Here is a 57,671-nt window from a genome sequence, read left to right on the forward strand (position 1 = left end):
TCTGCAATCCGTTTTTCATGTGTCGGAAGATTTTTAAAGCTCCATCGCCAGGTTTAATAGCAAATCTACCTGTCTTGATTTTGTCTTTGTAACTAAACTGGTGTGAAAGTGCCTTGAAAGCACTCATCCCGTGACTAGAGGCGATTGGCTCAATCTTACTGTATACAGAATCGATGTTGTCATCGTTGTCAATGTATACATACTCAACGTCTTTCTTTACGGAAAAACCTGAAAAAAAGTAGTAGTAAATCACTCCTAAAACAACCAAAATGAAAGCTGTGGCCGGAGCAAGATACTTTTTCTTAAAATCCTTTTTCATAATTATATGTTGAAATCGTGCGCAAAGATACATCAATTTTTTTTATCTTGTGCTCATCAATCACTTTTTTTTCTTAACTTTGCATAATCTCATGTTATTATGATCGGTATTATTTTTAGGGTATGAAATATAAGTCTTATATTTTTGATTTAGATGGAACGTTGCTTGATTCCTTAACGGATATTGCAGCAAGTTGTAATTATGCACTTTGTATGAATAATATGCCTGAACGAACGATTGATGAAGTCAGGATGTTTGTTGGTAATGGAGTACGAAAATTGATGGAACGTGCTATTCCTGATGGAGATAATAATGAACTTTTCGAAAAGACGTATGCTGATTTTCGCCAGCATTATCTTATTCACAGTCTTGATCATACTTCACCGTATAGTGGTATCATGAATATGTTAGGAGAACTGAAAAAAAATGGTTGCAATATTGCCGTAGTCAGCAATAAATTTTATGCTGCAACTCAAGAACTAGTTCGCCATTTCTTTGGAGAGTATGTAACAGTCGCAATTGGTGAACGTGAAACTATAAGGAAGAAACCTGCGCCAGATACTGTTTTTGAAGCATTAAAGCAGTTGAATGTTGATAAAAATAATGCTGTTTACATTGGTGATAGTGATGTTGATGTTATGACAGCAAAAAATTGTGGAATGCCATGTATTAGTGTCTTGTGGGGATTTAGAAGCAAACGGTTTCTCATCGAACACGGAGCTAGTGTATTCGTTGAGAAACCGTCCGAAATACTTTCATTATAAAAAGTAATACTATATGCTATGCTTTGCTACATATTTAAGGACATTCTCCTTGTAAGATTCTGATATTGGGATATTCAAATCTCCATATACAAGATGCATTCGTTCAATCATGTCTATCTTTGAAAGGTTGGCTATGTATGAACGGTGTATTCTCATAAAATCCTCACCAGTAATAGCTTTTTCAAGTTCTTTCATGTTCATGAGCGACATAATTGGTTGTTTACCGTTGTCAACATAGAATTTTACATAGTCCTTTACACCCTCAATAAATAAAATATTTGATAGATTTACCTTTATGACTTTGTAATCACTTTTTATAAAGATAAAACTGTTACTCTTTAAATCAGGTCTTTTCTCTGTTTCAGAGAAATAAGTCTTAGCTTTAGCGGCAGCCTTCAATATATCTTCAAAGTTTGCCGGATTCATTAGACAATCAACTGCGTTGACTTGATAGCCTTCAATGGCATGTGATTTGTTGTCAACAAGGAATATCACTTTTAATGTTTCTGGAAGCATCTTCGCAAATTCCACACCACTCATTTCCGGTAATCGGATGTTAATAAAAGCTATGTCTATGTGCGAATTTCTAATGACCTTCATTGCCTCTATGGCATTAGTACAACTAGCCGTAAGACTAAGAAATGGTATATTTCTCAGATACTCGCTCATCTTTTCAGCCGTACTGGTGTCATTTTCAATTAAAATACAATTTAGCATCATACAAATTTGTTTGGGTTGTTATGTTATTTTCTCGTTATGTAATGTATATTATTATTTTATATCTCCATTCTTATAGAATTTCAACATGTCAATGTTTAATATTGTTAGATATTTGCTTTGAAGTTCATTTTGTTGTGCTCTTAACAGGTTGTCTTTTCCTGTCATCAACTCAATGATGTTTTTTAGACCTAGATTGAATTGTTCACTTAATAGTTCGTAGCTTTCTTTTGAACTTTGCGTAGTAATCTTGGCACTCTTAAATAAACTTTGATTATTATTAGCCTGTAACCAATAGTTTTCTATCGTCGAGTATAGGCTTGTTTGCTTGTCTTTTAAGTCAAGCATATAATTCTCACGTTGTATTCTTGCTTTGTTTATAGCAGTCTTGGCTTGTCTGTTGTCATATATTGGCACGCTGACAGTGAATCCACCTCCCAATGTAAAGTTGTTTTTAATCTGCTTATCCCAAGCATTAGTGTTCATTGATGTGGTGTTAGTGTTAAAACCTGCATTCATGCTTACTGTAGGTAGCTTTTGGGCTTTAGCAATTTTCATACTAATATCACTGCCTTGTATACCAAGTTGAGCCCCTTTGATCTCAGGTCTGTTTAACGCCAGATTATATACGTCATTTATAGTAGGGATATTTTCTAAAGCCATCTCATCTGTTGTCTCTGGCATTGTTATGTCAAAGTCTTCTTCACTAGTAATCTGTAATAGTTGTTTTAATTGTCGTTTATAATTTTTCAGATTACTTTCTGATTCTATTATGGCATATTCATCCTTTGCTCTTTGTGCTGTTAGTTGGGCTAGATCAGCTTTACTCATCTTGCCAACCTTCATCATCATAATTCCTCTTTCCTCGTTTTTCTTACTTGTTGTAAGAGTTTCCTGATTTACATTTACAGCTTCGTTGGAATATAATATCTGAACGTATAATTGGGCTATTTGTTCCATTAGACTATTCGCAGTAACTGCAGAATCTAATTCAGATTGTTGTTCAGCAACTTTATTCAGTTTTACCTGATTGCGGTTTCTGTTACCATTCCACACTGTCCAATTCGCGTTAACGCCATAGCTTCCATTGTAATACGTTTTGTCAACACTTGTTTGTACTTTGTCTCCTGCAACTACAAAACTACCAGTTTGAGGCCACGGATTGTATGTTATGTTTTGTGATGTACTAAGTGATAAAGACGGTAACAGTTCTGCCTGACTCAGCTTAATATCTTCACGGGCACTTAGTTTTGCCAGACTCTTTTTCTGTATTGTTATATTGTTTGTTATTGCATATTCAATACAATCCTTTAATGTCCAACTTCTAGCAGAAGTGCACATTGGAAAAAGAACAAATCCTGTGCATAGTAGGATTCCTATTACAATTTTATTCACTTTGTATTTAATTATGTTATTATTCATGCAAATCTATAGTTTTAGATGCAAAAAGATGATAAAAAGTTTATTTGTTGGTGCAATAATTAACAAAACTTTTAAAATGTTGGCAATAAAAAAGATTGCAGTTATTAAATAGACTGCAATCTGGCTATATACTTACCTAGTATATCAAATTCTATATTTACACAACTCTCTAACCTAATATCGCAAAAATTTGTATTTGCTCTTGTATAAGGTATTATTGCAACTGTGAATGTATTTTCTGTAGGTTCACAGACTGTTAATGATACTCCGTTAACTGTAACAGAACCTTTATCTACTGTAAAATAGCCTTTCTTAGCCATTTCTTTGTCCTGTTTGTATTCAAAAGTGAAATATGTACTTCCGTCGGCATCTTTGATATTAATACATTTTGCGGTTTCGTCGACATGTCCTTGCACTATGTGTCCGTCAAGCCTACCGTTCATTATCATAGACCGTTCTACGTTCACATGGTTACCTATTTTCAGCAACCTCAGGTTTGACCTATCAAGAGTCTCTTTCATTGCTGTCACAGTATATGTATCGCCTTCAATGTGTACAACAGTCAGGCATACACCATTATGAGATATGCTTTGGTCTATTTTTAACTCATTCGTAAATGAGCACTTCATTGTTAGGTCTATATTTTCTTTGTCTCTCTTAATAGCTACTACTGTAGCCATTTCTTCTACAATTCCACTAAACATAAAATAAGATATTGGTTTGATAAAAAGGGAAAAAAGGGGTTGCTCGATGATGTGATGAAACTCCGAGCATTTCAAGATTTGAGAGCTCCCAGTTTTTGTAATCCGCTGGTCAAAAGACTTACCTTCGATGAAGTTTATGCGGCCCGCCATTAAGATGAGAAACTTTCTCGGTTTTCGATATTATTTGATGAGTATCCCGATCAAACCGATACAACCCCGAATATCTTTCTCCTTTGTACTGCAAAGATAATTTCTTTTATTGTATCTTCCAAATATTTTGCCTAAAATCTTTTTATTTTGATAAATCCTATTCTGTGGCTTATGCCTTCTTTGTTTATGATTCTTATCATGTACATTCCATCTTTTAGGCTTGTGATATCAACGACATTGGATTTTGCATGTAACATTTTTATTCCGTTGCCGTCTAATCCGGTAGCAATAATCATCCCGTCACACTCTTTACACCATGTCGGTAATATTGCTTTCCCTCCATCATTAGAGATAAGGCTTGATGTATTGCAAACTTTTGATACACTTTGTACGGCTTCACTTTCATTGCCATATCGATCCATTGCAGCAACAGCATAGTATCTGTCGTCATTTGCTGGGATAGTGATAATGTTAGTTTCTTGCCTTGTAAGCATTAGATTCTCTGGCTTGCTTGTATCTACAGGCCATGTCCTGCTGCTATATATGTTGTATGTAATGTCTTTTTCCTTATCCCAACGCAATACTCCGTCACTTTTAGTTAAGCCGGTTGGTGCCTTTGGTGCAATGCTGTCTATCCAAGTCATAGCAGGTACTAGGGCTGGTGATGTGTCGAATTCGTTTGTAGCGAAATCGTATATACCCTTTGTATCATCAGTAAAAAATTTACTCCTGAAATAAGCATGCCCCATGCCATATTTGCGTGTTATTTCCATTTCGCGCGTTATGTCATCAAGACTCCAATCTTTTTCACTTGGTGACATGAAGTATATCCCAAGCCCTGGACATATAATTTTATTGTTAGATAGTTCTTTCCAGTCAATAGCGAAAGGATAGAAATTGTTTTCTTTGAAATACATCATAGGAAACAGTTCGTCCATGAGTCCGTTTTTTAGCCAACCCTGTGCATCTTGTAACACTGTTGAGTAGGCATTCCAACCATGACTCCAGTATCTTGTAAGATCATCAGCTTTTCCGATAGGTGAGCAACTCATTTTCACCCAAGGCTTAATACTTTTTACTTCATTACTGATAGCCTCTACGATTCTAGTGATATATTGTCTTCCTTGATTTCCGCTAACCTTAATTTTCCATGTTTCAGGATATCTTATATAGTCAAGATTGATACCATCTATATCATATTTTTCAGTGATCTCTTTGCATAATGTTGCAAGGTAATTGGCTGTTTCTGGCATTTCTGGATTCATGTACCCTTCATCAGCAATCTTGCATATTAATCCGGGAAATCTTTGTCGTAATCTTTTGCATCCTAAAGAATTCCATTTGCCAACAGGAATTGTTACAACCCAAGCATGTAGCTCCATGCCCCTCTTGTGACATTCACTAATTGCAAATTCAAGTGCGTCATACCCCGGACTCTTTCCTGGGAATCCGCTGAGGCAACCATCCCATGGTTCGTATTCAGAAGGATAAATCATTGTACCTCTTACACGTGTTTGTAAGAGTACTGTATTAATTCCTGCTTTTTGGAGCTTGTCAAGTATATTTGTCAGTTCTTGTTTCTGTCTTTCCATTGATAGGCTATGCTGTGAGTAGCTGTGGGGCCAGTCTAGTCCGCCTATAGTTGTAAGCCAAACAGCCCTTACTTCTCTTTTTGGTTGAGCAAAGGAGAGTAGGGCGGTTGATAAGAATGTTAAAAGTATAATGAAAGTTCTCCGGTTCATATTTTATCGTTTCTGTGTATAAGACAATGCGGCACCAATAGCGGTACAAAATTCGCTGTATTTTGGTATTCTGAAGTGTACACCATATAGTTTTTCCATTGAAGGGTAGACTTCTCTACACTGTGGGAGTAGTGTTAGGTTTCCAATAATCACAAAATCCTTAATTCCGCTTCCTTGGCTGCTTAATATACTACTAGAACCTACGGCTTGCAATACCATATATATTAATCCTATGGCAATATCCTCGCGACTTGCATTTGCCTTAGCGTTACTAAACAAACTCGCAGTCGCTGTCATTGGTAAGCCAGGTAATGGTTTTGCGCTGATGTCACCTATAAGAAGATTTATTTTAGAGATATCACCTTCCATTGCTAATGTAGCAACTTGCATTATATCATCAGTTTGAAGCATTATGCGGCTCAGTCCTTGTAAGGTTCCACCACCGATACCGATACCACCGATATGTCGAATGTCTTCGCCATCACATTTTACAAGGCTTGTTCCTGTTCCCATACTGATAACAATCATTCTGTCTAGTTTGCTTTCATATCTTGCTCCAAGGCCGTCAGCGATGAACTCTTCTGCTTTGCCAGTAGACAAACCATATATATTTTCATCAAAATATGCAGAACCGACACCAGTAAGCATCACTTTCTCAACATCTTGCAATTTTATATTGTTGTCATGTAGGTATTTGCCAAATGCTCCGTACAATGAGGTTATAGGGTCTGTAGCTTTAATGCGAAAAGGATTTATGACCACTCCTTCCTCATTAATTCCAACTATCTTTGTAGTACTTATGCCTACGTCAATTCCAATTACAATACTCATAATTTTAATTGATTTACTTTATTTTGTATTACAGCTCTTCTCGTTTGGAGTAGAACGCTTGTTAATATCAGTATAATGCCAATATAAAATGAAAGGTTTACATATTTTGCTTCACCGAAGAATATGAATGCCATAAGTACGGTGTAGCAGGGTTCAAGATTGTATGTAAGGTTTACTGTGAATGCGCTTAATGAACGCAGTGCCTGAATTTGCAGTAGATATAATCCTACAGTGCAGAATAAAGCATGGCAAAGCATCCACCATAAATTGCTCCCACTAGGTATCACCTGTATATCTTGATGAATATTGAATATCGTTGTATATATTGGTATGATTGCTGTTACAATAATCAATCCTGCAGACATTTCATAAAATAATACCGTTCTGCTTTTAATACCTTTACTATATTTCTTGTTGAAAATAGAATATATAGAACTGATTGCAGCACTTCCCACACCAATCAGTATTCCATATCTATATCTGGAATCAAACGAGAATACGCATAACAGTCCTAATACAGTAATAAGCGAAAACGCTATCTCGGTCCATGAAAATCTTTTTTTAAGTATTGCTGGTTCGAATATGGCTGTGAATACACCAACTAATGAATAGCATATAACACCAATAGACACATTTGATGCTTTAATGCTTCCATAAAACATCATCCAATGAATTCCTAGTAATGCTCCGCACATAGCAAGTTGTGCTAGTTTCTTTAGACTAATCTTTGGAAGCCCAGTAAACACAATTAGTATTAGTGATGTGAAGAACATACGATACCATACAATGTCTACTTCATTGAGTGTTATTAATTTACCGAATAGACCTGTAAATCCAGCAAGCATCACACTTAGATGCAATTGTATAAAGGCTGTTTTAGTCTTTTCCATTTATATCATTAATGGTGCTCAGGAACAATAGCTAGATATTCTACGTCTTCGCTAGTAGTATTTTCCATGTAATGGTTATGGTTCATTGGACAATAATGCACCTGACCTTCTTTAGCAGTCTCAACATTTCCATCATAATGGAATGTCACGCTACCTTTAAGTATATATACTATTTCGCAATTTCCCTCGTGAGTGTGAAGACCCGTTGATGCTCCCGGTTTAAGAACACTCTTCATAATCTTTACCTTCTCATCAACGTAGTTACGAGTGTCAAGTTCACCTTGACCTCCTTTAAAGCCCATTATCTTGGCTTCTTCAATGTCTTTAAAATCAATTATCATAATTGTTTTGGTTTATGGCTGATAGTTTAACCTGCTTTCAGCTTATTAACATTCTCGGCAAAGGTAATAAAAAAAAGGTAACCTCAGAAAGAGATTACCTTTTTTTATATATTATCTAAGTTCTATTTCTAGATTAGAATGTTACACGCAAACCAACTTGCATGTGCCAACGGCTATCATAATCGCTTACATAGGTTGATGTTGCGCCATAAACAAATGATGGTGTCTTAGTCTTTGTGTCTACGTTATAAACTGTTATGATTGGTGTGTTGTATGTACTTGTATAGAACTCACCCCAATGCTTGTTAAGAAGGTTACCAACATTTAGGATATCAAATACCAAACTAACCTTGCTCCCCTTCTCCTTTAGATAGAAGAAATCTTGTGTGAAGTGAAGATCGAAGTGATTCTCCCAAGGTGCGAGGTTTGAGTTACGATCTGCATACTGACCACGGTGATCCTTTGCATATTTGTCACCCTCAATCCAGTTTTCAAATGCTTGACGGCTTTGTTCTGCTGTCATGATGACCTTTTTAGTTTTGCTGTCAACATTATCAACGAAGTTCATTGCTGCCAATTCTGTCTTTGTCGGGATATAAAGCAATGTGTTACCCTTTGCAAATTCTCCATTGAAAGATGCGCTAGGATTATCGTTCATTGTTAAGCTGTAACGCTGACCACTGTTACCATTGTATGTAAGGGTAACATGTGTCTGCCAACGACCATTACCATAAGTTTTAGAGTTATAAGATGCCTGGACCATTAAGCGATGAGGCATATCAAACATTGAGTAAGCTAATACTGGTTTGTTTGGGTCTACGCAATAGTAGTATTTCCAGTTAGACGTTGCAACTGAAGATGTACCATCGTTTACAGAATATGAGTGACCGAAAGTATAACTTGCCATCAAGTCAAGACCGAAATCGAAACTCTTTTCAAACTTAGCACTGAAGCTGTAGCTATGACCTTGGTTGATATTGCTCAAGTTAATAACAGAGTTGGCATTATAAGTACCAGTAGTTCCGTTAAGAGTATAAGTATCACTCTGGTTACTGTTATAGTATGTTGTAGCTGAAGCTTCTACTCCAGGAACGGCATAAATCTTACCGTTATTGCTTAAAGCAACATTGCTAAACCATACTGCGTTAAGTGCGCGAGAATATAAAGCTTCCAATGTCATTTTTACACCGAAAGGCAACTGCTGTTCCCATGCCAAGTTTGTTCTGAATGTTTGTGGATAACGAAACTTGTGATCTACAGTTACAATATCAGGGTTTACACCGCCTAATGTTCCATATTGTGCACGAATTTGGTCTGGTGTCTTAGAACCATCTGCACTAAATACAGGACCTGTGTATGGACCTGTTTTTGGAATGCGAATATTAAGTCCTTTCATTTCCATACCTGTGCCAGCCCAAGCATTCTCAAGCCATACGAAAGGTGCACGACCGTTAAAGATACCAACACCACCACGAAGTAATGATGTGTGCTGCTCGTTCATGTTCCAACGGAAACCGACGCGTGGTGAAGCCATAACCATTGAAGCTGGACGACGACCAACAACTGCTCCTGAGTTTGCGGCCCAGTTGTCTGTTGCGTTGAATGTAGGGTTGTAAGTAATACTGTTGAAGTATAATGGGAAATCAATACGCATACCGTATGTCAACTGGAATGCAGTAGACATATCCCATTTGTCCTGAATGTAAAAACCGAACATTCCTGCTTTAAATGGAGTCTTCCATTCTGTAGTACCAGTAAGTGTTGGGTCTGAATATTTCATTACATAACCTGAGTTTGGAGCTATTGACTGGTCAGCGAGGAATGAACTCAACTGATTATAGTTATAAGAGAATTCACCAAATGCAGCCTGATAGAAACCATTCTTCATATTGTAAACTTCATTGTGTGTACCCAAAGTAATTGTATGATTACCTGAATAGATTGAGAAGTTATCTTCTAATGTCCAAATATCCTGATTAAGAGAGTTTACACCTGAAGAAAACTCTGTACCCATATTAACATTATAACCATCACCACTGAAGTATAATGTCGGACCTGCGTATGGAATTGCACGGTGATCACGAACCATTGTTAAACCTGCACGGAGTTCGTTATAATACTTATCTCCAAGATGTGATGTTAACTCTGCAACAAAAGAGTTTGTGTTGTCTTTCATTCTATAGCTAGAATTATTGAAAGAGAACGATGTCTGTCCGTTACTGAATTGGTCAGCATAAGAGAAGTTTCCTTGATAACGGAAAGTGAAATGGTTGTTATTGTTTATATTCCAATCTAAACGACCTAATAAAGATGTTCCTTCTTTAGCAATATCGCGTTGATTGTATGTTTCTTCAATACCAGTAGCTTTCTTGTATATATCTACAAGCTGTTGAGCTGTTTTTGCATCCATGAAATATCCGTCTGCACCAGCATAATAAGTAGAAGGATAAGTGTTTTTCTTGTATTCAACAGATGAGAAAAAGAACAATTTGTCTTTGATGATAGGACCACCGAACGTAGCTCCATAAGTCTGTGTTGACTCATTAGTTAATTTCTGTGTTCTGTTGTATGCCTGACTGTAACGGCCATACATATTTTCATCAGTATAGTATCCAAATGCAGTTCCTGTGAACTTGTTGGTACCAGACTTTGTAATAGCATTGATAGCACCACCAGTGAAACCACTCTGACGAACATCAAAAGGAGATACAGCGATCTGAATCTGCTCAATAGCGTCCATTGAAATTGGGTTAGCACCTGTCTGACCACCGTTTGTACCAGTAGAAGTCAATCCGAATACATCGTTACTAACCATACCATCAATCTGGAATGAGTTGTAACGGTTGTTTGTTCCTGCGATAGAGATACCACCGAATTTATTTGTATTAACAAGTGGTGACAATTTAGCAACGTCATAAACGTTACGGTTTACTGTAGGAGTGTTTTCAATCATCTGCTGTGAGAAGTTTGACGAAGCACCATTACCACCGCGACCTGCACGTCCTGTTACTACAATTTCGCCAAGAGTTTTTGCGTCCTCTTTAAGATTGGCGTTAATTACTGTAGGCTCACCAAGTGCAAGACTAATGTTTGTGCGTGTATCATCTTTGTAGCCAATGTAACTGATAGTCACTTTGTAAGGACCACCAACACGCATACCCTGAATAGTGTAACGACCATCAACGTTTGTAACAGCATTATATGTTGTTCCTGATGGAACGTGTACTGCTGTTACAGTTGCGCCAATAACATTTTCGTTACCTACCACAACCTTACCATTAATACTTGAAGTTGTTACCTGCGCCATAATGGATGTTGTAAAGAACAACATCAGCGCTAATAAAAAATGCAATTTCTTTTGCATGACTTTTAACTGAAATTTAATTAATAATTTGAGGGGGTATAAACCCAGTTAATAATTCAACGCTGCAAATTTAGTTAAAAATTTCCAAAGTTGTGTTACAAAACAGTTAAAAGTTTGTTTGAATATGCAATAAATAAACCGTGTCACGGAAATGACACGGTTTATGCTCAAAATGTTACGATTTTACTCTTTTCTCTTCCAAATACTTGCAATTTTATTTCTTATTGCAATCAGATTGCAAATACTTACAAGTACAAGAAGTGATATTCCAACAACAAAAGTCGACAGCATACTGCCATCTTCCATGTCAGGGAATAGTGTTTCAATAATTCCCATGTAATAGTTTCTCACGAAGAACAGAATTATCCATGCCATAATTAATACAGCTATGTTGAGTGATATTGTCAATAATTGGTATGGACGTGCAACGTGCCCTGGACTATATCCAATGAGAAGCAAGTTTTCTAGTTTGCTTGAATTCTTCTGTACTAGTAGGTATATACTTAGCATGAGGATATAGAAACTGAGGACAGAGATGATAAGACCAACAACCATGACCATTGTCACCATCATCTTCAGGAAGTATGTTGTCTTTTCTGCATTCAGTTTGTCGTTTTCTATTTCATATCCTTTCTTGTCAAGGTATTTTGTGAAGTTCTGATCGCCAGGATTCTTCAACGACATGATAAGTCTTGTAGGTTCAGTCTGCTGACCAGGAGCATATTCATTATTACTCCAGTCCATAAATGCTTGTGGAACAAGGATAGAACTTAGTCGACTTGAGAATCCAATCACCTTACCTTTGAATTGTGCTTGCTTCTTGTTTCCATGTACGAATACTTGGAAATCAATCATACCTATTAATCCGTCACTGATTTTAGGCAATGAATGACTTTGTGCGAAACCAAAATTATACATTGTTAGATATATACGTGGAAGTATTATCGGCACAACTTTAGATCCTGGTGTGTATTTCCAGTCACTAAGTTGTTTTACTTCCACAAAATTGTCAGGAACACTTTCAAAACTAATTTCACCATTGTCCAATACAGGCACTCCATTGACGCTCATATTTGCATCTACCTTATATTCAGTACTGGTGAATTTGCCTATTTTATCAGAGAATGCCTGTTCACCCATTTCATCAATTTCTGTATTTGAGAATGTGTTTGATCTTCCACTGATAGAACTGGCAGTTCCTATCTTTTTGTTTACTATCATGAAATCACTTTTCATGAAACTGTCTTCCGCTGTGAAAATTGGCACTACATCATGGTAGAACTGAAATCCAAGCAAGACGATTAACATACCAAACAAGTTCGCAAAGAAAAATCCTGCGAACTGTGGTACACTAATATGCTGACGTAATAATTTCCAAACTAAATTCATCTTAAAGATAAAATTATAAAGACATGCAAAGTGCCCTATTACAGTTTAAATGTTTTTTCGTAATCCAAATCCATGTGTTTACCTATAGAGGTAACAATGACACCAGCACCTTGTGCTTTAGCTTCTGTCATCATGATTTCAGCCATTATAGCAGAGTTTGTATCGTCAAGGTGACTTATTGGTTCATCGGCGAAGATAAAATCAAAAGGTTGTACCAATGAGCGTATTAGCGCAACTCGTTGCTGTTGACCGAATGACATTCTTCCTATTTTGGCGTCCAACTTATCAGCGATACCAAGCATGTCAAACCATTTAACTATCTGATCTCTACTTTTGAAGCCAGTGAGCTTGTTTTTAATTTCCACATTTTCAAAAGCTGTAAGTTCTGGGAATAGTCTCAATTCCTGAAATAGGTGACTGATATGATGCTGGCGCATGTCTACCCATTCCTTTACTTGGTATTCTTTGGTGTTATCATTGTCGAACGTTACACTTCCACTGTAGTCGTGTCGGTAGCCAACAACATAGCTGCAAAAGGTACTTTTTCCTTTTCCTGAATCAGCTTCTACAAGATAGAGATGTCCTTTTTCAAAAGTAGCATCCGTGTTCCAAATATCCGAATCTAGTTCATTTACTCTTTGAGCAAACACTTGAGGGATAACGTAACTGAATTTAATCGTTTCCAATTTCTTTATTTTAAAGTATAAACTATTGTTTCTAAGTTTCCGAAGATAGGTTTCAGCATACTTGTTACAGCTCCAGCCTTGTCTCCTTTCATGGCGTTCATATTAATCACCATTACTAGTTTCTGACCTTTTATTATCTCCTTCACATTGTCACCAAGTTGATCATTTGAAGCTATTATCGACTGTGCTGCTTCCTCTTTACTGCTTCCGCTGAAGAACTGCATGTCTTTGCTAACTCCAAAATAAAATGTAGTCTTCTTATCTGTGTAATACCATGCATTTTTCTGCCAGTCAAGGATCTTTCCACCAGCAGGGCAACTTTCTTTCCAATAACCAATATCATTAATCCAGTTGCTGTTGGCTAGTTGTGCCGTCATACTCATAGATATATTGTCTGAACCATAAGTCGGAGTAATGATTGCCATTTCTCCGTCAACACTGCGTATAATATTGTTCATGTCGATAGCTGCGTTTACGCCCATAAGCAATTGTTGAATGCCTTTGTTGCTCTGCATAAGTGGAAGAAACTTAGTTCCATTTACGTTAAGGAACATACCAAGCATTGCGGTCTTAGGCATAGAATTTATATATTTGCCTTTTATAGGTCTGTATATCTTTGTTGCATCTTTAAGAGATTTGTCTATGGTCTTGTTGAAAGAGAATGTTTCTCCATTAATGTGCATTATGCCTTTCTTTACACTCATTTCTGCTGCAATCATCACTTGTGATGCATCTGCGCCTTTTGGTGCGCCAAGAGTGAATGGTGCGATAAATTGATCTGGTAGAGCTTGTGCTTGTGCTACCATAGCCATTGGTGAATCTATGGAATCTAATTTCTCATACATTTTGCTTGCTGTGATGCCATCTTCCTCGCCCTGTTTCAGATATTTAGCCATCTGTTGCTGAAGTTGTGGTTGTGCATCTGGAGTTACAGGTCCCATAATCAGTATTGAAGCATCACTCCAACCAGCAATCCATGCGTCTTTGAGTACAGTGAAATGGAATCCTCTGCGCTCTTTTGGCTTTGGACAGGATCCTTTTGCTGCCAGTTTATTGAAAGTTTCAGTCAAGTTATCCTCGCTGTTAACCTTTGCGCAAACGCCTAAGTTACCATCAGGTGATTCAAAAAGATAAATTTTATTGCTTGCATCAATACCGCTCTTGTCGATATTACTCAAGTGGAGTAGGGTTTTCAATACAGCCATATTGTTTACCCCGCTCATTTTTACTGGATCCATAGATATGAGGGCTGTACTCTCGTTAGGAATGGCGTTAAGATAACTATTGTCTGAACATGATGCAAATATAAGCACCATAAGACATGATATAAGGTATACTATTTTCTTCATAATCTTAATGATAATTGTGACATTGTTACAGCCATGAGCCCGGCTGTTTCAGTGCGAAGTCTGCTTTGTCCCAAAGAAATACTTTCGTATCCGTTTTCGATGGCAAGTCTGACCTCTTCAATAGAAAAGTCACCTTCAGGACCAACTAATACGGTTATACTTTCGTTCTCTTTATCACTATTTATAATATCGAATAAATCGTTTTTCTCTATTTCTTGATAGCAATGTGCTATGAATTTTCTTCCTTTACGCGGATTAGAGATGAAATCCTTGAAAGATATCATTTCGTTGACAATTGGCTTCCATGGCTTTCGGCTTTGCTTTACAGCAGAAACAACTATCTTCTCTATTCTTTCAGTGCGTAATACTTTTCGTTCTGAAAATGTGCAGTTTAGAAATGTAAGTTCATCAAATCCAATTTCTGTTGCTTTTTCAGTCATCCATTCTATGCGATCCATATTCTTTGTCGGTGCTATAGCTAAATGAATGTGTCCTTTCCAAGTCTTATTCTGTGGTAAGGTTTCTTTTATTTCATATAAGCACTTCTTGTTTGTAGCTAAAGATACTTCTGCATGATAGAAGTTTCCTGTTCCATCCATAATAAACATTTCGTCACCACTTTTCAAGCGCAACACTCTCAATGCGTGTGTCGCCTCTTCCTGTGGTAACTCATTGTTGTTTTTGGCATCTGTTACATAGAAATATCTAACTTCTTTCATTAGTTTTGTTTCCTCCTCTTTATTTCTTCGCTAAGATATTGTGCCATTTCGTAATTTTCTTCCTTAATAGCATTATCAAGAGATGTCTTTAGCATTTCGTCTGTTAGCGCGTTTACTGGTAAAGACATTCTATTCTGTCCTTTAACGTATTTCACACTTTGTGCTTTCATCAGTTCGTCATCAATGTAAATAGGGATGTCGCATGTTGTGGCTAGCAGTATGGCGTCGCTTACTCTTATGTTTGTTGATATTTGTTTAATTTTGTCGAATATCGTAGCTTGGTATTCTCCGTCAATAATATCGTATATGTGGACTTCAATATCCATACATCCTGTTTTCAGTACTTGTCCTATTGCTTCAGGCAATCTATTTTTTGTAATGTCTGATTTAATAGTTCTTATACTGAATTCATGTACCATGAAATTGTCGCATGTAATGGTTAGTTGGCGCTTCTCATCTTCATCGGTAAGCACCAACAATCCTATATCTACATTTCCTACAATTTCTGATATACAGTTGAATTTCAGTTTGACGTTAAACATTTGCAGTCCTCTTATAATATTAATTTATTAATCTTCCGCCATAGGTGCCTTAGGTCTGAACATCAGTGCAAAACTTATTCCAACAATCATAGCGTATCCGGCGAATGTGAACCAGCATGATTGCCAGTCTGTTACTCCGTTTGCGGCTGTATGATTTGTTACTACAGCCTGAGCTGCAAATGCACCTACTGTAGCACCTATACCGTTAGTCATTAGCATGAATAGTCCCTGAGCGCTTGAACGTAATGATGGATCTGTAGCTTTATCAACAAATAGTGAACCTGATATATTGAAAAAGTCGAATGCTACACCATATATAATCATTGAAGCAATAAACATCCATACTCCAGAACCAGGATTACCAGTTCCAAGAAGTCCAAATCTCAATACCCATGCAAACATGGCGATAAGCATAACGTTTTTAATACCAAATTTCTTCATGAAGAAAGGTATCATCAATATACAGAGTGTCTCACTGAATTGTGATATAGAATAGAGTATTACTGGATATTTCACTCCGAATGTTCCTGCATACTCATGTATGTTTTTAAAACTTTCGATGAAAGGAGTAGCGAAGCCGTTGGTTATTTGTAGACTGACTCCAAGCATCATAGAGAAGATGAAGAATATCGCCATTTTCTTTTGCTTGAACAAAGAAAAAGCCTTCAATCCGAAAGCATCAGCAATGCTTGTCTTGTCCTGATTTTTCTTAACTCCGCAATTCGGAAGAGTGAATGTATAGAGAAACAATATTATGCTGAGTAAACCACTTACTACAAATTGAGTTTGGTTGCTCTTGTATCCCATAATATCAACAAACCACATTGTGCAGATAAATCCTACGGTTCCGAATACGCGTATTGGCGGAAAGTCTTTCACAGTGTCAAGGCCTGCTTGGCTTAGTGAAGAATATGCTACAGAATTGCTCAAAGCAAGTGTTGGCATATAGAAAGCAACACTTAGCGAATAGAATGTGAACAGAATGCCGAAATTAGCGTTACTTCCAGCTTCATTTCCATACCATGCAGCTGCAAACATGAATAGTCCGGCTAGCAAATGGCAATATCCTAAAAGTCTTTGTGCGGGTATAAATCTATCGGCAATAATTCCCATTATTGCAGGCATAAATATAGATACAATTCCCTGCATTGCAAAGAATATTCCGATATGGGCACTCATACCTATGTTTCCCAGGTAAATTCCCATACAAGTCAAATAAGCTCCCCAAACCGCGAATTCCAGGAAGTTCATCACTGATAGTCTGATTTTAAGATTCATCTATTATTTTTTTATTTTGCATGCAAAGATAGCGCAAATCGTGAGCAGAACAAAATAAAATACAAAGTTTTTTATTTTTTATAATAAGATGCTGTTTATCTTGAATGTTGTGCTAAGTTAATGCTAAGTTATAGTACAACTTATATTCATAATAATGAAGATAAAATCAAACGTTATTATTAGCCTAATCTTCTAAAGCTTTTTATTTTTTAGCTACGTAGCTATGGTATCTATCTCAATCCCCATAAACAGAGGATTTGATGATAGGTAGCTAGGTCAATTTAGCTTCGATGAGCTACGTTTTAGCCACGTTATCCATTTTTGTATATATTATGTACTTGCATTCGCGCGCACACTTAGGGTTTTGAAAAATATAAGTGTCGAAGTGTTAATATAATGAATATCAATATTTTATCGACGAATTTGACTACATAAAGTGACGGTGATATGACGGTCAAATTTCAAGTTTTGCTTGCGTTTCTATATAGGAACGTAACTCTTTCCATATAGAAACGCAAACTTTTCTACGATGTTTTACCTCCTATTGTTTTGTAAAACGCAATGCATTTCATTATAGAAAACACTGCAAAACATCAAAAAAAAACATCAAATTACTTCGTAAAGTGCAATGCAATATGAGGAAGATTTTCCCCCATATTTTACCGACGAATAACAGTCACTTTATTCGACTTGAAAAGATGTCTAACAAATTGATGCTCAACGGATAGACACATCGTCACTTGTTTTTACGAAAAGCTCAGAGTGCGCGTGTATGCGCACGTGTATTACGGATGTGTAGCCCCAAGTAATTTAAACTTTGGCTAACAGGCTAACCTAAATCTGATTGCATGGACAAAAATTTGCAGTATCTTTGCCGAGAATTCAGCGGAATTCTACAGAACTTTTAAACAAACTAGAAAATTCTGATCCTGTTTACTGTATCTATTTATACATCCTTAGCCTCTCTGATGCAGCCAACTGTTCTTTGACATATTTACTTATAAAATACATTCCATCCTTAAATGACACAAAATAACGTAGAGAAGACAGCTAAATCTAGGAAGTTCAAATTGTCATTGAGAAATCTAAGGTAAAACAGTTTATAATTAGTCGTATGAATTACACAAAAGTATAACATATAGTTAAAATAGTATTATCGTTTGATGGAATAAATTATTATATTTGCGATAAAATTATTGATAATAAAAATGAAGAAACTGTTAACGATTTTAGCGGCGGCTTTTTTCTCCGCAAGTATCAGTGCAAATGGTGGTTTTGTGAAGGTGCAGAATGGGCGTTTCATAAGAGATGGTAAACCGTATTATTATGTAGGCACTAATTTCTGGTATGGTGCAATCCTTGGTTCTACAGGACAGGGCGGAAACCGCAAACGACTTGTTAAGGAACTTGACAATATGAAAAAACTGGGAATTGATAATCTCAGAATTCTTGTTGGTTCAGATGGCGAGCAAGGAATAAAGACAAAGGTCGAACCTACTTTGCAGAAGTCACCAGGAGAGTATAATGACACCATTCTAGCTGGTTTGGATTATCTGATGAAAGAATTGGGAAAGCGTAAGATGGTTGCAGTGTTATATCTCAATAACTCTTGGGAGTGGAGTGGTGGATATGGTTATTATCTTGAGCATGCAGGAGTAGGAAAAGCTCCACGTCCTAATGAAGATGGTTATCCAGCCTATATGAATTTTGTAGCGCAATATGCAAATAATGAAAAGGCACACAAATTATTCTATGACTATGTGAAATTCATAATAGGAAGAACTAATAGATATACTGGGAAGAAGTATACCGAAGATCCTGCTATAATGAGTTGGCAGATTGGCAACGAACCGCGAGCGTTTTCAGAGGCGGCTTTGCCTGGTTTCGAAAAATGGCTTTCAGAGGCATCAGCCTTAATACGGGACTTGGACAGTAATCATCTTATCAGCATAGGTTCTGAAGGTGCTTGGGGATGTGAGAATAGTTATGATGTGTATGAGCGTATATGTTCTGATAAGAACGTGGATTACTGTAATGTTCATCTTTGGCCTTATAACTGGGGATGGGCTAATAAAGACAGTCTTGATGAAGACTTGGCTAAAAGTTGTGCAAAAACAGAAGATTATCTTGATAAACATCTTGCAATATGCAGTAGAATAAATAAGCCATTAGTAATGGAAGAGTTCGGATATCCACGAGATGGATTCAGCTTTTCTCCCAAATCATCAACTATGAGCCGTGACGGATATTATAATTTTGTATTCTCATTGATATCAGAAAGCGCAAAGACCAAAGGATATTTTGCAGGATGTAATTTTTGGGGATGGGGTGGAGATGCCAAACCACAACATGAACAATGGCAGGTGGGTGACGACTACACTGGTGACCCCGCACAAGAACAGCAAGGATTGAATAGCGTGTTCATTACTGATAAGAGTACATTACAATTGGTGAAGAAATACAATTTAAAATAATTTAAAAAGCGTGCCACATTGAATGACACGCTTTTTTAATTATTTGCTTTCAATATATAAGCCATTCAGTTTGCTTAGGAATATTGTGTGTTCATTATTGTAGAACTTCATAAATCCCCGTATTTTGTCATTTCCTTCACCTGGGTATGGAGTGTAGAAATGTCCACCTTTATAATCTCCATGATTGGCTCCGAACATGACGTAACCCAAGCGATGATGTTCAAATATAGGCATCAGTATGTTAGAGAAATAGTTACTGTCAGGTATGCTTTCAATTCCTGTTGTGAGACCTAATGTGTTGTTGTGCTCCTGTGTAAAACTTATGGCTTTAGGCAAGAATGTTGCAAGTGTATTCTTGTATTCTTTAATATTTACATGCTCTTTTGTCTGCATATATGTTATGTTTACAATCTCGGCATCATCAGGATATCTTTCAAGGAATGCATTGTTGGCATAAGTTTCAGAATAACCAAAAATCACATTGGTAACATTATTATCATCAATCATACTTTTAGTGTCTTCATAAAGTTTCTTATATTTGTCAATACTCATTTTGCAATACCATGACTTTCCGTCAACAGGATATAGATACAATACTACAGGAACTTTTATTCCGTATGCGTCTTGCAGACTGCTGATAAAGTTTGAAAGACTTTTAACGTAATCTTTAAGAACATCCTTATTGCCGTTATAATCAGGAGCTGTCCAGTTCATTACAATCATAGAACCGTGTTTGAAAGCGTTAATGGCATTTTTTGCAATCCAACTGAACTGCAGACCGTCACTATTTATTTTTTTCCCGCTCTCTATTCCTGATAGTTCATATCCGTTTACGGCAGGATTATCGTGGCATATACTGAAAAAGTCACTTCTCAGCTTTTCGTTTTTCCATCCGATGCCTTCAAGAGTTCCATACATCTGACCAATCATAACACCCTTGTTGGTGAATGTAGTGAGATTCAACTTCAGATTTTCTGTGCGAGTTGTACGCCCGCTACTGGCAATCTCGTCGTAAGACTTCTTTTTTTCTCCACATGACGAGATTGCTAAAGTAATCATTAAAGTATAAAATAAAGTTTTTATTTTCATAGTTTTTATTCGTTATATGCATTCTTCATCGCAGTAGCTACTGTAGGCAATGACCATTGTGGAACACTGCGGTCTGTGCCGTCAATGATACTCATCCAATAAAATGTAGATATTCCATAGGCCTTAGCCTGTTTCACCATGTCAGCTGCTTGGTCTGCAGCTGCTTTAATCTGAGTCGTTGTAGATGTCTTGCTAACAGATGTCTCGCCATGCGTACCGTATTCACCAACAATCACAGGGATACCCTGACTCACGAAACGAGTGTTAAGGCGAGTAAACATATTCTTGATCTCATTACTGCAATCTGGTGTCCACTGTCCATAGTTCTTAAACCAGTTATAAGGATCATAAGTATGTATTTGTACAGCTATATGTCCGCTCGTATTATCAGTCGGAATAGTCAGATTGTTAATAGCCACATCAGAGTTGTTACCTGCATATGTGTTTATTATTAGGTTGCGTGTTGCGTTGTTTCCACCAGTTGCTCGCACTGCTGTTACAAAGCTTTGTGCATAGTTATTAATTGCTGTATAGCTTGAACTTCCTGCAGAAGGAGCCGTCCAACTGTTATTAGTGTTAAGCATCTCGTTGTAGCCTTCAAAAAGTAAGTGATGATTGTAACCTGAAAATTCGTTTGCAATCTGAGTCCATAACTTTTCAAACTTATCCTTTGTAGAGGTATATACATTTGCGTCAGCTTTAATCCATGATTTGAAACCAGTATTTGCATTGTCGGCACCAGTATCGTGATGAACATTCAGAATGCAATACATACCAGAATTAATTACATAGTCAACAACTTCCTTAACTCTAGCCATCCACTTTGCATCAACATTTCCATCTGCATCAAGATGCTCATACCATGTTACAGGAATACGAACAGAGTTGAATCCTTCTTTTTTTAGGAATGTCATAAGGGCTTGTGTCGTGACTGGTTCTCCCCAAGCTGTTTCATAAGCCGAAACGTCCTTACCTGTACCAATATTGTTTGCGTCAAGAGTGTTTCCTAGATTGAAGCCAAGTCCCATATTGGCTACAGCTTGCTTTGCTGGTTCATCTATAGTTGTAGAACTAATATTTACATCGCTTCGTGAAACTACATAACTTTGCTTCATGGCATCTTTCCACCAATCGTCAGAAGGCATGTTTCCTCCATACCAAGGCATGAAATACAACCATTTAGCTCCTTCGTTCCACACATCAGATATGTTTGCGAAAGATGACGTATTTGAAACACCACACTCCGCCAATGCAACCATCTTGTTGCTATGTAGAGAAGTAAGCTGTGAAAATTCAGTCTTGTTTTGTGCGGCTGTATATCCATAAAGGTCACGCCCCACCAAGTCTACATAACTGTCACCTGGGTAGAAAGCATTGTCGTTGTCGTAATTATTGCTGTCTCCATTGTAATTCTGTGCTGTCCATTCCCATATAAGATTATGGATGCCTTTTTCTTGGAAATATGTAAACATAGCTTTCCAAAGAGCCTTGTATGTGTCAGGTCCGTCTTCACCCCACCAGAACCATGCAGAACCAGTGTAAGTCTTTGCATATAAGTTTCCTGCTCCTTCGTGGAATGGACGCCATATAGCAGTAACGCCTGCATCCTGAAGTTTCTGCAAAATTGCTACAACCTTATCCATCTGACTATAAAACCATGTATTTTCCCATTTACCTGAAATAAGGGCATTGGATGCTTTGAATGTTGTTTCAGAAGGTGTGCATGTAACTCCGCTCCCATCAGCACCTATAGTTGTTGTTTCAGTCTTTGGCACATTGAAGTGCCACATCAGTGAAACAATACCACCTGCAGTAGCCCATTCTGTAACAGGAGTAATATTGTTGTAGTTTATCCAACCATTGTTGTCTGGTACATAGATTTGTATAAAATCGTAACAGTTTATAGCTGGATATTTACCTGTAAGAGTATTTATTTTGTCTGCTTCTGTATGATTCCAATTTACATTAGCCATAATTGAAGACAGTATCTTACTTCCGTAATTAAGTTTGAGATATTTATAAAGTCGCTTTGTATTGTCTGATGCGGCAGCATCAGCAAGAGTAATGTCGCTGACATCGCTTTCATGATATATATTAAAGACAACATTGCTCACATTGTCAACAGTGAATTCATTAAAGTTGGTACTTCCGAATGAAGGATCCTGACTGCCGAATTTGTTTCCGCTGTCATAGAAACTTATAACAGGCAAATCTGTAATCTTCACACTTTTTGAAGTTCCGTCCTTTTGGTTTACGGTATAAGTATCTGTACTTATCTGTGCATTTGCCGTAAATAAAATCAGCAAAGAAGCTAGAGATAAAAATAACTTTTTCATTGTTTGCTTACTTTTACGGTTTTGTCATTTGCTTTTATAATATAAACACCTCTATTCAAAGAAGAAATGTCTATTACTGTAGAGTTTGAAGTGTTTGTAGTTTTTAGAGTAGCCGATTTACCGTCTACAGAGAATATTCTTACATTAGCATTGGTGCCTCCTATAATAATCCTGTCACCTTCTGCCTTTATTGCAGAGTTGTTCTCGATATTTCCTATACCTGTTGTCCCAGAGAATGTAAATGTCTTTATTTTATATAAATCATATTCTGCAGTAGTAGTGCCTGCTGAAATAGTCATTTTGTTGTTAGACATTGTGATTTGCGGGAGTGTAGAGAGAACAAAAGTCTGGGTAGTGTTATCACTGAAAGTAATGATCAATGACTTATCTTCTGCCTTTGCAATGATGCTGCAGAATAAAGCCAATAGCGAGAGTAATAATTTTCTCATAAGCTAATATATTTTGTTTTAAATATTTGTGGCGCAGAATTAGTACTGCGCCACAAATATAGTTTTTTTTGTTAACAACTTATGGTTGAAAAGTCATTTTTGTTATATCATTCAATCCACCTTGTATAACAATGCCTGGTGATTCATTTATAAAATCCATACATGCTTTATTGATAGTGATACTAAGAACACTTTCTGTTCCGTTCCAGTCAGTCAAAGTTGTGTAGGCTTTCCAAGCACCATTGTTAATTTGAACCTGTCCTGTAGTTGCTGTCTTCTTGTAAAATCTAAGTATAGAACCAATCTTAATACCCATCTTTGTCATAACATCCTGTGAGATAATAAATCTTCCTTCATTACCCCAAGTTAGAGCATAAGGATATGTAATGGCTTTTCCGTCCATACTTTTTGCATAATCTGCGAAATCAAGTTCTGGAGATGCTGCTGTAATTTTACATACGACAGTACTTGTTCCGTCAGGAGTTACCATCCTTAGGTCGTAAGTGCCCGCAGCAACAGTTGCTGGAATCTGGAATGTCATAGATGTATTAGTGCGTGCAGAGAATTTGATAATCTTTGTATCACCAATAGATACAGTTTCGACATTATTGAAATTTTTACCGTTGATAGTAACATACTCACCAGTAGTGCCTTTGACATCAGCTGAAACGGCTGGAGTGGAAGATGCGTTGATGGTGATACCTGTTACGTCAACAGTCTCACCATTTTTAAGAATAAACTTCATACCTGTACCTTCGGCTGCTTCTGGAATTGTTAATCCAATAGTTGTGTCTGTCTGTTTCAATGTCGTAACAGTTGGAGAGCCATCACCAGGGAATACAACAGATGCTACAAGGTCAAGGTCCGTACCTTTTATAACAAGAGCATTACCAGCGATGATTGATGTCTGGCTGAATTCTGTTACAACTGGTGCCACAAGTTTGTAAGCCACGGTAACTGTCTTTCCGTTGGCAAGTGATAATGTAATATCACCATTCTGTGCTTTTTCAGGAACAGTAGCTACAATTGTTGTTGCATTTGCAGACTTAATACTTCCGGCAGCATTAGGGAATGCAATACCTGTAACAAGGTCAAGGTCCTTACCGGTTATAGTAACGTCAGCCCCGTTCTTTACAGGATTTGTTGCCGCTACTAGTTCCGTAGGTATAACAGTCTTAATACTTCCAGCAGGTATTTTAACACCAGAACTTGTTACAAGATTAACTTCACCGTCTGTAGCCTTAGTTGGAACAATCACACTGATAGATTTACCATCCTGAGCAATCGTGAACTTCTCTGCAGGTGCTCCTGTGAACTCAATAGAAGCAATCTGGTCTAGACTTTCACCCGTAATAGTGATATTGTTGCCAGCTTTTATTGTTTCAGGAGCAAGAGAAGAAACTGTTGGTAGGTTTATAACAAGAGCTTCCGAAGTCTCAATTTCGTTAGGACTTGCCGCTAAATCGGTAAGTTTAAATGTACCAGTCTTTGCTTCCTTTGGAATAGCAACAGAGATAGTGTAACGGTCGTGAGTAGTAAACTGCTTTTCGTTAACAGTATCTTTATCTGCGAATATAATACCGTGTATAAGATTTAGATAGTCACCCTTTATAGTTAAAGTTTGTCCAACACTTCCTGTATAGTTTTTCTCTGTACCGACATAGAACTGAGTAAGTTTAATGTCTTCACGATAAGTTATAGGAGTAACTGAAGCAATAACTCCGCCTTTAGCAGTTTTAAGTGTAACGGTACCGGTTGTGCATTTTTCCGCAGGAACTTGAATCGTGATTTCACTTTCGCGTCCGCTCTTCAGCACTTCATACTGAGTAATTGGGTCAGCTCCAGGAAGATCAATCTCACTGATCTGGTCAAGGTTACTACCCATAAAATGAAGAGTACCGCCGCGCAATACAGGACAAGGTCCAAAAGACAGGAGAGTTATATCGTTTCCAAATTGGTCGGTATTCAAGTCATCGTTGCTACAACCTGTCAGCGACAGCCCTGTAAGGGCTATCACTAACATGATGAATGTATTATAGTATTTTTTCATATCTAATGTGATTTATAGGTTATTTGTTAGGAACCACACGGATGTTATCAATCTTGATGATAGGGTGGCAGTCCTTACCAGTAGGTATAACGGTCTTACTATCATAAGAACCAGTCGTTACGAATATTGTAAGACTCGCAAAGTCTTCAACGCTAGAGAAAGATTTCTTTGCAGCATTACCATCCCAATCCTTATTGAAATCAGATAGAGGTATTGTTACAGTAACCCATTTTCCACCTGTGTCAAAAGAAAGGTTGTCGTTGTTCCACGGCATGTATAATGCACGTCCCCAACCATCACCACTGTGGAAGAATGTATTGTTGGCAGTAGGTAGAGTCACCTTATCTGTTCCAGCAAATATAACTTGCATAGGAGCTGCGCACCAAGGATTAGATGAAGGAATATACATTTCGAATTTTATACTCTTATTTTGCCAGTCTGAGAAATCGCCTACGTCATTCAACTTAGGGCCATCGGCATCAAAAGTATGATTCCAAGTACCAGCCCAATATTCAAATGAGAAGTTACCGTCATTCCAAGCTCCGTCTTTAGTCATGTCGGCATCACCGAGCATAAGATAATTACCACTTAGAGAAGAGGCATCTTTCTGTATCTTCTGATTATGCCAACCATGGTTCCCAAGAACATTAACTCCGTCCCAAGGTGTATCGAAATCGAAGAGCATACCACGCTTGTCCTTGTATTGGAAAGCTGCTTTTGTTGTACCATATTTTGTGGTTATGTAGAAGTTCTTTCCTGTTGGAACATCACTAGGCATCGTAAATGTAATACCAGTCTTAGTTATACTCTGGATTGCGGTCTTAGGCAAAGTATAATCATCACCAACCTTTATGCTTAAAGGATAGTTACTATAATCAAGGAAGTAGTCACCTGTGATGGTTGTAGTTTCACCAGCGGCAGCCCATTCATTGCTCATAGAACTAATTGTAGGAGCAGGAACAATAACCTTGAAATCATAAGGTATCGTGTCGTTCTTTGTTGTTATTACATATATCTTATCAGATACTGTTGAAGGGATAGTTTTAGGAACTGTAACGATAAGAGTGTTGTCTGTGATGTAACTGGTGTTTAAAACGGCTTTCTGATCGTTGAAAACTAATTCCTTTACACTGCGTAAGTTGTTACCTACTAAGCATATAGTACTGCTCATAGAAGCTGATGTTAGTAGTGAATCCTTATTTGCGACATCAACCGGACGTATATAATTAATACTAGGCGTAGCAGTGGTTGTTTCATATTTGTCTGGCTCGTCTTCGCAAGATGTAAAGCCGATGCTAGCAGTCGCGAGAACAACCATTAACGTCCATTTTATATTCTTTATTTTCATATTCTTAAATTCTAAAGGATTAATAGCTGTATGTGTTACGTACATCAACATGAATAGGTGTAGCATTGCTACCCAAGTTTGGATTCAAGGCTACGTCTTCTGTTGGATAAGGGAGTGTAAAACTAGAAGCGGTAACGTTTGGAGCAGCTGTTTTGCTGTCGTATTCAATCTTAGATCCATCCCAAACACCAGACTCATAATAAGTCTTGTAAGCAGTATCACAGTTCCACATAGCGTTTCTGCGCTGTGCTGTAAGTTCCTTTATACATGCGTTAACATCATAGTAACTACGGCGTACGTAATCATACCAGCGGTCACCTTCACCTGCAAATTCAAGACGACGTTCTTTCCAAATATCATCAAAAGTCAGACTTGTTTTTTCTACGTCTGTAGGAACAGCGCGTTGATGAACAGCATTGAAGGCTTTGAGAGCATCAGCGTTTGTTGTATTGCCAAGAAGAACTTCTGATTCAGCAAAAATAAGATAAACGTCAGAAAGTCTAAGAATTTGTGTAGCAAGTGCATTAGCCATACGTGCAGGTGTGATAGCCATCTCTGCTATGTGGTCAGCATTGTCACCATAAAGATTCTTCACGTTGTTACCACCGCAAGGACCTTGGCACTGACCAGTTGCTGCCTTATTATAGGTTTTGTCATACCAGAACTGCAGATAGCTGAATCCATTTTTGTTATTCTTCATTGTATGGTCACGCCAGAAATAACTGTATGTATCGCCAGCCATCATGATTGTTGCTTTGCGACGGATATCTTTGTCAATTCTCTTAGATGGATCTGTTGCTGGTGAAATGCCAAATGCATCCATGAGGTCAACAGACGGGCCACCCCAACCACCCCAGCAGTCACCGTTTTCATCGAAACCTTCTGGGGCAAGGTCACTCTGTAATGTGTTCTGGCAAGTCCAGTGAGCACCAACAGTCCAACGCCAAGCAAATAAGCTTTCGTCGCTAGCGTTTTTGCTTCCACGGAATATATCCTCATAGCTGGCTAAGAGTGTACGTCCTGAATTTTTGATAACATCATCTGAATATTCTGCAGCTTTTGTAAGGTCATCTTTATTTAATGTGCCAGAAACGCCAGCCTTAGTAAGGTAAACCTTAGCAAGCAAACCTTCAGCGCAGTAATAATCTATACGACCAGTTGTACTCTTAGTCTTAGGAAGAAGAGACATGGCTTTCTCTAAAGTCATAATGATATAATCATAAACATCAGACTTTTGAATCTTACTTAAAGTATTATAGTCTCCATTTTTGATATTATCAGAGTTGTTGTGAACGATAGGCACGTCACCGAATGTGCGTACAAGGAAGAAATAAGACATAGCCTTCCAAGCAAGACATTCGCCCATGCATTGATCCTTCACAGCCTCAGAAGCCTTGGCACCCTTTAATGACTGATATACAGTGTTTGCATGTCCAATAACAGCCCAAAGAGAATAAGACATGTTGATAAGGTCCTGATCGGTACCATTTACACTGAAGTTCATATATGGACTAGAACCCCAATACATATTACCAGACATCACTTCACCAACCTTGATGAAACCGCGTTGGAAATCATACCATGGAGAATTATACAGATAATTAACACCTGAAATACAAGCATCATCTGAGGTATAATAATTCTCGGTGTTGTAATTATCCTCTACAGGTCTATCGAGAAAGTCACTGCAAGATGACATCCCAATCCCAAGGAATATTGCAACAGCTGCATATTTTATATTTTTAATTTTCATATTGTATTATATTTAGGTTTTTAGAATGATGCATTCAGGCCGAAAGTAAATGATGTTGGTGATGGGTAACGACCGTTATCAAGACCGAATACATTTGCACTGGCTGTAGAAAGACCAATTTCAGGATCGTAACCATCATATCCTGTGATTGTAAACAGGTTGGTTGCATTTAATGTAAGACGAAGGTTTGTGAGACCTATCTTCTGAATTAGTTTCTTGTCGAATGTGTATCCTAGAGTTACACTCTTTAGGCGCAGATAAGATCCGTTCTCTATATAACGGCTGCTGAAAGCATCGTTATCGTTAGGGTCGTTGATAGAAGCGCGTGGCAGTGATGCATCTGGATTAGAAACTATTACATTTGATATGTTATCATACCAAGAGCCTGTTACGTTACCATCTGTGGCTGTGAGTCTGGCGCGATTGTTAATGTCTGCAAGTTGGTTAGTCCAAGGACTGTTCATATGAGTAAGTTTCAACTTCAGGTAGTTGGCAACCTTATTGCCTACATTACCATTGATAAACAAGTTGAGGTCAAAGTTCTTATAGCGTATAGTATTGTTCCAACCAAATGTCCATTTTGGAAGTGGTGAACCAATATTTGTTTTATCTTTTTCATCAATAATGCCGTCACCATTTACGTCTTTATACTTTAAATCTCCAACATAAGTAGTATTTGTGCGACTATATTTGGTTGGGTCTGTGCTCCAAGACTTCTTTCCGCTTGCATCTGTTATAATAGGGTTGTTCTTTTGAAGCGTATTTACAGGTGAGTTAAGAATATCCTGGAAGTTCTGATAAACGCCTTCAACCTCATATCCATAGAAACCATAAAGACTTTCGCCTGGAGTCGTACGACTTACAACGTCTGACCACTGACCGTAACCAAGTAGGGCAGTACTTCCAGCAAGACTCTTTAATTTATTTCGGTTAATAGAGACATTAACCTCAGAATCCCATTCAAAGTCCTTATTTACAATAGGCTTTGTGTTAAGAGCGAGCTCAATACCATGGTTTTCAATGTTACCATAGTTTCCGTAAGGAGCGGCAAGAGCAGATGAAGAGTTACCACTTGTACCCATAATAGAAGGCAGGATAAGTTGCATAAGCATATTCTTAGATTCCTTCTTATACCAGTCTACTGTGAAATTGATACGATTGTTGAGTATACCAAGATCAAGACCTACGTTCCACTGATCTTGAGTTTCCCACTGGATGTCGAGGTTTTTCAGGTTTTGTGGACGGTATGAAGTTCCTAGACCAGTGTCCATAACAGACATTGCTGAACCCCATTTGTAACCACCGATATTGGAGTTACCAGTTTGTCCCCAACCAATACGTAACTTACCGTTGCTTAGCCAGTCACCAGCAATATCTTGAATGAACTTCTCATTAGAGAAACGCCATGCAAGGGCTACAGAATGGAAACCAGCCCAACGCTTGTTAGGACCGAAGTTTGAACTTCCATCATAACGATATGTATATGTACCGAGATAACGGTCATTGTAGTTGTATGTTTCACGAGTGAAGAAAGAGGCCATAGAAGAACTTCCCCAACCTTCTCCAATCTGTGGGGTACCTGAACCTAATGCAGGGTTGTGTACTATATCGTTTGGCAGGTTGGTGTTGAAAATAGAGGTATAGTCATAGTTTGATTCCCAACATTCTTGACCAAGCATAGCAGTTATACCGTGCTTGCCAAACTGCATGTTATAAGTAAGGTAGTTGCTTAATGACCAATAGTTATTGCTATTTTTCTGAATACGACCTTGGTTCTGTGCTCTTATCCATGTTCCAAGGTTTACCATTGGATTATACGTATCAGCTTTTGATGCACCGATATCATAACCTAATTGTATGTGCCAAGTAAGATTTTTGATAGGGGTAATATCCGCAAAAATACTACCGTTAAGACTTTGGCGATCTAATAGAATATCATCTAACATCGCAAGAGCGATTGGGTTTGGATTGGTAAATCCTTCCTTTGAAACACTAGAATAACCACCATCGATGTTATAAATTTGGATATCAGGAGGTGTTGTCAGTGAGTAGTTGATAAGACCTTCGTCGCTATCTGCAAGTTTCAGACTTTCTGAAGTCTTTGAATATGTTGCGTTAAGACCAAGTTTAAACCATTTTTTTAGTTGTGCTGTGAGGTTTACACGGAAAGAGTAGCGGTTGAAATTACTACCGATGATTGTTCCGTCTTGATCTGTGTAACTACCAGAAACGTAGTAGTTGATCTTATCTGTTCCGCCTTCAGCACTAATTTGGTGCTGCTGTTGCCATGCCGTATGGAAGATGGCATCTTGCCAGTTAGTTCCCTTACCTAAAATAGAAGGATCACTATATGTTTTATCTGGTTTTGAAATTTCACCTTGAGCAGCCATGTCGTTATAAAATTCTGCAAATTCTCTTAAGTTGAGAATGTCAAGGCGTTTGTTTTGGCGTGATGCTGTAACACTTCCGCTGTAAGTGAACTTTGCTTCACCAGCTTTACCTTTTTTAGTTGTTATAAGTACAACGCCGTTTGCACCCTGAGCACCATAAATAGCGGTGGCAGAAGCATCTTTTAAAACTTCAATGCTAACAATATCTGCAGGGTTTAGAAGTGATAAAGGAGAAATGGTTGAATGTGAACCATTACCAAGAGCGTCTCCTAGTCCAAGGCTAGCGCCACTGTTACTTTGTGATTGAAATATTACTCCGTCAACAACATATAATGGATCAGCACCTGCATTGATAGTTGCATTACCACGGATGCTAACAGAAATGGCAGAGCCAGGAGCGCCAGATGTTCGAACAGCATCAACACCGGCTATACGTCCTTGGAAACTTTGGTCTATATTTGTCATAGGTGCAGACTTAAGGGTCTTCTCATCCAATGAAGCAGATGCGCCAGCAAGGTCGCTTTTCTTCATAGTACCATAACCTACAACGACAACCTCTTGTAGGGAGTGGTTGTCTTCAGAAAGAGTTACTTTAAGATTATTTTCGTTTCCTAATTTAATAGTGCGTGTGATATACCCTATATAGGAAACCTCAATAGTGGCATTGGCTGGTGCATAGAGGACGAAGTTACCGTCGATATCGGTAATAGCTCCTGCGCTGCTGCCTTTAACCTTTACAGTTGCACCGATTATTGGGCCTTGAGAGTCAGACACGGTACCTGTGATTTTTTTAGTCTGTTGCACAGCCATAGACATAGTTGTGGCTTTGGCTGCTAAAGTTTGCGGAGAATAACCTAGGAGTCCTAGACTACAGAAACCCGCAAGCAACGTTACTTTACAGTTTGAATTCATACATTATTGGTTTTTGGTTACAGCACTTTCGTGCTTTTGTTTTTAGGTTTAAATAAATTCTTAATAAGCAAGTTCTTATATGCTTTCAATGTTACTTATGTTATGATTTTCTTTTCCATAATTAGATTTTAGTTATAATGTTTTATAGTCGTAAAGATTATCGGTTGCAAATATACACATTAATATTAATTGCTTTTTGACTTTAATTGCTTATTGTTGATACTTTTTTGCTTAATCGTGAAATAATTTAAATTTGATTCTATATACATATTATATAATAGTATTAATCGTCTTAATTCAATTTTGGTAATATGTAATTTGTTTATATAAACTAAAAAGGACTGTTTTGTCTTAAAACGTTATAATTGTAATTAATCCATGTACTGCATGAAAGTTGAAGTAATGAGCAAAAAAGTATCAAACATATATTGAAATATTGTATATCTTTGCAAATGTAATTTTCAATCTGTTTTAAGTTTATTTTAAAAACCAAAATGAAAAAGCTGTTATTCTTTTTATTCGGACTATTTAGTATGTTATCTGTTTCTGGTCAAATTCGCGGAAACAATATAGTTGTCATGGTTCAGCCAGATCATAATGAATGGAACTATGTCGTCGGAGAAACGGTAGTTTTTAAAGTTAGTGTATTGAAATCTAGTACACTTGTTAATAATGTAAGTGTTTCTTATGAGGCTGGTCCAGTGATGTATCCTGATGTTAAGAAAAACGTAGTGCTTCAAAACGGAACTATGACATTCAGTGGAAAAATGAATGTTCCTGGATTTTATCGTCTTAAAGTTATAGCAAACGTAAACGGCAAGGAATATGAAGGACTTTGCACTGCTGGTTTTTCTCCGGAAAAACTAATTCCTTATGCGCATGAGCCAAAGGATTTTGATGTTTTTTGGACTAAAGCACTTAAAGAAGCAAGACTTAATGACCTGAATCCAACAAAGAGACTTTTGCCTGAACGTTGTACTGTAGACGATGATGTATATGAAATAAGTTATGTGAATAATGCGAGCAACAGTAGAATATATGGAATATTGTCTGTTCCTGTAAAACAAGGTAAATACCCTGCGTTGCTTAGAGTACCCGGAGCAGGAGTTAGACCTTATAGTGGGGATACATATACAGCCCCAGGTAAAGCTATAGTACTGGAAATTGGTATACATGGTATTCCTGTCACGATGCAACAGAGTGTGTATGATAATCTGCTTAGTGGTGCACTTAATAATTATTGGGATACAAATATTGACAATCCTGACAAAAATTATTATAAACGTGTGGTTACAGGTGCCGTGCGTGGTGTTGATTATATAGCGTCATTGCCTCAATGGGACGGAAAAACTATAGGTGTGACTGGTGCAAGTCAGGGAGGTTTCCTTTCATTAGCTGTTGCTGCATTGGATAAACGCATTACATTTCTAGGTGTAGTGCATGACGCTATGTGTGATTACTCGGCTGAAGTGCATGGAGTAGCAGGTGGTTGGCCACATTATTTTTATAAGAATACTGATAAATTATTAAATGATAAAGTAGATGCTAGTATGTATTATGATGGTGTCAATTTTGCAAAAAGAATTAACGTTCCTGGATGGTATTCTTTTGGATATAATGACGAAGTTGTGCCTCCGACATCATCTTATGGACTTTATAATATTGTTAAAGCTCCAAAGATATTGAGTGTGTATCAGCAGACTGGTCATTACTGGTATCAGGAACAATGGGATGAATGGCAGAATTTTATAAAAGAACACTTAAATGTGAAATGATATAGGTCTTAATAACTAAATTTTGATTATGAAGAGATTTACAATTCTTAATGCAATATTTTTCCTAGCTCTTGGAGTGAATGCTAATACACCTGCATACAAATTAATTAAACGCCTTAAAACTTTGCAAAAGGCTGGTATAATGATAGGACATCAAGATGATCCAGTGTATGGAAAAACTTGGAAATGGGATCTAGGTAAATCAGATGTCTTGTCTGTTACTGGTGATTATCCTGCAGTTATGGGGTTCGATTTAGGTGAGATCGAATTAGGTCACACGAAGAATCTAGACAAAGTTTCATTTGATAGAATGCGTAATGAAATAATAGCACAATATAAACGAGGTGGAATTATAACCTTGAGCTGGCATCCACATAATCCTGTTACAGGTAAATCAGCATGGGATACAACTGGTAATGCTGTTAAAGAGATTTTTCCAGAAGGAAGTATGTATTCAAAATTTGATGGCTGGTTGAAGGTCGTTGCAGAGTTTATTAATTCATTAAAGACAGAAGATGGCATTAAGATACCTGTGATATTTCGTCCTTGGCATGAAATGAGTGGTGGTTGGTTTTGGTGGGGTAAAGGTGGTTTTACATCCGAAGAATATAAAAGATTATACATGCTGACACACGATAAACTTGAAAAGGAATATCATTGTGATAATATTGTATGGGCATTCTCTCCAAATAGTGGATATAATGATTTCATGAAATATTACCCAGGAAGCAGTTATGTTGATATTTTGGGGGTAGATTTATACGAGTTTGACAAGGACAATGCAAAATATCAGAAGAGTCTGAAACATGATTTGGACGAGATAACACAAATAGGTAAGAAGGAAAAGAAAATAGTAGCTCTAACAGAAACAGGTTGTCAACAATTGCCTTATGCTGATTGGTTTACAAATACATTATGGACTGTGCTGAAAAATTATAAATTAAGTTATGTTTTGTTTTGGCGAAATGCTTGGGATAATGAGAAAGAACTTTATATTTCATATCCAGGACATTTAACAGAGACAGATTTTAAAAAGTTTTATGACATAAAGCAAACTTTATTTGTAAAAGATATAGATAAATAAAATAAACAAGATATAATTATGAATAGCTTTCAAGAAAAGGTTATATCACTGCGTGAACAACACGAACAGTTGATAACAAAAGCAAATGAACCAGAAGAGTTTGGAAACGGAATTTATATAAGGTATAAAAATCCAATACTAACCGCTGAGCACACCCCTTTGGAATGGCGTTATGATTTTAATGAAAAGGATAATCCATATTTGATGCAGCGCATAATTATGAATGCTACTCTGAATAGTGGTGCTATAAAATGGAAGGGGAAATATCTACTTGTAGTGCGTGTTGAAGGTGCTGATAGAAAAAGTTTCTTCGCTGTTGCGGAGAGTCCTAACGGAGTGGATAACTTTAGATTTTGGGAAGAACCTATAACTATGCCAGATGATGTTGTTCCTGCAACCAACATTTATGATATGCGACTTACTGCACATGAAGATGGATATATTTATGGAGTTTTTTGTGCTGAACGTCATGATGATTCGCAGCCAGAAGATTTAAGTGCAGCTACTGCAACAGCCGCTATTGCACGTACAAAAGATCTCAAAAGTTGGGAACGCTTACCTGATTTGAAAACAAAATGCCAACAGCGCAATGTTGTATTGCATCCAGAGTTCGTTGATGGTAAATATGCTTTTTATACACGTCCGCAGGATGGGTTTATTGATACTGGTTCAGGTGGAGGTATTGGTTGGGCTCTTGTTGATGATATTACTAATGCAGTTATTACAGATGAAAAAATAATTAACTTCCGCCATTATCATACAATTATGGAAGTAAAGAATGGCGAAGGTCCTCATCCAATAAAAACCAGTCGTGGATGGCTTCATCTTGCGCATGGTGTGCGTGGATGTGCTTCTGGATTGCGTTATGTATTATATATGTATATGACAGCACTTGATGACCCAACAAAGGTTATAGCAAAGCCTGGTGGTTATTTTCTTGTTCCTAAAGGTAAGGAATATATTGGCGATGTAATGAATGTTGTTTTCGCTAATGGTTGGATTGCCGATGAAGACGGTAAAGTCTTTATATATTATGCAAGTTCTGACACTCGCATGCATGTCGCTGTTTCTACAATAGACAAACTTGTAGACTATTGTCTAAACACACCTGAAGACGGTCTTACGACAAGTGCTTCTGTTGAGGCAATAAAGAAGCTTATTGCTAAGAATAAAAAACTTTAATATTTAATCCATAAGTTATGTAGAGTTATCTAATTTTTATTATATTTGCAATTCTGTGTAATTTATGGATTTATTTAATTAATAACCTAATGACAAAATCTAAACTAATTGAGAAAATAGGATATGGCTTTGGTGACATGTCTAGTAGTATGTTTTGGAAGATATTTTCTTATTATCTACCAATTTTTTATAGTGACGTATTCGGACTGTCACTTGGCGCCACAGCAACACTGATGTTGGTTACCCGTATCTGGGACGCTATATTAGATCCGATGATGGGTATTCTTGCAGACCGTACACAGACTAAATGGGGTAAGTATCGTCCTTACTTGTTGTGGTTCGCTGCTCCTTTCGCAGTATGTGGAGTGTTCTTATTTACAACACCTCATCTGGGAGAAACAGGCAAACTAATATGGGCTTATGTTACATATATACTCATGATGACAGTCTATACAGGTATTAATGTTCCTTATGGTTCAATGCTTGGAGTATTAACAAATGATTCCGACGAAAAGACTGTATTCTCTAGCTTTAGAATGTTTTTTGCTTATGCAGGTTCATTTATAGCTTTGTTTGCTTGGGAACCTCTTTGCGATTTGTTTAAGGCGCATGGTTGTGCAGAAACAGGTGCATGGCAAGGGGCTATGATCGTAATTGCTGTTTTCTGCTTTCTCTTATTCCTATTATGTTTTAGAATTACTAAAGAGCATATTAAGGTCGAAGCTACATCTCTTGGTTCTGATGTTTCTTCTCTGTTGAGAAACTCTCCTTGGTGGTTACTGACGGCTGCTGCTCTGTGTTCAAACTTGTTTAATACTGTACGTGGTGCAACTGTAGCTTATTATTTTAAGTATTATATAGGTGAAAATATTCATATAAATTTAGGTATTGGAAGCTTCTTGTTCTTTGCAGGTTTATTCCTTGCAGTAGGTGAAGTTTGTAATATGGCAGGAGTCGTTATGGCTGTTCCTATTAGCCGAAGAATAGGTAAGCGCAGTACTTTTGCGGTTTCTTGTATAGGAATGGCTGTTCTTAGCTGCTTGTTCTTCTATTTGCCGTGTACAAATGTAGGCTTCATTACAATGCTGTTATTGCAAATCCTTATATCAATCTGTACAGGAATAATCTCTCCTCTTATTTGGAGCATGTATGCAGACGTTGCTGATTTTGCTGCTGTAAAGGACCATACATCTTCAACAGGACTTATATTCTCATCAGGATCTATGGCACAGAAGTTTGGTGGTGCTATTGCAGGAAGTGCAGTCCTATGGTTGTTTGCTGCATTTGGATTAGTTCCAAATGCATTGCATCAGACAGACAGCGCTATTCTTGGAATGAAACTAACCATGAGTTACATACCTGCAGCTGTTGCTGTTCTTATGGTTGTAATTATGTTTGTTTATCCGTTAACAAAGAGCAAGATGAAACAAATCAATGCTAAGTTAAAGGATATACGTAAAATCGAAGATTAATGGATAGCTTTAAACAAACAATGCAGGATGTTCTAGAAAATAACATCCTGCGTTATTGGATTGACGATGTTACTGATAATGTCAACGGTGGATATTATGGTAGGGTAGACGGTCATGATGTTGTTCATGCTGATGCTGATAAGGGTGCCATAATGAATGCTAGAATTCTATGGAGTTTTTCTGCAGCATATAGAGTACTTGGAAAGAAAGAGTATCTTGATGCAGCAACTCGTGCACGAGATTACATATTAGACCATTTCATTGATAAGGAGTTTGGTGGTGTATTCTGGTCTTTAGATTATAAAGGTAATCCATTGGATTGTAAAAAGCAGACTTATGCCATCGGCTTTACTATATATGGTTTAAGTGAATATGTTCGCGCAACTGGTGACAAGAGATCTCTTGAAGTAGCTATATCATTATATAATGACATAGAAAAATATGCTTTTGATGCAGATAATAATGGTTATATAGAAGCTCTTACTCGAGACTGGAAACCGATTGAAGATATGCGTTTGAGTGATAAAGATGAGAATGGGAGCAGAACAATGAATACTCATTTACATATTATAGAGCCTTACACCAATCTTTATCGTGTGTGGAAAGATAAAAAATTGGAACAGAATATGCGTAACTTACTTCATATCTTTACCGACAAATTGCTAAACAAAGAAACTTATCATCTGGACTTGTTTTTTGATGATAAATGGGAAGGAAAGCGAAACATTGAGAGTTATGGACATGATATTGAGGCTAGTTGGCTTTTGCATGAATCTGCATTAGTTCTTGATGATAAAAAATTATTAAGGAAAATCGAACCTATAATAAGAAAAATAGCCGTTGCGGCAGATGAAGGATTGCGTTCTGATGGGAGCATGATATACGAGCATTGGAAAGATGTTGATAGCTATGATATGCAGAGGCAATGGTGGGTGCAATGTGAAAATATTATAGGGCACATGAATATATATCAATATTTTAGAGAGGAAACATCTCTGGGGATAGCTGTAAGATGCTGGTCGTTTATACAAAAGAATCTTGTTGATTGGGACAACGGAGAATGGCATTGGGCAAAACTTGATGATGGAACTTTGAATATTCTAGATGATAAAGCTGGTTTCTGGAAATGTCCTTATCATAACAGTAGAATGTGCCTTGAACTTATAGAGCGTCGGTTTTAATACCGGTGCTTTTTTTTATTTATGTGCCCTTTTTTTTGTTAATATAGCGTAATATTTATAATATTATTGCTAACTTTGCAAACGCTTTGGGCAGATTAGCTATCCGCCTTAGTATAAGCAGATTATTATAATAACGTTATAGATTTTATGTATTTTACTTTATTCATTACCGTTTTGATAACGGCTGTGTTCTTGGTATTGGCATCTTATGTCATTGCTAAGCTTATCGGTCCGCGTTCTTATAATCCGGTAAAGGGTGAACCATTTGAGTGTGGTATCCCTACTCGCGGCTCTTCTTGGCTGCCAGTACACATTGGATATTACCTTTTTGCCATCCTTTTCCTGATGTTTGACATTGAGACCGTATTTCTCTATCCATGGGCAGTCGTTGTTAGACAATTTGGGCCAATGGCTTTAGTTAGTATTGGTTTCTTCTTGGTAGTATTAGTATTTGGCTTGGCTTATGCCTGGCGGAAAGGAGCGTTGGAATGGAAGTAAGAAAACCTCACATTAAGAGTATTCCTTATGACGAGTTCAAGGATAATGACACTCTTGGAAAAATTACGCAGGAATTAAACGAAGGCGGAGTAAATGTTGTGCTTGGTTCTTTGGATCAGGCCATTAACTGGGGACGAAGTAATTCTCTTTGGTCACTTACTTTTGGTACTTCATGTTGTGGAATTGAGTTTATGGCTGTCGGCTGTGCACGTTACGACTTCTCTCGCTTCGGCTTTGAGGTGACTCGTAACTCTCCACGTCAAGCAGACTTAATTATGTGTGCCGGTACTATTACCAATAAAATGGCACCAGTATTTAAGCGCTTGTATGATGAGATCGCAGAACCTAAGTATGTTGTAGCTGTTGGAGGTTGTACCATTAGTGGTGGACCTTTCAAGAAAAGCTATAATGTAGTTCGTGGTATTGACGAGCTTGTTCCAGTGGATGTTTACATCCCAGGGTGCCCTCCACGTCCAGAAGCCATTCTTTATGGTATGATGCAATTGCAGCGTAAGGTTAAGGTTGAAAAGTTCTTTGGTGGCGCAAACCATAAGATGACAAAGGAGGAACGTGAACTATCTTTAAGTAAGGGTGGCTTACGTGGAATCAGCAATGAGGTCCTAACTTCAACTGAGAAACTTGGAAAGAAAACTCCTATCATCGTAACAGATGTCCCTGAAGATTTCGATCCAAATAAAGAGCTAACTGACTAATAAGGTACAAGAAAATGAAACTAAATAATATAGAACTCAATTTCGATAACTTTGCTTCTGAAATGGCAAAGTTGAAGAACGAGAAGCATTTCGATTACCTTGTTACCATTATTGGTGAAGACTTTGGTGAAGAAGGTCTCGGATGTATCTACATTCTTGAAAATACAGATACTCATGAGCGCTGCTCTGTTAGAACTATTGGTAAGAAGGTTGGCGATGATGTAGTTATTCCAACAACACTTAATCTTTGGAATGCTGCTAATTTGTTAGAGCGTGAAGTATTTGATTTCTTGGGAATAAAGTTCTTGGGACATCCAGATATGCGTCGCCTGTTCCTTCGTACGGATTTCAATGGTTATCCTCTTCGTAAGGACTTTGATGAGAGCCCTGAGAATAATAAGTTCCCTGTTACAGACGAACCTGAATCAGATTTCACTACAGAATGGAATCTTGATAGAAGTGGTAATCTTGTAGCTACACAGCATCGTCTTTTTGATGAAGATGATTTCGTTGTAAATATGGGACCTAACCACCCTAGTATGCACGGTGTGTTACGTTTGCAGACTGTTGTAGACGGTGAGACCATCAAGGGAGTATATCCACATTTAGGATATATTCATCGTGGTATGGAGAAGATGTGTGAAAGCATGACTTACCCTCAGTCTCTAGCATTAACAGATCGTTTGAATTATCTTTGTGCGATGATGCAGCGTCATGCATTAGTGGGCGTTATAGAAGAAGGTATGGGAATAGAACTCTCAGACCGTATTTTGTATATCCGTACTATAATGGATGAGTTGCAGCGTATAAATAATCACTTGTTGTTCCTTGGTACATGTGCACAGGATTTAAGTGCTTTGACTGCATTCCTTTATTGTATGCGTGATCGTGAGCATGTCTTGAATGTAATGGAAGAGACAACTGGTGGTAGACTTATACAAAATTATTATCGTATAGGTGGTCTCCAGGATGATATCGATCCAAATTTTGTACAGAACACAAAAACACTTTGTAAATATCTGCGCCCTATGGTTCAGGAATACATGGACGTGTTTGGTGATAATGTAATTACACATCAGCGTTTGGAAGGTGTTGGTCCTATGGGTCTTGACGATTGTATTAATTATGCTCTTACAGGTCCTGCAGGACGTGCAGCTGGATGGCATAATGATGTTCGTAAAAATCATCCTTATGGTGTATATGATAAGGTGAAATTTGACGAAATAACTCTTACTGGAGCTGATTCAATGGCTCGCTACATTGTTCATATAAAGGAAATATATCAGAGTTTAGACATTATAGAACAGCTCATTGATAATATTCCTGAAGGTGAATTCTATATCAAGCAGAAGCCTATCATTAAGGTTCCTGAAGGCCAATGGTTCTTCTCTGTAGAAGGTGGAGCTGGTGAATTTGGAGTTTATCTCGACTCTCATGGTGATAAGAGCCCTTATCGTTTGAAGATGCGCCCAATGGGATTGACCTTGACAGGTGCATTTGACAAGATGCTTCGTGGACAGAAGATTGCTGACTTGGTAGCAACTGGTGCTGCAATTGATTTCGTAATTCCTGATATTGATAGATAAATTATGTTTGATTTTAGTATAGTAACAAAATGGTTCGATGCACTCCTTAGTCAGACTTTGGGGTTGCCTAGTTTCTGGACCATTCTTATTGAGTGCGTACTCATCGGACTTTTAGTCTTGACAGCTTATGCGCTTATTTGTATCGTACTGATTTTTATGGAACGTAAGGTTTGTGCTTATTTCCAGTGCCGTGTAGGTCCTATGCGTGTAGGCCCTTGGGGTATATTTCAGGTGTTTGCAGATGTTTTGAAGATGCTCATAAAAGAAATCTTCACAGTAGATAAGTCTGATAAACTTTTATATGCGATAGCTCCGTTCCTTGTAATGATTGCTTCTGTTGGTACATTCTCTTTCCTTCCTTGGAATAAGGGTATGCATATTTTGGATTTCAACGTAGGTATTTTCTTGGTTACAGCAATTAGTTCAATTGGTGTACTAGGTGTATTCCTTGCTGGTTGGGGTTCTAACAACAAGTATTCTGTTGTATCAGCAATGCGTGCTGCTGTACAGATGATCTCTTATGAGGTTTCTTTAGGTTTATGTCTGATTTGCGCAGTCATTCTTACAGGTACAATGCAGATGAGTGGTATTATAGAGGCTCAGACTGGTCCTTGGAAGTGGCTTGTTATTCAGGGTCATATTCCAGCAATCATAGCTTTCGTAGTATTCCTTATCGCTGGTAATGCTGAGGCTAATCGTGGTCCATTTGACTTGGGTGAAGCTGAAAGTGAGTTGACTGCTGGTTACCATACAGAGTATTCTGGTATGGGCTTTGGTTATTATTACCTTGCAGAGTATTTGAATCTATTTGTTATATCAGGACTTGCGAGTGCCGTCTTCCTCGGAGGTTGGGCACCATTGAACGTAGGTATTACCGGATTTGACAATTTGATGAATATAATACCAGGTTTCGTTTGGTTCTTCGGTAAGACATTTATGTTGGTATGGATTCTTATGTGGGTCCGTTGGACATTCCCTCGTCTTAGAATTGATAATCTTCTGAAACTGGAATGGAAATATCTCATGCCTTTAATGCTAATCGTGCTTGTTCTTACAACTTGCTGTGTTGCATTTGGTTTGACTTTTTAATCCGCATAGGCAATAGAATATAAATATTGAATAATAAAATGGAAAATAATAAATCATATTTCGGTGAAATAGGAGCTGCAATCAAAACTCTTGCTACTGGTATGAAAGTTACTCTAATAGAGTACTTTACTCCAAAGATAACAGAGCAGTATCCTGAGAACCGCAAGACTACCCTCCATGTTGCTCAGCGTCATCGTGGCCGTCTCGTTTTCAAGAGAAATGAGGACGAAAGCCATAACTGTGTTGCTTGTACAATGTGCGAGAAAGCTTGTCCAAATGATACAATCAAGATTACAGCTCACATGGAGGAAGATCCTGAGACTGGTCGCAAAAAGAAAAAGCTGGATGATTATCAGTATGATCTTGGCGACTGTATGTTTTGTCAGCTGTGTGTTAATGCTTGTAACTTTGATGCGATTGAATTTACAAATGATTTTGAGAATTCTGTATTCGACCGCACTAAGTTGGTATGTCATCTTGACAAAGAAGTATATAAAGGTGGTAGCCTTCCAAACATCCTTGATGGTGGTGCACCTTTGACTATCGGTAAGTTTAACACTAAAACCAAGTAATAGATTATGGCAAATTTAGTTATGTTTTGCATTTTGGCTGTAGTCATTCTTGGATCAGCCGTAATGTGTGTAATAACAAAGCGAATAATAAGGGCAGCTACATTTTTGCTCTTCGTTTTGTTTGGTGTTGCAGGAATTTATTTCCTACTAGACTACACATACCTGGGTGCCGCTCAGATTTCTGTTTATGCCGGAGGTATCACTGTTATGTATATCTTTGCTATTCAGCTTGTTTCTAAGCGTTCACTTCAAGGACTTATTGAGCGTGTCAAGGGTAGCCGTGTAATAAGCGGTTTGCTTTTATCGCTTGTAGGTCTTGCTACTGTAGGTGTAGTTTTAATTAAGAATAATTTTATCAATGCTGCTGCTCAGGTTACTGATACAGAAGTTCCTATGGATCAAATTGGTACAGCCCTTCTTGGAAGTGGTAAGTATCAGTATGTACTTCCATTCGAGTTCATTTCAGTATTTCTTTTGGCATGTATCATTGGAGGTATAATGATTGCACGAAAGGAGGACAAGAAATGAATATCCCTGTAGAATATTTTATAGCACTTAGTACACTGCTTTTCTTTATCGGAGTGTTTGGCTTTGTTACGCGTCGTAACCTTGTAGCTATGCTTATCTCTATAGAATTAATATTGAATTCTGTAGATATAAATTTTGCAGTCTTCAACCGCATTCTTTTCCCAGCACAGTTTGAAGGTTTCTTCTTCACATTGTTCTCTATCGGAGTAAGTGCTGCTGAGACAGCCGTGGCTTTGGCCATTATTATTAATGTTTACCGTAACTATCACAGTGACCAGGTGAACAGTATTGAAAACATGAAATTCTAAAAGAAATGGAATACAGTTATGCATTTTTAATACTTCTTCTACCATTCTTGAGCTTCTTGGTTCTTGGTCTTTGTGGTATGAAGATGAAAAAGCCGGTTGCCGGTTTTATCGGTACTATAATGTTGGGTAGCCTTTTCGCTATGTCATTGTATACTGCGTATGAGTATTTCTTTGTTATAGGAAGGGATGCTGCTACTGGTTTATACCCGACAGTTACCGTATTTAATTTTACTTGGTTGAAATTTACCGAACTTCTTACTTTCAACATAGGTTTCCGTCTTACTCCAATAAGCGTAATGATGTTGATCGTTATCACAACGGTAAGTTTTATGGTCCATATTTACAGTTTCGGCTATATGGCTGAGCGTGATGACAAGTATAAGTTTGAAGAATACGAACATGGTTTCCAGCGTTTCTATGCTTATCTTTCTTTGTTCACCATGAGTATGCTTGGACTTGTTGTAGCTACAAACATTTTCCAGATGTATATGTTCTGGGAGTTGGTTGGTGTATGTTCTTATTTGTTGATTGGATTTTATTATCCTAAGCATTCAGCCGTACACGCTTCAAAGAAAGCTTTCATCGTTACTCGTTTCGCAGACTTGTTCTTCTTGATAGGAATCTTGTTCTTTAGCTACTATGTCGGAACATTTAATTACGACATGAATGCTAACCCTGAGCTTATCGGTAAGTTAGCTTCTGTTGCTGCTAAATATTCTTGGTTGTTGCCTTCTGCATTATTCTTAATGTTTATTGGTGGTGCTGGTAAGAGTGCGATGTTCCCATTGCATATTTGGTTGCCAGACGCTATGGAAGGTCCTACTCCAGTATCTGCGTTGATTCATGCTGCAACTATGGTTGTTGCTGGTGTTTACCAGGTAGCAAGTCTTTTCCCAATCTGGGTTCAATATGCTCCTAATCAACTTCATTGGGTAGCTTACATTGCTGCTTTTACTTCGTTCTATGCAGCTGCTGTTGCTTGTTGCCAGAGCGATATCAAGCGTGGTCTTGCATTCTCAACTATATCACAGATTGCTTATATGTTGGTTGCACTTGGCGTAAGTTATGCTGTCGACAATCATGAAGGTGGTTTGGGTTACATGGCAGGTATGTTCCACTTGTTCACACATGCTATGTTCAAGGCTTTGTTGTTCCTTTGCTCTGGTGCTATTATTGTCATCATTGGAAGCAACTTTAAGCAGTACATGGGCGGACTTCATAAGTATATGCCTATTACAAACATTTGTTTCCTTATCGGTTGTATCGCCATTAGTGGTGTATGGCCATTGGCAGGATTCTTCTCAAAGGATGAAATTGTTTCAGCTTGTTTTGAGTTCTCTCCATTCATGGGATGGTTTATGACTCTTGTATCAGGTATGACAGCATTCTATATGTTCCGCTTGTATTATGTTATTTTCTGGGGACAGAGCTATTATGAGCTTGATCCAGAGAATCGCAAGAAGCCAGGTGAGGTTCCTTTCGTTATGTGGGGACCATTGGTATTCCTTGCAATAGTATCAATATTTGCTGGTTGGATTCCTTTTGGACATTTCGTTTCAGCTACTGGTCAGAGTATGGAGATTGGATTGCAGCATTTTGAGTTTACAAGTGTTGCGTGGTTCAGTTTGTTGGCTGCTGCCATTGGTATTGGTCTTGCAACATGGATGTATCTTCCAAAGAACAATCCTGTTCCTGATATGCTTGCTAAGAAAATGCCTAGACTTCACAAGGCAGCTCTCAATCGTTTTTATATTGATGACGCTTGGCAGTTCTTTACTCATAAAATCGTGTTTGGTTGTTTCTCTAAGCCTATTGCTTGGTTTGACCGCCATGTTATCGATGGTACTTTTAACTTCATGGCATGGAGTGCTCAGGAAGCCGGTGAGACTATTCGTCCATGGCAGAGTGGCGACGTTCGTTCTTATGCTGCATGGTTCCTTACTGGTACTGTAGCTTTGACTCTGATTTTGCTTTGCATTCTCAGCTAATGAATAATGAAGATTTAATAAAGAATAAATAGAAAAATGAGTATATTAACATTATTCGTAGTAATTCCGGTACTTATGCTTGTTGGTCTTTGGTTAGCAAAGAATGACAATCAAGTACGTGGTGTGATGGTTGTTGGAGCCTCTGCATTGCTTGGTCTTGCAATATGGCTTACTATCACTTTCATTCAGATGCGTCATGCGGGTAATACCGAACTGATGCTGTTTACCTATAGCACACCTTGGTTTGCACCTCTTAATATAGCATATAGTGTTGGTGTTGACGGTATTTCTGTTGTGATGCTATTGCTTTCTGCAGTTATCGTTTTCACAGGTACTTTTGCATCATGGCAGTTAGAACCTATGAAGAAAGAATATTTCCTCTGGTTTGTTCTTCTTAGTATTGGTGTTTTCGGTTTCTTCATATCAACCGATCTCTTTACGATGTTCATGTTCTATGAAGTTGCTCTTATCCCAATGTACCTTCTTATTGGTGTTTGGGGTACAGGTCCTAAGGAATATGCTGCAATGAAGCTTACCCTTATGCTTATGGGTGGTAGTGCTCTTTTGATTCTCGGTATTCTCGGAATATATTATTTTAGTGGTGCAACAACAATGAATATTAATGAAATTGCCGCTTTACATAATATACCAGTAGCAGTTCAGAAGGTATTCTTCCCATTCATATTTATTGGTTTTGGTGTACTTGGTGCATTGTTCCCATTCCATACATGGTCTCCTGACGGTCATGCTTCAGCCCCAACGGCTGTATCAATGCTTCACGCAGGTGTACTTATGAAACTTGGTGGTTACGGATGCTTCCGTATTGCAATGTACTTGTTGCCTGAGGCAGCTCAGCAACTATCATGGATATTCCTAGTACTTACAACATGTTCTGTCGTATATGGTGCGCTCGCTGCATGTGTACAGACTGACTTGAAATATATCAATGCTTATTCATCAGTATCACACTGTGGTATGGTGCTCTTCGCATTGTGTATGATGACACAGACTGCAATTACAGGTGCTGTGCTTCAGATGCTTTCACATGGTCTTATGACAGCATTGTTCTTCGCTTGTATCGGTATGATTTATCACCGTGCCGGAACTCGAGACGTACGTTATCTTGGTGGTTTGATGAAAGTTCTTCCATTCCTTTCTGTATCTTATGTTATAGCAGGTTTGGCTAACTTAGGTCTACCAGGTTTCTCTGGTTTCGTTGCAGAGATGACAATCTTCGTAGGTTCATTCCAGAATGCAGATACGTTCCATCGTGTATGTACGATAATCGCTTGTACATCAATTGTTGTAACTGCCGTTTACATTCTTCGTGTTGTTGGTAAGATTCTTTTCCAGAAGGTACCAAACAAGAAGTTCTTTGAACTTCACGATGCAACATGGGATGAGAGATTAGCAATTGGAGGTCTTATCTTCTGTGTTGCAGGTCTTGGTTTGTTCCCACTTTGGGCAAGTAATGTAATCAGTGGTGCTGTTGCTCCAATTATCAATCATATTATGAGCACTACAGCAGCTGCTCTGTAATGTAGATTTTAATAATTAAGATTAAAGATTTATTATGAATATAGATTATAGTCAATTTTTAAATATGATACCAGAAGTCACTTTGATGGCTCTTTTGGTAATCGTCTTCATTGCAGACTTTGCTACATCACAGCGAGCTGTAATACCTACTTCTAATGGAGAGGCTAACAGTTCTTCACGTGCATGGTTTAATCCTTTGGTTTGTCTGCTAATGGCAGCACATATTGTGATAAATATATTCCCAACAACAGCTTCTGTAGCTTTTGGTGGAATGTATTATACAAACCCTTCTGTTGGTGTTATCAAGACCATCCTTGCTTTAGGAGCATTGATTGTATTGATACAAAGTCGTGAGTGGATACAGCGTCCTGATACACAATTCAAAGAAGGAGAGTTCTACATTCTTATTGCTTCAACTCTTCTTGGCATGAACATGATGGTTAGTGCAAATCACTTCCTTCTATTCTTCTTAGGACTTGAAATGGCATCTATTCCAATGGCTTGTTTAGTAGGTCTTGATAAGTATCGTCATAATTCTGCTGAGTCAGCTGCTAAGTTCGTTCTTACTGCAGCCTTCTCAAGTGGCATCATGCTCTATGGTATTTCATTTATCTATGGAGCTATGGGTACTTTGTATTTTGATGATATCGCAGCTAAGATTACAGCTACACCTCTTACTATAATGGGTATGGTATTCTTCTTTAGTGGACTTGGTTTCAAGATTTCTTTGGTACCATTCCATTTCTGGACAGCTGATACCTATCAGGGTGCGCCAACAACTATCACTGGTTATCTTTCTGTTGTTAGTAAGGGTGCGGCAGCATTTGCTCTTTGTTCTATCTTGATCAAGGTATTTGGTCCTATGGTAGAATATTGGCAGTATATGTTGTTTATAGTTGTTGTTCTTTCAATTACTATTGCCAACTTGTTTGCTATTCGTCAGAGAGACCTTAAGCGTTTCATGGCTTTCAGTTCTATCTCTCAGGCTGGTTACATCGTTCTAGCTATCGTTGGCAACTCAGCAATGAGTTATACAACTCTTAGCTTCTATGTTCTTGTCTATGTTGTAGCCAATATGGCTGTCTTCTCTGTTATCAGTAGCATTGAGGAACATAATAATGGAACAGTTGATATGGAGAGCTATAATGGTCTTTATAAGACCAATCCAAAGCTTGCGTTTCTTATGACAATTGCTTTGTTCTCTCTTGGTGGTATTCCTCCATTTGCAGGTATGTTCAGCAAGTTCTTTGTTTTCATGTCTGCTGTTAAGGGTGCATCTTTATCTACAACATCAGGTGTTCTGGCTTATTCAGTGGTATTCATCGCATTGATTAATACTGTGATAAGTCTTTACTACTATTTGTTGATTGTAAAGGCAATGTATATCAAACCAAATGAAAAACCTCTTCCTTGGTTTAAGAGCGCAAACAGCACTAAGTTGGCTCTTGCAATCTGCACAGCCGGAATAATCATGTTTGGTGTATTCAGCATGGTTTATTCATGGATAGACAGTGCTTCTATAGCTTCAATGTAATCTACAGATATAACATAACAAAAAATCCCAATGTTCATTATGAGCATTGGGATTTTTATTTGTTAGTTTATTAATTACTTCTGTACTTGGAAATCATCTTTTGTTACTCCGCATACTGGACATGTCCAGTCATCTGGAAGATCTTCAAATGATGTACCAGGAGCTATTCCAGTATCTGGATCTCCTACCGCTGGGTCGTATACGTAGTCGCATACATCGCAAACATACTTTTCCATGTTGTTAAATTTTAAATTGTTAATAATCTATTTTGTTGCTTTTGCAAATTCTTTACCATATTCAGTGCAGTCATCCAAGTCTTTCACGTCTGGAACCCATTGTTTCTTTATTCCATCGTTAACGATTTCAAATCCTGCTTCCTGCAAGTGTGCGGTAATCATTTTTGGAGCATCACCGTTCCAGCCATAAGAACCAAACGCTGCAGCTTTCTTTCCTTTATATTTTATTCCGCGAGCCATTTCCAATATACCGGCAATTGCATACGAATAACCGTTGTTTATTGTTGGTGAACCAACTAATATGGCTTTAGACTGGAAAATCTCTGTAAGAATATCATTCTTGTCAATCTGTGAGGCATTGAACAACTTTACAGTCACATCTTTGTCTACTTCCTGAATACCATCAGCAATTGCTTCACCCATCTTACGTGTAGATTGCCACATCGTATCATAGATAATTGTAATCTGGTTTTCTTTATATTCGTTACACCAATCAATGTATTTGTCAATAATCTGTTTAGGATTATCTTTCCAGATAATACCGTGGCTAGGGCAGATCATCTTAATAGTAAGATTCATACCGATAAGCTCTTTCACCTTTCTGCTCACCATCATACTGAATGGGTTAATGATGTTAGCGTAGTATTTCTGAGCTTCCCACATCAAGTCATCCTGCTTCACAGTATCGTTGTATAGTGATTCTGTTGCAAAGTGCTGACCGAAGGCATCATTAGAGAATAATATATTCTCTCCAGAAAGATAGCTGAACATTGTGTCAGGCCAGTGAAGCATTGGTGCTTCTATGAATGTAAGGGTATTCTGTCCTAAATTAAGAGTATCACCAGTTTTTACGTTTACAAAGTTCCAGTCTTGTGGATGATAGTGACCACGAATAATAGATTCACCTTTCTTTGTACAATAAATTGGTGTGCCTGGAATCTCACGCATTAATTCTACCAATGCACCACTATGATCAATCTCGTTATGATTCATTACAATGTAATCAATCTTTTTCAGATCTATAGTTTTCTTTAGTCTTGCTACAAATTCCTTATCATAAGGTTGCCATACTGTGTCGATAAGTGCAGTCTTTTCATCCTGAATAAGGTAAGCGTTATAACTGGAACCATGCATTGTGGAGAGTTCGTCTCCGTGGAATTTGGTAAGCTCCCAATCTATCTTACCAACCCAAGATACTTTATTTGTGATTTGTTTTGCCATTATCTTTTTGTTTAATATCCTACTTTTTTATACACGCAAAGATATGAATTATCTTTTTCTTGGTGTAAACTAAACTTAAATATTTGCTTTAATTTAACTATCTTTATCAAAAAGTACAAATCTACAGAAAAACGAACGATTTTTGCTGTTTTGAATCAGTTTTATTCCGTTTCTTTGCTGCAGAAAAACTATCAATCTAATAACTAATTGATTCTTTGGTACTTTAATGTTTAATAATGAAAAAGATTTTATTATCCCTTTGGATTCTATTCTTGTGTCTAGGGCTTAATGCCCAGCGCATGACAGATGCACTTGATCGTGGTCTTGTTGTTGTTCATCGTACAAATGGAACTAGCAATGAGGGAACTTTCGTAAGTTGGCGAATCCTTGCTAATGAGTATTATGACGTTACCTATAATGTTTATAGGGATGGTGTTAAACTAAATGACAAACCCTTGAGCGTGTCAAATTATAATGACACAGGTGGTAGTACTACTAGTGAGTACACTGTAAGTGCTATCGTTAAAGGTGTGGAGCAACCACAGTGCAAACCGCAGACATCTTGGAACTGTTATCTGTATAAGCTTATTGATCGTAACTTTTCTGGCTATAAAGACATTACTCTTCAAAAAGTATATTCAAATGCTGATGGTTCTGATATCACAGCTGATTATCAGCCAAATGATATCAGTATGGCTGATCTTGACGGTGACGGACAACTTGAAATACTTCTCAAGCGACTTAATACCAAAGATGCATCTTCTTTGTATTTGGAAAATGCGACAGACTATGCTATCCTTGAAGCTTATAAGCTAGATGGTACACGAATGTGGTGGATTGATTGTGGTCCAAACATGGTGAGTCTAAACAGTACTGAAATTGATATTGTTGCTTATGATTGGGATTGTGATGGTAAAGCTGAGGTAGTACTCCGCGGTGCTGATGGCATGAAAATTCATTTCTCTGATGGCACTACAAAGGTAATAGGTGATGCTTCAGTAAATACAAGAAACACTTTCGGACATACCGATGCGCAGTATTGTTGGACTCATACAGGTAATGAGTATCTCTTATATCTAAACGGTGAAACAGGTAAGCCATATCAAATTATAGACTATCCACTAAAGAGATTAGAGGATGGTGAAACAGATCTTAAAGCTGCTTGGGGAGATGACTATGGTCATCGTTCATCAAAATATTTCTTTGGTGCTCCTTTCCTTGATGGTCGTAAGGCTAGTTTGTTCTTAGCTCGTGGAATCTACACCCGTGAGAAGATGATCGCTTATGATATCAATCCGCAGACGCATGAGTTTACTACCCGTTGGACTTGGAATTGTAATCAACCTGGTAGTGAATGGTATGGTAATGGTTATCATAACTTCTGTGTTGCCGATGTTGATATGGATGGCAGGGATGAGATTGTATATGGTTCAATGGTCATTGATGATAATGGCAAGGGACTTAGTACAACTGGTCTTGGTCATGGTGATTCTCAACATGTCGGAGACTTTGATCCATATCGTCATGGACTTGAATTCTTTGGTTGCAATGAGACTAAGCCTGGAAACAATTATCGTAATGCAACTACATCTGAGCTGTATTATCGCTTTGAGACAACAGCCGATGATGGACGTGCTTTGATCGGAAAATTCTCTGATAACTTCCATGGGTGCCAGGGACGTTCTTCTGCTTCAAATTTAATTAGTTCAGTTACCGATAATGTTCTTGGTATCAATGCTGATACTTTTCTAAATTGGGGTGATTTGAATTTCCGAATCTATTGGGACGGTGATTTGTGTGATGAAGTTCTGAATAGTCCTGGTACTGCTAAGGAGGCTAAGATAGAGAAACCGGGATATGGCAGACTTTTTACTTCTTCTGGTTGCAATATGAACAATGATTCTAAGAATAATCCTTGTTTTCAGGGTGATATTCTTGGTGATTGGCGTGAGGAGTTTATCGTAAGATGTGGTGGAAACCTCAGAATATATACGACAACATACCCTACAGAATATCGTAATTATACTTTGTGGCACGATACTCAATATCGCCAAAGTGAAGTATGGCAGATGGAAGCATACAACCAAACTCCTCATACAAGTTATTTCCTTGGAAAGGCTGAGGGCATTACCATCGCACCTCCTCCAAGTACACTCACTGATAGGGTTGAAATTGCTGACGGAGCATCTATCAACAAAGATAATAATGATAAGCATTTGCTTTTGGCAAAGACTGATAATATGAGTGTCAGTGTTGTTGACGGTGCTGCGCCATATATCCTTACAGACAATGCTCCTACATGGGTTGAGGGACATGATGACAATGCAAATATCACAACCACTACTTATACGCATACCATTACTGGTGGTGCTTTTACTGGCGAGATGCGTCTTATAAAGCAAGGTGATGGAATATTGAAATTGCCTAATGTTACAGAGACTTATACTGGCAATACTGATGTATGGAATGGTGAACTTGATTTTGATGGAAATATGGCTTCAAGTCGTGTGTGGTTAAATCGTTTCGCTACATTGAAAACCAACGGCGGTAAGTTTGGTGCAGGTATTGTAATGGACTATGCTTCACAGCTTCTGCCACAGGGTGATGTGTCTGCACGTTCTGTTACTTTGAATTTCGGTTCTCGAATAGTCTTCCCTTTGTCTTCTGCCAATATTACGGCTGATACATTACGTATTAATAAGGTGGATTGGACTGATGGACCAAAATATCTAGCTCCTGTTATTCAGTTCACTGGCAATTCAAAACCTAATGATGGTGCTTATCTCGTTGGTACATTCAATGTGTTAGAGGGTAATTTGTCTGATATAATTATTGAAGGTATCAGTGGAGTAACCTACAAACTTGAAATGTCAGATAAAAATCTTTATCTAGTTGTTGGAAGTGGACAAGTTCCTACTGGTATCAACAACATAACAAAAGATGATTCTCAGGGTAAATTTTATAATATAGAAGGCATGAAAATGCCAGATGTAAAAACGTATAAAGGCGTTTACATCAAGGATGGCGTGAAAGTTATGAAGCGCTAGAATGAAGATAAAGTAGTAATGCGATTTCGCATTACAACTTTATAAATATATGTTTCTTCCACAATGGATAACCCATTAGTGCATGTAATAGCATGAATAAGATAGCATAAACAAGTGATGCCATGTATGGATTGATAATGACTGTGCTTATACCATTGTATATACCAATCTTCAATCCTGTAGCTCCAAATATGATACCAACAAGTTCGCTTACTACATAGAGGAATAGGGGATTGGTTCCGAATATCAAAGCCATGTTCAGTTTCTCCTTTGCTATTCCCTTAATATCAATATAATACATCAGTAAGCCCTGACATATTGCAGCTAGTCCGCAAGTCATGCAAACATAACTAGGACTCCAAATTCTTTTATTCAATGGTAGCCCGAAACTTACAAGATAACCTATGATGACTAGTATTCCGCCAGCAATCATAAACTTCATCACCTTGTCTTCAGTATCTCTTGCAGATGCCATCAGTTTTCCGCAATAAAAACCTATCATTGTGTGGGCTATTGCTGGAATAGTACTTAGTAGTCCTTCTGGGTCAACAGGGCTTTTGTGGTAAAGATGATCATATCCTAATATGCTTGTATCAACTTTTGACAGTATGTTGAGATGTGAATCATAAGCATATCCGTTGCCTAGTATAAGTATGGCTGAATATATTGCAAGCAATACTACAATTGTTATTGGTATATATTTATGCTTAAAACTTAAGGCAAATATTGATACAGCAAGATAACACAGTGCAATTCGTTGCATCACTCCCCAAATTCTGAGATGCTCGAAGTCAAGTCCTTTACCGCCAAGCAGCAATGCAAACCAGTTAATCAGTAGTCCAATCATAAACATCATGATTGTTCTCTTCACAACTTTTATCGCAGTGGCTTTGCTCCATGTGAAGTTACTTTTCTTGAAACTAAGGAAAGTAGATATTCCCATAATAAACAAGAAGAATGGAAACACTAAATCGCAAGGAGTCATACCGTTCCACTTGCTGTGTTCCAGTGTGGAATATATCATTTTTCCACCGCCATTGTTTACAGTTATCATAAGAGCTACGGTAAGTCCTCTTAAGACGTCAAGTGATATCAGACGTTTATTTTCCATTTATTTTCTATTTTAAAAAATCAATAACTTCCTTTGCCATTTCAATAGCATTACCTTCTGGCTTTGCGCTGTATGGATTATGTTGAAGTGTCCAAGGTTCTTCTATGGCATACCAGTCAATCTGTGGACCTGCTGGCAATGCCATCGCAAAGAGTTCCGAACTAGTCTTGGTGGAATTCTTTCCAGCTCCAAGCGCATCTTCGTCTGGCTGTTGGTTTTGTCTCATCTGTTTTGCCAAGGCATCCATGTATATATTCCAACGCTTATAGTAGAAGTCTTTCAATAATCCTTCCCATTCTTTGTTTGCATAGTCGCGAAGTCCTCCCTTATCAGCGCAGACCCGATTACCCCATGTGGTAATCTGTACTCTTGCATTCCATTCATACAAATCTTTTTCAGCATTTGTATGTCCTAGATTTCTTGCAGCTTCAGTCCAATGACCTAAGCGAAATTCACTTCTTGTAGCAAGCAATTTGTCTTGCAGAAGTATCATGTTCAAAAATCTCTTAGAGTCTTTGTCAAATTGGGCTATACTAAATCCGTTGTAATCGGCAATTGTCTTTAGATATTGTAGTCTTCCTTGGTCAGCAAGTGCTTGACGGCATATATCTACAAGATCATATTCAAAGTTATTGTTGCCTTTAAACTTGTCTGCAACGCTCACCATGAGTCTGGCTGCTTCAAGTGTTGATGCTGGATCATAGTAGTTGCGCATCTTCGACCAACTTTTCACTTGGAAGTTGTTCAGTCCCGGGCGACCGCAGAAAATACTTTCGTGAGGTCCCTGTTGGTTGTTACCTGCAGGACAGTTGTATATTGTTTCTGATAGTATGCTCCAAGCCTTTTGCAGATTAGCGTCGTCGCTTGAATATCTTGCTTTTACATAGTTTCTTATCCAGTCTTCCTTCTTAAACTTCTCTGGTCTCCAAGGCAGTTCGCTCATCAATTCAAACATCACGGGATTGTTCTCTGAACCTTCCATTGTGAAGCCGATGCCTTTGATGTGTTCTGTGTTTGGCGAAACTTCCTTTGTAGCATAGAAATTATTAATCAATTGATCCATGCGACCGTGTAGTCCAACGTTGGCACCAAAGTTTTCAAGCATACAGAATAACCAGTTGTGCTGTTCATATCCTTTATCACGTTTCCAGATAGAAGGAATTCCAAACATCGGACGGCATTCAGAAAACAAATCAGCAATCAACAAGTCGCCATTCTTCATGTCTGCAATCATCTGCTGACGTGGGTTCTCTGTCCAACCTTGTATCACCCATGTCGCCTTTTCATTAGTTCGTTTCATCGCATCCATCACGGCCTTTCCTGCTTTCGCATAGTCAATGCTTGCATCATCGTTGGTCTCGTGGAATGGATCCATGCTATAGTAGTTGGCTTTGCCGTATAGTTTGGTTAATTCCCTGTAGTATAGATCTGCAATTCTATCAAAATGCTTGTCTGTTGGTGATAGATTTGCTGGTCGTGTATATCCGTTCCATGTACCTCCGTCAGTAACATTCAGTCCAAGTTTTGTCTTAGCATCATGTGGCATCATACCGCAGAAACCCGGCAATACTGGTTGCATGCCGTATTCATCCATACGTTTAAGTATTTTCTTCTGCAATGCTTCTTGTGCATTATACCATGAGTCGGGTAGTGGACCGCCCCAACCTTCAAGGTTATTCATTTCCCACCATGCCAAGAAAGCTGGTCCGGCAATGAATTTACCAATTTCTTCTTTGTTGTAGCCAAGTTTCAGCAACATGTTCCTCCACACCACTTCTTCGCCAACAATAGCTAGCGGAAGGTTTACTCCGTGAAGAGCCATCCAGTCTATTTCCGTCTGCCATCTCTGCCAGTCCCAGAAAGCCATGGAATAAGAAAACGTGCAGTAATTGAAATCATATCTCAGTTTCAAGTCTGTTTCATGGCGTTCTACTTTTGAGATTTTAGGAAGTTTGGCAGGAATATTAGCTTTCATGTTGTTCCATGTCAGTTGAATTCCTGCATAGTATTTCAAATACCAATTCAAACCAGATGCGATATTAACCCAAGAGTTTCCCTTGATTAATATCTTGTCTTTATCTTGTGAAAGTTCAAAAAAGTCTTTCTTGCTATTTACAAGTTCCGTCTCAAACTTATCTCCTGCACCTTTGTCAATACGCTCAAGTAATCCTTGAATTGGATTCGCTTTAGAAACGAGACTGCATAGGATAAAAATTGATAGTAGGATATGTTTCATCTGGTGTATTTTTGTTAGATACAAAGGTAGTTAAAAAAACTGCAATGACCAAAAATGTACATACTTGTGATGGTTAAAAATGGTTAAGTTTGCGAATAATATCCATTGTGATTATAAATCTATTGCAGTTATCTAAGCGAAAGAATTCGTCATAGTTGAATTTGTTTAATGATTGAATTTCAAAAGAATTTATCTTCGTCAGAAAGTCTGATGGTGCTGCTGCCTTTACTACAGCGGTAGCAGTAGTTTCACTATCGTTATATCTATTATCTATATCTATATCTATTATCTATATCTATATCTATATCTTCGCGCGGTTGCGCATGCGTGTACGTATTATGCATATAGTCGTTTCGTTGATTTCTAATTCATTTATAAATCAATTTAGAATCAATTTAGAATCAATTTGAATTCATTTATAAATCAATTTAGAATCAATTTTGAGTGACTTATTATCTTCAGAAAAATCAATTTTCAGAGTTATAAAAAGCAGTGAATAATGAATGATTTTTTCCTCCTCAAAATCAGAATTCTATCTGTGATGATGATCGACAATAAATATCCAATATGAATTTCTTGCAAACAGAAATATAAAGCAGACGTATTCGCGTACTATGTACTACGCTAAGTATATCCTTAAGAGGTACCCCGTTCTCATTGATGTCGTATCAATTGGCATTATAAAACATGTACTTAAATACAGAATTCCCCTCTAAGAGTTTTTAAATAAATAGCTACGTAGCTACGTTTATGCTTGAAAGTC

Annotated in this window: 44 protein-coding genes (1 of these 44 cut by a window edge); 18 read left to right on the forward strand and 26 right to left on the reverse strand. The window is 37.8% G+C overall.

Features of this window, described 5'->3' with window-relative positions; genetic code table 11:
- Positions 1 to 319, reverse strand: the 5' portion of a protein-coding gene (gene mltG / locus B045_RS0108770) for an endolytic transglycosylase MltG (protein WP_018463896.1). 728 nt of this gene lie to the left of the window's left edge; only the first 319 of its 1,047 coding nucleotides appear in the window; its start codon is at positions 317 to 319; its stop codon lies off the left edge, out of view.
- Between the two features lie 122 nt (positions 320 to 441).
- On the opposite strand from mltG, the gene B045_RS0108775 reads away from it, so the two are divergent.
- Positions 442 to 1,083 (forward strand): HAD family hydrolase, encoded by a 642-nt coding sequence (locus B045_RS0108775; protein WP_025883411.1) that lies wholly within the window; start codon positions 442 to 444, stop codon positions 1,081 to 1,083.
- A gap of 9 nt (positions 1,084 to 1,092) precedes the next feature.
- On the opposite strand, the gene B045_RS0108780 is transcribed toward B045_RS0108775, so the two are convergent.
- The 14 genes from B045_RS0108780 to B045_RS0108850 all read right to left on the reverse strand — a co-directional run bounded on the left by B045_RS0108780 (position 1,093) and on the right by B045_RS0108850 (position 17,207).
- Positions 1,093 to 1,803: a LytR/AlgR family response regulator transcription factor gene (locus B045_RS0108780; RefSeq protein WP_025883413.1), complete on the reverse strand. Its 711-nt coding sequence runs from the start codon at positions 1,801 to 1,803 to the stop codon at positions 1,093 to 1,095.
- Between the two features lie 51 nt (positions 1,804 to 1,854).
- Positions 1,855 to 3,141: a TolC family protein gene (locus tag B045_RS0108785; RefSeq protein ID WP_044067713.1), complete on the reverse strand. Its 1,287-nt coding sequence runs from the start codon at positions 3,139 to 3,141 to the stop codon at positions 1,855 to 1,857.
- Positions 3,142 to 3,326: 185 nt separating this feature from the next.
- Positions 3,327 to 3,926: a riboflavin synthase gene (locus tag B045_RS0108795; RefSeq protein WP_018463901.1), complete on the reverse strand. Its 600-nt coding sequence runs from the start codon at positions 3,924 to 3,926 to the stop codon at positions 3,327 to 3,329.
- 281 nt (positions 3,927 to 4,207) lie between these two features.
- Positions 4,208 to 5,818: a glycoside hydrolase family 10 protein gene (locus B045_RS0108800; RefSeq protein ID WP_025883417.1), complete on the reverse strand. Its 1,611-nt coding sequence runs from the start codon at positions 5,816 to 5,818 to the stop codon at positions 4,208 to 4,210.
- Positions 5,819 to 5,821: 3 nt separating this feature from the next.
- A complete protein-coding gene (gene coaW / locus B045_RS0108805) occupies positions 5,822 to 6,649 on the reverse strand; it encodes a type II pantothenate kinase (protein WP_018463903.1) in 828 nt (275 codons plus the stop codon).
- Positions 6,646 to 7,539: a DMT family transporter gene (locus tag B045_RS0108810; protein ID WP_025883420.1), complete on the reverse strand. Its 894-nt coding sequence runs from the start codon at positions 7,537 to 7,539 to the stop codon at positions 6,646 to 6,648. The genes coaW and B045_RS0108810 overlap by 4 nt, the downstream gene beginning before the upstream one ends.
- Before the next feature lie 8 nt (positions 7,540 to 7,547).
- Positions 7,548 to 7,880 carry a cupin domain-containing protein gene (locus tag B045_RS0108815; RefSeq protein WP_018463905.1) on the reverse strand — a complete coding sequence of 111 codons (333 nt, stop codon included), beginning with the start codon at positions 7,878 to 7,880 and terminating at the stop codon, positions 7,548 to 7,550.
- A gap of 133 nt (positions 7,881 to 8,013) precedes the next feature.
- Entirely contained in the window at positions 8,014 to 11,244 is a 3,231-nt protein-coding gene (locus B045_RS0108820) for a TonB-dependent receptor (RefSeq protein WP_025883422.1), read from the reverse strand.
- Positions 11,245 to 11,427: 183 nt separating this feature from the next.
- On the reverse strand, positions 11,428 to 12,633 hold the full coding sequence (locus B045_RS0108825) for a hypothetical protein (protein WP_018463907.1): 1,206 nt from the start codon (positions 12,631 to 12,633) through the stop codon (positions 11,428 to 11,430).
- Between the two features lie 38 nt (positions 12,634 to 12,671).
- A complete protein-coding gene (locus tag B045_RS0108830) occupies positions 12,672 to 13,319 on the reverse strand; it encodes an ATP-binding cassette domain-containing protein (protein ID WP_018463908.1) in 648 nt (215 codons plus the stop codon).
- 5 nt (positions 13,320 to 13,324) lie between these two features.
- Positions 13,325 to 14,668, reverse strand: coding sequence for a DUF4836 family protein (locus B045_RS0108835; RefSeq protein ID WP_018463909.1), 1,344 nt, complete (start codon positions 14,666 to 14,668; stop codon positions 13,325 to 13,327).
- The gene (locus B045_RS0108840) at positions 14,665 to 15,387 is read right to left on the reverse strand and encodes a 16S rRNA (uracil(1498)-N(3))-methyltransferase (RefSeq protein ID WP_018463910.1); all 723 of its coding nucleotides are present in this window, start codon (positions 15,385 to 15,387) and stop codon (positions 14,665 to 14,667) included. Before B045_RS0108840 ends, B045_RS0108835 begins: the two co-directional genes overlap by 4 nt.
- Complete coding sequence (locus tag B045_RS0108845) at positions 15,387 to 15,929, reverse strand: bifunctional nuclease domain-containing protein (RefSeq protein ID WP_018463911.1); 543 nt, start codon at positions 15,927 to 15,929, stop codon at positions 15,387 to 15,389. The genes B045_RS0108840 and B045_RS0108845 overlap by 1 nt, the downstream gene beginning before the upstream one ends.
- A gap of 27 nt (positions 15,930 to 15,956) precedes the next feature.
- The gene (locus B045_RS0108850) at positions 15,957 to 17,207 is read right to left on the reverse strand and encodes an MFS transporter (protein ID WP_018463912.1); all 1,251 of its coding nucleotides are present in this window, start codon (positions 17,205 to 17,207) and stop codon (positions 15,957 to 15,959) included.
- A gap of 1,208 nt (positions 17,208 to 18,415) precedes the next feature.
- Between B045_RS0108850 and B045_RS0108855 the strand changes: the two genes are divergently transcribed.
- Positions 18,416 to 19,681, forward strand: a complete 1,266-nt coding sequence (locus B045_RS0108855; RefSeq protein ID WP_018463913.1) for a glycoside hydrolase 5 family protein — start codon at positions 18,416 to 18,418, stop codon at positions 19,679 to 19,681.
- A gap of 39 nt (positions 19,682 to 19,720) precedes the next feature.
- Here B045_RS0108855 and B045_RS0108860 read toward each other — a convergent pair whose 3' ends face one another.
- The 7 genes from B045_RS0108860 to B045_RS0108890 all read right to left on the reverse strand — a co-directional run bounded on the left by B045_RS0108860 (position 19,721) and on the right by B045_RS0108890 (position 32,008).
- On the reverse strand, positions 19,721 to 20,770 hold the full coding sequence (locus B045_RS0108860; protein WP_025883426.1) for a hypothetical protein: 1,050 nt from the start codon (positions 20,768 to 20,770) through the stop codon (positions 19,721 to 19,723).
- Positions 20,771 to 20,775: 5 nt separating this feature from the next.
- Positions 20,776 to 23,106 (reverse strand): cellulase family glycosylhydrolase, encoded by a 2,331-nt coding sequence (locus B045_RS0108865; protein WP_018463915.1) that lies wholly within the window; start codon positions 23,104 to 23,106, stop codon positions 20,776 to 20,778.
- Positions 23,103 to 23,555, reverse strand: coding sequence for a T9SS type A sorting domain-containing protein (locus B045_RS0108870; protein WP_018463916.1), 453 nt, complete (start codon positions 23,553 to 23,555; stop codon positions 23,103 to 23,105). Before B045_RS0108870 ends, B045_RS0108865 begins: the two co-directional genes overlap by 4 nt.
- Positions 23,556 to 23,634: 79 nt before the next feature.
- The gene (locus B045_RS0108875) at positions 23,635 to 25,605 is read right to left on the reverse strand and encodes a hypothetical protein (protein WP_018463917.1); all 1,971 of its coding nucleotides are present in this window, start codon (positions 25,603 to 25,605) and stop codon (positions 23,635 to 23,637) included.
- A gap of 19 nt (positions 25,606 to 25,624) precedes the next feature.
- Positions 25,625 to 26,953: a glycan-binding surface protein gene (locus tag B045_RS0108880; protein ID WP_025883429.1), complete on the reverse strand. Its 1,329-nt coding sequence runs from the start codon at positions 26,951 to 26,953 to the stop codon at positions 25,625 to 25,627.
- 19 nt (positions 26,954 to 26,972) lie between these two features.
- On the reverse strand, positions 26,973 to 28,706 hold the full coding sequence (locus B045_RS0108885; protein WP_018463919.1) for a RagB/SusD family nutrient uptake outer membrane protein: 1,734 nt from the start codon (positions 28,704 to 28,706) through the stop codon (positions 26,973 to 26,975).
- A 20-nt stretch (positions 28,707 to 28,726) separates the two neighbouring features.
- Positions 28,727 to 32,008 carry a SusC/RagA family TonB-linked outer membrane protein gene (locus B045_RS0108890; protein WP_025883431.1) on the reverse strand — a complete coding sequence of 1,094 codons (3,282 nt, stop codon included), beginning with the start codon at positions 32,006 to 32,008 and terminating at the stop codon, positions 28,727 to 28,729.
- Positions 32,009 to 32,502: 494 nt separating this feature from the next.
- Here B045_RS0108890 and B045_RS0108895 point away from each other — a divergent pair, with 494 nt between their 5' ends.
- From B045_RS0108895 to B045_RS0108965, 15 genes are all read left to right on the forward strand, one after another.
- Positions 32,503 to 33,783: an acetylxylan esterase gene (locus B045_RS0108895; protein ID WP_018463921.1), complete on the forward strand. Its 1,281-nt coding sequence runs from the start codon at positions 32,503 to 32,505 to the stop codon at positions 33,781 to 33,783.
- A gap of 28 nt (positions 33,784 to 33,811) precedes the next feature.
- Positions 33,812 to 34,867 (forward strand): glycoside hydrolase family 26 protein, encoded by a 1,056-nt coding sequence (locus tag B045_RS0108900; protein ID WP_018463922.1) that lies wholly within the window; start codon positions 33,812 to 33,814, stop codon positions 34,865 to 34,867.
- 18 nt (positions 34,868 to 34,885) lie between these two features.
- Positions 34,886 to 36,049, forward strand: a complete 1,164-nt coding sequence (locus B045_RS0108905) for a glycoside hydrolase family 130 protein (protein WP_018463923.1) — start codon at positions 34,886 to 34,888, stop codon at positions 36,047 to 36,049.
- Between the two features lie 89 nt (positions 36,050 to 36,138).
- Positions 36,139 to 37,521, forward strand: a complete 1,383-nt coding sequence (locus tag B045_RS0108910; protein ID WP_018463924.1) for an MFS transporter — start codon at positions 36,139 to 36,141, stop codon at positions 37,519 to 37,521.
- Positions 37,521 to 38,702, forward strand: coding sequence for an AGE family epimerase/isomerase (locus tag B045_RS0108915; RefSeq protein WP_018463925.1), 1,182 nt, complete (start codon positions 37,521 to 37,523; stop codon positions 38,700 to 38,702). The genes B045_RS0108910 and B045_RS0108915 overlap by 1 nt, the downstream gene beginning before the upstream one ends.
- A gap of 147 nt (positions 38,703 to 38,849) precedes the next feature.
- Positions 38,850 to 39,200, forward strand: coding sequence for an NADH-quinone oxidoreductase subunit A (locus B045_RS0108920; protein WP_018463926.1), 351 nt, complete (start codon positions 38,850 to 38,852; stop codon positions 39,198 to 39,200).
- Entirely contained in the window at positions 39,191 to 39,913 is a 723-nt protein-coding gene (locus B045_RS0108925) for an NADH-quinone oxidoreductase subunit B (RefSeq protein WP_018463927.1), read from the forward strand. Before B045_RS0108920 ends, B045_RS0108925 begins: the two co-directional genes overlap by 10 nt.
- Before the next feature lie 14 nt (positions 39,914 to 39,927).
- Entirely contained in the window at positions 39,928 to 41,499 is a 1,572-nt protein-coding gene (locus tag B045_RS0108930) for an NADH-quinone oxidoreductase subunit D-related protein (protein WP_025883436.1), read from the forward strand.
- Between the two features lie 3 nt (positions 41,500 to 41,502).
- A complete protein-coding gene (gene nuoH, locus B045_RS0108935) occupies positions 41,503 to 42,588 on the forward strand; it encodes an NADH-quinone oxidoreductase subunit NuoH (protein WP_025883438.1) in 1,086 nt (361 codons plus the stop codon).
- Between the two features lie 38 nt (positions 42,589 to 42,626).
- Positions 42,627 to 43,160 carry a 4Fe-4S dicluster domain-containing protein gene (locus B045_RS0108940; RefSeq protein ID WP_018463930.1) on the forward strand — a complete coding sequence of 178 codons (534 nt, stop codon included), beginning with the start codon at positions 42,627 to 42,629 and terminating at the stop codon, positions 43,158 to 43,160.
- Positions 43,161 to 43,166: 6 nt separating this feature from the next.
- Positions 43,167 to 43,688 (forward strand): NADH-quinone oxidoreductase subunit J family protein, encoded by a 522-nt coding sequence (locus B045_RS0108945; RefSeq protein ID WP_025883441.1) that lies wholly within the window; start codon positions 43,167 to 43,169, stop codon positions 43,686 to 43,688.
- A complete protein-coding gene (gene nuoK, locus B045_RS0108950; RefSeq protein WP_018463932.1) occupies positions 43,685 to 43,996 on the forward strand; it encodes an NADH-quinone oxidoreductase subunit NuoK in 312 nt (103 codons plus the stop codon). Before B045_RS0108945 ends, nuoK begins: the two co-directional genes overlap by 4 nt.
- A 5-nt stretch (positions 43,997 to 44,001) precedes the next feature.
- Entirely contained in the window at positions 44,002 to 45,984 is a 1,983-nt protein-coding gene (nuoL, locus tag B045_RS0108955) for an NADH-quinone oxidoreductase subunit L (RefSeq protein ID WP_018463933.1), read from the forward strand.
- 36 nt (positions 45,985 to 46,020) lie between these two features.
- The gene (locus B045_RS0108960; RefSeq protein WP_025883444.1) at positions 46,021 to 47,523 is read left to right on the forward strand and encodes a complex I subunit 4 family protein; all 1,503 of its coding nucleotides are present in this window, start codon (positions 46,021 to 46,023) and stop codon (positions 47,521 to 47,523) included.
- Between the two features lie 34 nt (positions 47,524 to 47,557).
- Positions 47,558 to 49,057: an NADH-quinone oxidoreductase subunit N gene (locus tag B045_RS0108965; protein WP_081618616.1), complete on the forward strand. Its 1,500-nt coding sequence runs from the start codon at positions 47,558 to 47,560 to the stop codon at positions 49,055 to 49,057.
- Between the two features lie 74 nt (positions 49,058 to 49,131).
- Here B045_RS0108965 and rd read toward each other — a convergent pair whose 3' ends face one another.
- Both rd and B045_RS0108975 read right to left on the reverse strand, forming a co-directional pair.
- The gene (gene rd / locus B045_RS0108970; RefSeq protein ID WP_018463936.1) at positions 49,132 to 49,293 is read right to left on the reverse strand and encodes a rubredoxin; all 162 of its coding nucleotides are present in this window, start codon (positions 49,291 to 49,293) and stop codon (positions 49,132 to 49,134) included.
- Between the two features lie 27 nt (positions 49,294 to 49,320).
- Entirely contained in the window at positions 49,321 to 50,514 is a 1,194-nt protein-coding gene (locus B045_RS0108975; RefSeq protein ID WP_018463937.1) for an anaerobic nitric oxide reductase flavorubredoxin, read from the reverse strand.
- Between the two features lie 236 nt (positions 50,515 to 50,750).
- Here B045_RS0108975 and B045_RS14475 point away from each other — a divergent pair, with 236 nt between their 5' ends.
- Entirely contained in the window at positions 50,751 to 53,561 is a 2,811-nt protein-coding gene (locus tag B045_RS14475) for a rhamnogalacturonan lyase family protein (RefSeq protein WP_025883446.1), read from the forward strand.
- Positions 53,562 to 53,592: 31 nt separating this feature from the next.
- Here the strand turns inward: B045_RS14475 and B045_RS0108985 are convergent, their stop codons facing one another.
- The gene (locus B045_RS0108985; protein ID WP_018463939.1) at positions 53,593 to 54,672 is read right to left on the reverse strand and encodes an acyltransferase family protein; all 1,080 of its coding nucleotides are present in this window, start codon (positions 54,670 to 54,672) and stop codon (positions 53,593 to 53,595) included.
- Positions 54,673 to 54,679: 7 nt separating this feature from the next.
- Positions 54,680 to 56,908 (reverse strand): alpha-N-acetylglucosaminidase, encoded by a 2,229-nt coding sequence (locus tag B045_RS0108990; protein ID WP_018463940.1) that lies wholly within the window; start codon positions 56,906 to 56,908, stop codon positions 54,680 to 54,682.
- Between the last annotated feature and the right edge of the window lie 763 nt (positions 56,909 to 57,671).

Origin of the sequence: Segatella paludivivens DSM 17968 = JCM 13650 (assembly GCF_000373185.1) — a bacterium.
GTDB lineage: Bacteria > Bacteroidota > Bacteroidia > Bacteroidales > Bacteroidaceae > Prevotella > Prevotella paludivivens.

What these genes read in the sequence shown, in the direction of transcription:
- B045_RS0108865 (WP_018463915.1), bottom strand. Translation starts at nt 23,106, where the DNA reads ATGAAAAAGTTATTTTTATCTCTAGCTTCTTTGCTGATTTTATTTACG.
- B045_RS0108875 (WP_018463917.1), bottom strand. Translation starts at nt 25,605, where the DNA reads ATGAAAAAATACTATAATACATTCATCATGTTAGTGATAGCCCTTACA.
- B045_RS0108930 (WP_025883436.1), top strand. Translation starts at nt 39,928, where the DNA reads ATGAAACTAAATAATATAGAACTCAATTTCGATAACTTTGCTTCTGAA.
- B045_RS0108905 (WP_018463923.1), top strand. Translation starts at nt 34,886, where the DNA reads ATGAATAGCTTTCAAGAAAAGGTTATATCACTGCGTGAACAACACGAA.
- B045_RS0108880 (WP_025883429.1), bottom strand. Translation starts at nt 26,953, where the DNA reads ATGAAAATAAAGAATATAAAATGGACGTTAATGGTTGTTCTCGCGACT.
- B045_RS0108860 (WP_025883426.1), bottom strand. Translation starts at nt 20,770, where the DNA reads ATGAAAATAAAAACTTTATTTTATACTTTAATGATTACTTTAGCAATC.
- B045_RS0108900 (WP_018463922.1), top strand. Translation starts at nt 33,812, where the DNA reads ATGAAGAGATTTACAATTCTTAATGCAATATTTTTCCTAGCTCTTGGA.
- B045_RS0108915 (WP_018463925.1), top strand. Translation starts at nt 37,521, where the DNA reads ATGGATAGCTTTAAACAAACAATGCAGGATGTTCTAGAAAATAACATC.
- B045_RS0108960 (WP_025883444.1), top strand. Translation starts at nt 46,021, where the DNA reads ATGAGTATATTAACATTATTCGTAGTAATTCCGGTACTTATGCTTGTT.
- B045_RS0108795 (WP_018463901.1), bottom strand. Translation starts at nt 3,926, where the DNA reads ATGTTTAGTGGAATTGTAGAAGAAATGGCTACAGTAGTAGCTATTAAG.
- B045_RS0108975 (WP_018463937.1), bottom strand. Translation starts at nt 50,514, where the DNA reads ATGGCAAAACAAATCACAAATAAAGTATCTTGGGTTGGTAAGATAGAT.
- B045_RS0108780 (WP_025883413.1), bottom strand. Translation starts at nt 1,803, where the DNA reads ATGATGCTAAATTGTATTTTAATTGAAAATGACACCAGTACGGCTGAA.
- B045_RS0108940 (WP_018463930.1), top strand. Translation starts at nt 42,627, where the DNA reads ATGGAAAATAATAAATCATATTTCGGTGAAATAGGAGCTGCAATCAAA.
- B045_RS0108840 (WP_018463910.1), bottom strand. Translation starts at nt 15,387, where the DNA reads ATGAAAGAAGTTAGATATTTCTATGTAACAGATGCCAAAAACAACAAT.
- B045_RS0108990 (WP_018463940.1), bottom strand. Translation starts at nt 56,908, where the DNA reads ATGAAACATATCCTACTATCAATTTTTATCCTATGCAGTCTCGTTTCT.
- B045_RS0108890 (WP_025883431.1), bottom strand. Translation starts at nt 32,008, where the DNA reads ATGAATTCAAACTGTAAAGTAACGTTGCTTGCGGGTTTCTGTAGTCTA.
- nuoH (WP_025883438.1), top strand. Translation starts at nt 41,503, where the DNA reads ATGTTTGATTTTAGTATAGTAACAAAATGGTTCGATGCACTCCTTAGT.
- B045_RS0108910 (WP_018463924.1), top strand. Translation starts at nt 36,139, where the DNA reads ATGACAAAATCTAAACTAATTGAGAAAATAGGATATGGCTTTGGTGAC.
- B045_RS0108885 (WP_018463919.1), bottom strand. Translation starts at nt 28,706, where the DNA reads ATGAAAATTAAAAATATAAAATATGCAGCTGTTGCAATATTCCTTGGG.
- nuoL (WP_018463933.1), top strand. Translation starts at nt 44,002, where the DNA reads ATGGAATACAGTTATGCATTTTTAATACTTCTTCTACCATTCTTGAGC.
- B045_RS0108945 (WP_025883441.1), top strand. Translation starts at nt 43,167, where the DNA reads ATGGCAAATTTAGTTATGTTTTGCATTTTGGCTGTAGTCATTCTTGGA.
- B045_RS0108985 (WP_018463939.1), bottom strand. Translation starts at nt 54,672, where the DNA reads ATGGAAAATAAACGTCTGATATCACTTGACGTCTTAAGAGGACTTACC.
- B045_RS0108965 (WP_081618616.1), top strand. Translation starts at nt 47,558, where the DNA reads ATGAATATAGATTATAGTCAATTTTTAAATATGATACCAGAAGTCACT.
- rd (WP_018463936.1), bottom strand. Translation starts at nt 49,293, where the DNA reads ATGGAAAAGTATGTTTGCGATGTATGCGACTACGTATACGACCCAGCG.
- B045_RS0108855 (WP_018463913.1), top strand. Translation starts at nt 18,416, where the DNA reads ATGAAGAAACTGTTAACGATTTTAGCGGCGGCTTTTTTCTCCGCAAGT.
- B045_RS0108845 (WP_018463911.1), bottom strand. Translation starts at nt 15,929, where the DNA reads ATGTTTAACGTCAAACTGAAATTCAACTGTATATCAGAAATTGTAGGA.
- B045_RS0108870 (WP_018463916.1), bottom strand. Translation starts at nt 23,555, where the DNA reads ATGAGAAAATTATTACTCTCGCTATTGGCTTTATTCTGCAGCATCATT.
- B045_RS0108800 (WP_025883417.1), bottom strand. Translation starts at nt 5,818, where the DNA reads ATGAACCGGAGAACTTTCATTATACTTTTAACATTCTTATCAACCGCC.
- B045_RS0108820 (WP_025883422.1), bottom strand. Translation starts at nt 11,244, where the DNA reads ATGCAAAAGAAATTGCATTTTTTATTAGCGCTGATGTTGTTCTTTACA.
- B045_RS0108850 (WP_018463912.1), bottom strand. Translation starts at nt 17,207, where the DNA reads ATGAATCTTAAAATCAGACTATCAGTGATGAACTTCCTGGAATTCGCG.
- nuoK (WP_018463932.1), top strand. Translation starts at nt 43,685, where the DNA reads ATGAATATCCCTGTAGAATATTTTATAGCACTTAGTACACTGCTTTTC.
- B045_RS0108925 (WP_018463927.1), top strand. Translation starts at nt 39,191, where the DNA reads ATGGAAGTAAGAAAACCTCACATTAAGAGTATTCCTTATGACGAGTTC.
- B045_RS14475 (WP_025883446.1), top strand. Translation starts at nt 50,751, where the DNA reads ATGAAAAAGATTTTATTATCCCTTTGGATTCTATTCTTGTGTCTAGGG.
- B045_RS0108920 (WP_018463926.1), top strand. Translation starts at nt 38,850, where the DNA reads ATGTATTTTACTTTATTCATTACCGTTTTGATAACGGCTGTGTTCTTG.
- B045_RS0108835 (WP_018463909.1), bottom strand. Translation starts at nt 14,668, where the DNA reads ATGAAGAAAATAGTATACCTTATATCATGTCTTATGGTGCTTATATTT.
- B045_RS0108895 (WP_018463921.1), top strand. Translation starts at nt 32,503, where the DNA reads ATGAAAAAGCTGTTATTCTTTTTATTCGGACTATTTAGTATGTTATCT.
- B045_RS0108815 (WP_018463905.1), bottom strand. Translation starts at nt 7,880, where the DNA reads ATGATAATTGATTTTAAAGACATTGAAGAAGCCAAGATAATGGGCTTT.
- B045_RS0108785 (WP_044067713.1), bottom strand. Translation starts at nt 3,141, where the DNA reads ATGTGCACTTCTGCTAGAAGTTGGACATTAAAGGATTGTATTGAATAT.
- B045_RS0108825 (WP_018463907.1), bottom strand. Translation starts at nt 12,633, where the DNA reads ATGAATTTAGTTTGGAAATTATTACGTCAGCATATTAGTGTACCACAG.
- B045_RS0108775 (WP_025883411.1), top strand. Translation starts at nt 442, where the DNA reads ATGAAATATAAGTCTTATATTTTTGATTTAGATGGAACGTTGCTTGAT.
- coaW (WP_018463903.1), bottom strand. Translation starts at nt 6,649, where the DNA reads ATGAGTATTGTAATTGGAATTGACGTAGGCATAAGTACTACAAAGATA.
- B045_RS0108810 (WP_025883420.1), bottom strand. Translation starts at nt 7,539, where the DNA reads ATGGAAAAGACTAAAACAGCCTTTATACAATTGCATCTAAGTGTGATG.